At 42.0% G+C, this 57,671-nt stretch carries 52 protein-coding genes and 1 rRNA gene (1 of these 53 running past the window's edge); 33 read left to right on the plus strand and 20 right to left on the minus strand.

What is annotated here, in order from left to right; translation table 11 throughout:
- The 6 genes from rrf to AC25JC_RS11090 all read left to right on the plus strand — a co-directional run.
- Positions 1-78: ribosomal RNA gene (rrf, locus tag AC25JC_RS11065) — 5S ribosomal RNA — on the plus strand; the annotation flags it as partial.
- 629 nt (positions 79-707) lie between these two features.
- Positions 708-2,081 carry an MFS transporter gene (locus AC25JC_RS11070; protein ID WP_486924038.1) on the plus strand — a complete coding sequence of 458 codons (1,374 nt, stop codon included), beginning with the start codon at positions 708-710 and terminating at the stop codon, positions 2,079-2,081.
- A gap of 360 nt (positions 2,082-2,441) precedes the next feature.
- Positions 2,442-3,887: an aldehyde dehydrogenase family protein gene (locus tag AC25JC_RS11075; protein WP_486924039.1), complete on the plus strand. Its 1,446-nt coding sequence runs from the start codon at positions 2,442-2,444 to the stop codon at positions 3,885-3,887.
- Between the two features lie 117 nt (positions 3,888-4,004).
- Positions 4,005-4,535 (plus strand): DUF1287 domain-containing protein, encoded by a 531-nt coding sequence (locus AC25JC_RS11080; RefSeq protein ID WP_486924082.1) that lies wholly within the window; start codon positions 4,005-4,007, stop codon positions 4,533-4,535.
- Between the two features lie 367 nt (positions 4,536-4,902).
- Complete coding sequence (locus AC25JC_RS11085) at positions 4,903-6,387, plus strand: sodium-dependent transporter (RefSeq protein WP_180079292.1); 1,485 nt, start codon at positions 4,903-4,905, stop codon at positions 6,385-6,387.
- A 1-nt stretch (position 6,388) separates the two neighbouring features.
- On the plus strand, positions 6,389-6,496 hold the full coding sequence (locus tag AC25JC_RS11090; protein ID WP_078194501.1) for a methionine/alanine import family NSS transporter small subunit: 108 nt from the start codon (positions 6,389-6,391) through the stop codon (positions 6,494-6,496).
- A gap of 75 nt (positions 6,497-6,571) precedes the next feature.
- On the opposite strand, the gene rsmB is transcribed toward AC25JC_RS11090, so the two are convergent.
- Positions 6,572-7,879, minus strand: a complete 1,308-nt coding sequence (gene rsmB / locus AC25JC_RS11095) for a 16S rRNA (cytosine(967)-C(5))-methyltransferase RsmB (RefSeq protein ID WP_486924040.1) — start codon at positions 7,877-7,879, stop codon at positions 6,572-6,574.
- Positions 7,879-8,838 (minus strand): methionyl-tRNA formyltransferase, encoded by a 960-nt coding sequence (gene fmt / locus AC25JC_RS11100; RefSeq protein WP_111885186.1) that lies wholly within the window; start codon positions 8,836-8,838, stop codon positions 7,879-7,881. Before fmt ends, rsmB begins: the two co-directional genes overlap by 1 nt.
- Positions 8,839-9,275: 437 nt before the next feature.
- Here fmt and ilvD (AC25JC_RS11105) point away from each other — a divergent pair, with 437 nt between their 5' ends.
- From ilvD (AC25JC_RS11105) to AC25JC_RS11140, 8 genes are all read left to right on the plus strand, one after another.
- The gene (gene ilvD, locus AC25JC_RS11105; RefSeq protein WP_180107271.1) at positions 9,276-11,105 is read left to right on the plus strand and encodes a dihydroxy-acid dehydratase; all 1,830 of its coding nucleotides are present in this window, start codon (positions 9,276-9,278) and stop codon (positions 11,103-11,105) included.
- 686 nt (positions 11,106-11,791) lie between these two features.
- Positions 11,792-13,477, plus strand: a complete 1,686-nt coding sequence (gene ilvD / locus AC25JC_RS11110) for a dihydroxy-acid dehydratase (protein WP_486924041.1) — start codon at positions 11,792-11,794, stop codon at positions 13,475-13,477.
- 151 nt (positions 13,478-13,628) lie between these two features.
- Positions 13,629-14,951, plus strand: a complete 1,323-nt coding sequence (locus AC25JC_RS11115; protein ID WP_486924042.1) for a hypothetical protein — start codon at positions 13,629-13,631, stop codon at positions 14,949-14,951.
- Positions 14,932-15,219, plus strand: a complete 288-nt coding sequence (locus AC25JC_RS11120; protein ID WP_078191648.1) for a chorismate mutase — start codon at positions 14,932-14,934, stop codon at positions 15,217-15,219. Before AC25JC_RS11115 ends, AC25JC_RS11120 begins: the two co-directional genes overlap by 20 nt.
- 146 nt (positions 15,220-15,365) lie before the next feature.
- Complete coding sequence (locus AC25JC_RS11125; protein WP_180107709.1) at positions 15,366-15,815, plus strand: PAAR domain-containing protein; 450 nt, start codon at positions 15,366-15,368, stop codon at positions 15,813-15,815.
- Entirely contained in the window at positions 15,808-16,659 is an 852-nt protein-coding gene (locus AC25JC_RS11130) for a PAAR domain-containing protein (RefSeq protein WP_180107708.1), read from the plus strand. Before AC25JC_RS11125 ends, AC25JC_RS11130 begins: the two co-directional genes overlap by 8 nt.
- Entirely contained in the window at positions 16,659-17,324 is a 666-nt protein-coding gene (locus AC25JC_RS11135) for a hypothetical protein (RefSeq protein WP_180107707.1), read from the plus strand. Before AC25JC_RS11130 ends, AC25JC_RS11135 begins: the two co-directional genes overlap by 1 nt.
- 159 nt (positions 17,325-17,483) lie before the next feature.
- Positions 17,484-18,221: a sulfite exporter TauE/SafE family protein gene (locus tag AC25JC_RS11140; RefSeq protein WP_180116236.1), complete on the plus strand. Its 738-nt coding sequence runs from the start codon at positions 17,484-17,486 to the stop codon at positions 18,219-18,221.
- Between the two features lie 3 nt (positions 18,222-18,224).
- On the opposite strand, the gene AC25JC_RS11145 is transcribed toward AC25JC_RS11140, so the two are convergent.
- From AC25JC_RS11145 to AC25JC_RS11160, 4 genes are all read right to left on the minus strand, one after another.
- A complete protein-coding gene (locus AC25JC_RS11145) occupies positions 18,225-19,133 on the minus strand; it encodes a LysR family transcriptional regulator (protein ID WP_486924043.1) in 909 nt (302 codons plus the stop codon).
- Positions 19,134-19,248: 115 nt separating this feature from the next.
- Positions 19,249-20,553 (minus strand): solute carrier family 23 protein, encoded by a 1,305-nt coding sequence (locus AC25JC_RS11150; RefSeq protein WP_180005350.1) that lies wholly within the window; start codon positions 20,551-20,553, stop codon positions 19,249-19,251.
- Positions 20,554-20,850: 297 nt separating this feature from the next.
- Positions 20,851-23,535: a phosphoenolpyruvate carboxylase gene (ppc, locus tag AC25JC_RS11155; protein WP_180184096.1), complete on the minus strand. Its 2,685-nt coding sequence runs from the start codon at positions 23,533-23,535 to the stop codon at positions 20,851-20,853.
- 152 nt (positions 23,536-23,687) lie between these two features.
- On the minus strand, positions 23,688-24,311 hold the full coding sequence (locus AC25JC_RS11160; protein ID WP_180128558.1) for a TetR/AcrR family transcriptional regulator: 624 nt from the start codon (positions 24,309-24,311) through the stop codon (positions 23,688-23,690).
- Positions 24,312-24,462: 151 nt separating this feature from the next.
- Between AC25JC_RS11160 and AC25JC_RS11165 the strand changes: the two genes are divergently transcribed.
- The 4 genes from AC25JC_RS11165 (at position 24,463) to dnaJ (ending at position 30,443) form a co-directional block, all read left to right on the plus strand.
- Positions 24,463-25,569, plus strand: coding sequence for an efflux RND transporter periplasmic adaptor subunit (locus AC25JC_RS11165; protein ID WP_180163202.1), 1,107 nt, complete (start codon positions 24,463-24,465; stop codon positions 25,567-25,569).
- Positions 25,569-28,706 carry an efflux RND transporter permease subunit gene (locus AC25JC_RS11170; RefSeq protein ID WP_078194106.1) on the plus strand — a complete coding sequence of 1,046 codons (3,138 nt, stop codon included), beginning with the start codon at positions 25,569-25,571 and terminating at the stop codon, positions 28,704-28,706. Before AC25JC_RS11165 ends, AC25JC_RS11170 begins: the two co-directional genes overlap by 1 nt.
- Before the next feature lie 133 nt (positions 28,707-28,839).
- Entirely contained in the window at positions 28,840-29,217 is a 378-nt protein-coding gene (locus tag AC25JC_RS11175) for a hypothetical protein (protein ID WP_486924044.1), read from the plus strand.
- 107 nt (positions 29,218-29,324) lie between these two features.
- Positions 29,325-30,443 carry a molecular chaperone DnaJ gene (dnaJ, locus tag AC25JC_RS11180; RefSeq protein WP_078194104.1) on the plus strand — a complete coding sequence of 373 codons (1,119 nt, stop codon included), beginning with the start codon at positions 29,325-29,327 and terminating at the stop codon, positions 30,441-30,443.
- Positions 30,444-30,527: 84 nt separating this feature from the next.
- Here dnaJ and AC25JC_RS11185 read toward each other — a convergent pair whose 3' ends face one another.
- Positions 30,528-32,171, minus strand: a complete 1,644-nt coding sequence (locus tag AC25JC_RS11185) for a PglL family O-oligosaccharyltransferase (RefSeq protein ID WP_486924045.1) — start codon at positions 32,169-32,171, stop codon at positions 30,528-30,530.
- A 198-nt stretch (positions 32,172-32,369) separates the two neighbouring features.
- Here AC25JC_RS11185 and dapB point away from each other — a divergent pair, with 198 nt between their 5' ends.
- Positions 32,370-33,191, plus strand: coding sequence for a 4-hydroxy-tetrahydrodipicolinate reductase (gene dapB / locus AC25JC_RS11190; protein ID WP_078194102.1), 822 nt, complete (start codon positions 32,370-32,372; stop codon positions 33,189-33,191).
- Positions 33,192-33,249: 58 nt separating this feature from the next.
- Positions 33,250-33,894: an START domain-containing protein gene (locus tag AC25JC_RS11195; RefSeq protein ID WP_486924046.1), complete on the plus strand. Its 645-nt coding sequence runs from the start codon at positions 33,250-33,252 to the stop codon at positions 33,892-33,894.
- A gap of 347 nt (positions 33,895-34,241) precedes the next feature.
- Here AC25JC_RS11195 and AC25JC_RS11200 read toward each other — a convergent pair whose 3' ends face one another.
- Positions 34,242-34,670: a hypothetical protein gene (locus AC25JC_RS11200; protein WP_486924047.1), complete on the minus strand. Its 429-nt coding sequence runs from the start codon at positions 34,668-34,670 to the stop codon at positions 34,242-34,244.
- Between the two features lie 107 nt (positions 34,671-34,777).
- Here AC25JC_RS11200 and AC25JC_RS11205 point away from each other — a divergent pair, with 107 nt between their 5' ends.
- Positions 34,778-36,214, plus strand: coding sequence for an aminotransferase-like domain-containing protein (locus tag AC25JC_RS11205; protein ID WP_486924048.1), 1,437 nt, complete (start codon positions 34,778-34,780; stop codon positions 36,212-36,214).
- 69 nt (positions 36,215-36,283) lie between these two features.
- Here AC25JC_RS11205 and ahr read toward each other — a convergent pair whose 3' ends face one another.
- The 12 genes from ahr to AC25JC_RS11265 all read right to left on the minus strand — a co-directional run bounded on the left by ahr (position 36,284) and on the right by AC25JC_RS11265 (position 46,737).
- Complete coding sequence (gene ahr, locus AC25JC_RS11210) at positions 36,284-37,306, minus strand: NADPH-dependent aldehyde reductase Ahr (RefSeq protein ID WP_180116259.1); 1,023 nt, start codon at positions 37,304-37,306, stop codon at positions 36,284-36,286.
- Between the two features lie 25 nt (positions 37,307-37,331).
- Entirely contained in the window at positions 37,332-37,901 is a 570-nt protein-coding gene (locus tag AC25JC_RS11215) for a DNA-3-methyladenine glycosylase I (RefSeq protein ID WP_180116261.1), read from the minus strand.
- Between the two features lie 20 nt (positions 37,902-37,921).
- Positions 37,922-38,167 (minus strand): hypothetical protein, encoded by a 246-nt coding sequence (locus AC25JC_RS11220; protein WP_180003637.1) that lies wholly within the window; start codon positions 38,165-38,167, stop codon positions 37,922-37,924.
- A gap of 15 nt (positions 38,168-38,182) precedes the next feature.
- Complete coding sequence (locus tag AC25JC_RS11225) at positions 38,183-38,725, minus strand: M23 family metallopeptidase (RefSeq protein WP_180116365.1); 543 nt, start codon at positions 38,723-38,725, stop codon at positions 38,183-38,185.
- A gap of 49 nt (positions 38,726-38,774) precedes the next feature.
- The gene (mutY, locus tag AC25JC_RS11230) at positions 38,775-39,821 is read right to left on the minus strand and encodes an A/G-specific adenine glycosylase (RefSeq protein WP_486924049.1); all 1,047 of its coding nucleotides are present in this window, start codon (positions 39,819-39,821) and stop codon (positions 38,775-38,777) included.
- A gap of 153 nt (positions 39,822-39,974) precedes the next feature.
- Positions 39,975-40,334 (minus strand): HIT family protein, encoded by a 360-nt coding sequence (locus AC25JC_RS11235; RefSeq protein WP_078191628.1) that lies wholly within the window; start codon positions 40,332-40,334, stop codon positions 39,975-39,977.
- 51 nt (positions 40,335-40,385) lie between these two features.
- Positions 40,386-41,126: a dienelactone hydrolase family protein gene (locus AC25JC_RS11240; protein WP_486924050.1), complete on the minus strand. Its 741-nt coding sequence runs from the start codon at positions 41,124-41,126 to the stop codon at positions 40,386-40,388.
- A 194-nt stretch (positions 41,127-41,320) separates the two neighbouring features.
- Entirely contained in the window at positions 41,321-42,013 is a 693-nt protein-coding gene (gene bamJ / locus AC25JC_RS11245) for a BamJ family beta-barrel-assembly machinery protein (protein ID WP_486924051.1), read from the minus strand.
- 54 nt (positions 42,014-42,067) lie between these two features.
- On the minus strand, positions 42,068-42,781 hold the full coding sequence (gene bamJ, locus AC25JC_RS11250; RefSeq protein WP_078191625.1) for a BamJ family beta-barrel-assembly machinery protein: 714 nt from the start codon (positions 42,779-42,781) through the stop codon (positions 42,068-42,070).
- 248 nt (positions 42,782-43,029) lie between these two features.
- Positions 43,030-45,216, minus strand: a complete 2,187-nt coding sequence (locus AC25JC_RS11255) for a polysaccharide biosynthesis tyrosine autokinase (protein ID WP_218948372.1) — start codon at positions 45,214-45,216, stop codon at positions 43,030-43,032.
- A gap of 16 nt (positions 45,217-45,232) precedes the next feature.
- Entirely contained in the window at positions 45,233-45,661 is a 429-nt protein-coding gene (locus AC25JC_RS11260; protein WP_180003627.1) for a low molecular weight protein-tyrosine-phosphatase, read from the minus strand.
- Positions 45,661-46,737: a polysaccharide biosynthesis/export family protein gene (locus AC25JC_RS11265; protein WP_180116367.1), complete on the minus strand. Its 1,077-nt coding sequence runs from the start codon at positions 46,735-46,737 to the stop codon at positions 45,661-45,663. The genes AC25JC_RS11260 and AC25JC_RS11265 overlap by 1 nt, the downstream gene beginning before the upstream one ends.
- Before the next feature lie 399 nt (positions 46,738-47,136).
- On the opposite strand from AC25JC_RS11265, the gene tviB reads away from it, so the two are divergent.
- The 12 genes from tviB to AC25JC_RS11325 all read left to right on the plus strand — a co-directional run.
- Positions 47,137-48,414 (plus strand): Vi polysaccharide biosynthesis UDP-N-acetylglucosamine C-6 dehydrogenase TviB, encoded by a 1,278-nt coding sequence (gene tviB, locus AC25JC_RS11270; RefSeq protein ID WP_180116269.1) that lies wholly within the window; start codon positions 47,137-47,139, stop codon positions 48,412-48,414.
- 13 nt (positions 48,415-48,427) lie between these two features.
- Entirely contained in the window at positions 48,428-49,450 is a 1,023-nt protein-coding gene (locus AC25JC_RS11275; RefSeq protein ID WP_486924052.1) for an NAD-dependent epimerase/dehydratase family protein, read from the plus strand.
- A 10-nt stretch (positions 49,451-49,460) separates the two neighbouring features.
- Entirely contained in the window at positions 49,461-50,633 is a 1,173-nt protein-coding gene (locus AC25JC_RS11280) for a lipopolysaccharide biosynthesis protein (RefSeq protein WP_180116272.1), read from the plus strand.
- Entirely contained in the window at positions 50,633-51,226 is a 594-nt protein-coding gene (locus tag AC25JC_RS11285; protein ID WP_180116273.1) for an acyltransferase, read from the plus strand. Before AC25JC_RS11280 ends, AC25JC_RS11285 begins: the two co-directional genes overlap by 1 nt.
- A 94-nt stretch (positions 51,227-51,320) precedes the next feature.
- On the plus strand, positions 51,321-51,869 hold the full coding sequence (locus AC25JC_RS11290; protein ID WP_180116275.1) for an acyltransferase: 549 nt from the start codon (positions 51,321-51,323) through the stop codon (positions 51,867-51,869).
- A gap of 33 nt (positions 51,870-51,902) precedes the next feature.
- Positions 51,903-53,021: a glycosyltransferase gene (locus AC25JC_RS11295; RefSeq protein ID WP_180116277.1), complete on the plus strand. Its 1,119-nt coding sequence runs from the start codon at positions 51,903-51,905 to the stop codon at positions 53,019-53,021.
- The gene (locus AC25JC_RS11300) at positions 53,018-54,112 is read left to right on the plus strand and encodes a glycosyltransferase (protein WP_180116278.1); all 1,095 of its coding nucleotides are present in this window, start codon (positions 53,018-53,020) and stop codon (positions 54,110-54,112) included. Before AC25JC_RS11295 ends, AC25JC_RS11300 begins: the two co-directional genes overlap by 4 nt.
- Entirely contained in the window at positions 54,109-55,248 is a 1,140-nt protein-coding gene (locus AC25JC_RS11305) for a glycosyltransferase family 4 protein (protein WP_486924053.1), read from the plus strand. Before AC25JC_RS11300 ends, AC25JC_RS11305 begins: the two co-directional genes overlap by 4 nt.
- Before the next feature lie 32 nt (positions 55,249-55,280).
- Positions 55,281-55,820 carry a serine O-acetyltransferase gene (locus AC25JC_RS11310; protein WP_060513820.1) on the plus strand — a complete coding sequence of 180 codons (540 nt, stop codon included), beginning with the start codon at positions 55,281-55,283 and terminating at the stop codon, positions 55,818-55,820.
- Between the two features lie 153 nt (positions 55,821-55,973).
- Positions 55,974-56,582 carry a sugar transferase gene (locus AC25JC_RS11315; RefSeq protein ID WP_180116281.1) on the plus strand — a complete coding sequence of 203 codons (609 nt, stop codon included), beginning with the start codon at positions 55,974-55,976 and terminating at the stop codon, positions 56,580-56,582.
- Entirely contained in the window at positions 56,575-57,231 is a 657-nt protein-coding gene (locus tag AC25JC_RS11320) for an acetyltransferase (RefSeq protein WP_180116283.1), read from the plus strand. The genes AC25JC_RS11315 and AC25JC_RS11320 overlap by 8 nt, the downstream gene beginning before the upstream one ends.
- Before the next feature lie 35 nt (positions 57,232-57,266).
- On the plus strand, positions 57,267-57,671 hold the 5' end (the start) of the coding sequence (locus AC25JC_RS11325; RefSeq protein ID WP_486924054.1) for a DegT/DnrJ/EryC1/StrS family aminotransferase. It continues 765 nt past the right edge of the window; 405 of the gene's 1,170 nt are visible here — the first part of the coding sequence; its start codon is at positions 57,267-57,269; the stop codon falls past the right edge of the window.

The following is a 57,671-nucleotide window of genomic DNA, read 5'->3' on the forward strand; positions in this document are numbered from 1 at the left end:
TCCCGAACTCAGAAGTGAAACCTCTTAGCGCTGATGGTAGTGTGGGGTTACCCATGTGAGAGTAAGTCATCGCCAGCTCATTATTCGAAAACACCCCCTTCAAAGCGAAGGGGGTGTTTTTTTATGTGCGGAGAAAAGGGAAAAATAAGCAGAAAAGTAGAAGGATAAAACAGGAAAATGAGAAAATTATTGATAGATTGAGACTTGAATTATTTAAACATGGATGATTATTAGACAATAAACGCATTTAAAAATCATCAATTGAGGGAATTCTCAGCCTAAAAATGTCGGAAAACCTGAATGTAAGTCAGCTAAAACAACAGTTTAAATGCCTAATTATCGACTTAAGTGATGGCTGATGACTTATGATTTAGAAATCTACGACTTAGATCGTAGAACTGCGATTTTTTTCTATAAAATTTGAGTTTTATTCTGACAATTTTCATATCAAATAATCTATCGTCTGATTGTGGTTTAGCTTCTAATAACACATTGATAATTAATCATTATTAAAACTAGACCCGCAGTCCATCGATTTTTTTATGTATAAATATTTCAAAAATATCTAAGTTTTTATGACATTTTATTCCCAAACGACATAGATATATCTGAAAGGTATGGGTCTATACCTTTGTAATTTTGGACAATTTACATTGAAAAACGGCATTGTAGCGAAAAATAAAACTCACAATTGGAGGTGAGGTTCAATGTCTACAAGCACAATGAATGTGAATAGCGTTGTCGATAACGCTAAGTTCACAAAATCGCATTTCAGCATCATGATGTGGTGTCTAATTCTTATTTTATTTGATGGTTACGACTTAGCGATCAATGGTGTTGCGCTGCCTTTATTGATGAAAGACTGGGGATTAACAGCTGTTCAAGCAGGTATGCTAGCGAGTACAGCACTTGCAGGGATGATGTTTGGTGCCATGATGTTTGGTACTTTGGCTGATAAGATTGGCCGTAAAAAAGTCATCATGATCTGTGTATTTTTATTCAGTACATTCACATTTTTAGGTGGTTTTGCATCAAATCCTACGGAATTTGGTGCTTTACGTTTTATTGCTGGACTTGGCATTGGTGGAGTATTACCGAACCTTGTGGCATTGACGTCTGAATATGCACCTAAGCATCTACGCAGTACTTTAGTGACCACTATGTTCAGTGGTTATGCAATGGGTGGCATCATGGCGGCTTTATTTGGTTCATGGTTTACTGCGGATTATGGCTGGCAAATCATGTTCTTCATTGCGGGTATTCCACTGTTACTGTTGCCATTTGCTTGGAAGTTTTTACCTGAATCGCTCACATTTTTGGTGAAGGTGAATCGTCACGATGAAGCTCGTAGGATGATTCAAACCATTGCACCAGAGCAAACGGTGACTGCAAATACTCAACTTGAACTGACTGAAGTTGCTGTTCCGGGTGGAGCGTCTGTTAGAGCATTGTATAAGCAAGGTCGTGGCATAAGTACGATGTTTTTTTGGCTATGCTTCTTTATGTGTCTATTAACCCTGTATGCATTAGGTAGTTGGTTACCAAAACTAATGATGGCCGCAGGTTATTCGTTAGGTAGCAGTTTGACGTTCCTATTGGCGATGAATATTGGTGCGGTAATTGGTACGATTGGGGGAGGTATCTTAGCGGATAAGTTCCATTTAAAACCGGTGATCATTACATTATGTCTGGCAGGTGCTGTGGCATTATCTTTACTCGGCTTTAATTCTCCACAGCCTGTGATCTACCTGTTGGTTGCAGTCGCAGGTGCATCAGCAATTGGTTCGCAAATCTTGCTGTATAGCTATGTTGCACAGTACTATCCTTTGTCTGTACGTTCGACAGGTATTGGTTGGGCTTCTGCAGTCGGTCGTACAGGTGCGATTGTTGGCCCGATTCTGATCGGCTATTTATTATCACAAGAATTGCCACATCAAATTAATTTTATGGCTGTGGGAATTCCAGTAGTCATCGCAGCAATTGCAGTGTTCTTTATTCGCAAAGCGCAAACGGATGAGGAAGTTGCCGCTTTAGAAAATGTGAATAAGGCTTCAGTGAAAACACAGCGTTCGTATAGCTAAATCATAGATTTAAAAAGCCCGTCATTTGATGGGCTTTTTTCATGTTGTATTCACATTTTTTATTATTAATTTAGTTTTGAAGAATTTATTAATATTATGATAAATAATGAGATTTTTTATTTTAAATAACTTTTCTAATTTAATGTCATTGTTATATAGAGACTCGATCATCATTTTTTCAGTGCAAGCATAGATCTGAAAATAGGGATGGTATTCAGGGCAATTAGGTAGCTGAGTTTGAGGCTTGTGGTTCATTTTGTTACTTAAATATAGTGAACTCTGTGTTCAGTCAGCGCATGATAGAGGGCATAGATTTATTCACATTTATCAATAATGTCTCAAGATCATGGAAATATCGTCATGTCCAAAGCCGTACAAGATATAAAAGACTATCCGCTCTATGTTGCAGGTAAAGCAGCGACTACCGATCAGTGGTTAGAAGTGGATCAAAAATATACCCAAGACGTATATGCACGCGTTGCACTCGCAGATGCTGCAACCATTGAAAAAGCCATTGATTCAGCGGTTAAATCTAGCGCTGCAATGGCGGCATTGGAACCTTTTCAAAAACAAAAAATCTTACTGCACTGTGTTAAACGTTTTAATGAAATGCGTGCAGAATTGACTGAAATTTTAATTGCGGAAGGTGGAAAACCGCGTAAAGCCGCAGCTGCTGAAGTTGAACGTTTAATTAATACCTTTCAAATTGCTGCCGATGCTGTCACACAGATGGATGATGGTCGCATGATCCCATTGGCGGTTACCGCAGCGGCATCTGGCTATCAAGGCATGGTCAAACATGTGCCAATTGGTCCTGTATCGTTGATCAGCCCGTTTAATTTTCCGATCAATCTGACTGCGCATAAAATTGCACCTGCCATTGCCGCAGGCTGTCCATTTGTTTTGAAGCCTGCAAGTTTGACGCCTATTTCAGCTTTAAAAATTGCGGAAGTTTTGGCAGAAACGGATTTACCTAAAGGTGCTTTTTCAGTTTTACCTTGTCCACGTGAACATGCAGATGTCTTGGTCACTGACGACCGGTTTAAACTGCTCAGCTTTACAGGTTCTGATGTTGTCGGTTGGGATATGAAAGCACGTGCGGGACGTAAAAAAGTGACTTTAGAACTTGGCGGTAATGCTGCGGTATTGGTTGAGCCTGATACTGAAATTTCAACGGCATTTATTGAACGTTTAGTCGGTGGGGCGTATAACCATGCAGGGCAGGTGTGTATCAGCGTACAACGCATCTTGGTGCATGCCGATATCTATGCCGATGTGAAGAAAAAACTCGTGGCGAGAATGAAGCAGCTTAAAGCCGCTGATCCTCATTTGGAAAGCACCATGGTCGGTCCAATGATTAAGGAAGCAGAAGCAACACGCGTGCATAAATGGGTCGATAAAGCAGTAAAAAAAGGTGCCAAAGCATTGGTTCGTGGTGAACATCAGGGGGCTTTGCTCGATCCAATTTTATTAGAAAATGTCGATGAATCGCTAGAAGTGTATAAAGATGAAATCTTTGGCCCTGTAGCGATTTTAGAGAAATACAAAAACTTTGAAAAAGGTATCGCCAAAATTAATAGCAGCCGTTTTGGTTTACAGGCGGGCATCTATACGCAAAATTTGAATAAAATGTTGTATGCGTGGAATCACTTAGAGGTTGGTGGAGTGATTATTAATGACATTCCGTCTTTCCGTGTCGATAACATGCCATATGGTGGCGTAAAAGATTCTGGCTTAGGCCGTGAAGGGATTCAGTCTGCCATTCGAGATTTGCAAGAAGAACGCGTATTGGCGATAAAACTGTAGCAGTTTAAACTTGGGCTTTGTTCAGTATGGATCTGTTCGAAGCCCAGTTTTTGAATCATTGCAAAAATCTAAAGTGAATAAGAAAAAATGAAACGAATTTTATTATTGGTCAGTTTGATGACCGTGAATATGGCTGTCTTTGCCTTTAACGCCACTCAAATGGTGACGGATGCACGCAGTCAAATAGGGAAAACCTTATATTACGATCCTGCATATACTGCACTGCGTTATCCGATGGGAGATGTCCCTTTAATCAAGGGTGTTTGTACCGATGTGGTAATTCGTGCATTACGACAGCAAGGGATTGATTTACAAAAAGCCATTCATGAAGATATGAAAGCCAATTTTAAGCAGTATCCACAAAAATGGGGCTTAAAAAGTACTGATAAAAATATTGATCATCGGCGTGTTCCCAATATTCAAACCTGGATGCAACGTCAGGGCTTTGTTGTCAAAGATAAGCAGTATTTGGCCGGAGATATTGTCACTTGGGACTTAGGGCGTGGTTTAGTGCATATCGGTGTGGTTTCAGATCGTAAAGTGAAAGGTAGCGGTGTTCCGCTGATTATCCATAATATTGGAGAGGGCACACAGGAAGAAGATATTTTGCATGCCTATCAAATTACCGGACATTATCGAGTGAAATAACTTTAAAAATTTAATTGGAAATAAAATATTCCTAAAAGTTATATTATTGATAACTTAAATTGTATGAAAAATAAGCTGATTAAATGAACATTTAAGCCTAAACACATTATAAAAATGGAATATTTGCCGTAGAAATTACAGAAAAACTTAAAAAAAGTGAGTATTGTTAATTCATACAAAGGGAAAGTTATTTGTGGTGTTTTTAACCAAAATGCGCATGTGATTTTTCTGTTTGCAATTTGGTATAGACGCTCACAAGGTATCTCACCAGATCAAACACCCAGAATTTTATTTTTATGGTTCTTTTTTTGCTCGCGATATAACCATAACAAGCAGCAGTTAAAGATGCCTGAGGTTTAGGTGTTCTATGTCAGATAATCGTGAAAACTGGTCGGCACGATCAGGATTTATCATTGCCGCTATTGGTTCTGCTGTAGGTTTGGGAAACATTTGGCGTTTCCCTTACGTGGCATATGAAAATGGTGGCGGTGCATTTTTAATTCCCTATTTAATTGCAATTTTTGCAGCGGGTTTGCCTTTATTATTCTTAGATTATGCAGTGGGGCATAAATTCCGAAAAGCACCGCCTACTGCATATAAAAAACTTATGAACAGTGAGGCATTAGGCTGGTGGCAAGTGATGGTGACACTCATCATCGGGATCTACTATGCCAGCGTATTGTCATGGGCCGGCAGTTATATTTTCTACTCAATTGGTCAAAAATGGGGTGAAGATACGCAAGGCTTCTTCTTTAATACCTACTTGCAAAATGCCGATGGAATTGCCTTTGGTTTTGTACCGACCTTATTTTTTGGATTGGTGATTGTTTGGGCGATTACCATGTTCATTTTATATGGTGGTGTGAAGAAGGGTGTAGAGCTTTCGAATAAAATCTTTATTCCATTGTTGGTGATTTTGTTCTCGATTTTGGTGATTCAAGCAGTGCGTTTACCGGGTGCTACAGAAGGTTTAAATGCATTCTTTACGCCAAACTGGGATGCGATGACTGACTATAAAGTATGGTTAGCAGCCTTTGGTCATATCTTCTTCTCGTTATCGATTGGTTTCGGGATTATGTTGACCTATGCGTCTTACTTAAAAGCAAAAACCAACTTGACCGGTTCAGGTGTAGTCGTTGCATTAGCCAACTCATCATTTGAAATTTTAGCGGGTATTGGTATTTTTGCGGCATTGGGCTTTATGGCACATAGTGCGGGCGTACCTGTAAATGAAGTGGTTTCAGGCGGTATTGGTCTTGCGTTTATTGCTTTCCCGAAAATCATTTCTAGCTTAGGTGCTGGCGGCGATTTATTTGGTTTCTTGTTCTTCTCGTCACTGGCTGTAGCAGGGATCACCTCAATGGTGAGTATTTTGGAAGTGCCAATTGCGTCGTTCCAAGATAAATTCGGCTGGTCACGTAAAAAAGCTGTAACGATTGTTGCGGGTGGTTCTGCCATTGTATCGACCTTAATTTTCTCAACCCACAGTGCGATTACTTTCGTTGACATCATTGACTACTTCGCCAATAACATTGGTATCGTAGCGGGTGGTTTGTTCTCGATTATCTTGGTGTCTTGGTTCCGTCGTCCATTGCTTGCGCAATTACGTAATCATGTGAATCAATATTCAAGTATCAAATTGGGCTTTGGTTGGAACTTCTTATTAACGGTTGTTACTCCGCTTTCATTATTAGTAGCTTTAGGCTTAACCATTAAAGACGTTGCATCTAAAGGCTATGGTGGTTATCCAGTTGACGTGTTATTGCCTGTAGCCGGTTTAGTCATTGCGATCTTTGTGCTTGGTGCCATTGTATTTAGTTGCATGAAAGACAAAAACCCTGAGGAGAAATAACATGAATACATCTGCATTAATCATGATGATCATTTCAATGGTTTTGCTTTGGGGCGGTTTGATCTTAGCGTCGATCCATTTAGCAAAACATCCAGATGAAGAAGATTAAGCTTCATCGTTGATAAAAAAAGGAACCCGAGGGTTCCTTTTTTATGTGGTACTAAAAAGCAAATTTTATTGTAGATTAAGCTGTTTTTTGAATGCGGCAGTAGAAGAAGCCATCGCCATAACCCACTTTCGGGAACAATTGACGACCATGGATTTGTTCAACACCCCAATCCGCTTCAATTTTAATTTCTTGGGCATCGGCATGATTGGCAAAGAACTCAACCATTTGCTGTTCATTTTCAGCTTTTAAAATCGAGCATGTGATGTAAAGCAGCGTGCCGCCGACTTTAAGCTGCTTCCACATATTTTCCAAAATTTGTTTTTGTAACACTACAGTTTTTGCAATGTCGCCCGATTGACGTAGTAAACGTATATCAGGATGACGACGCATTACACCGACAGCAGTACATGGGGCATCGAGCACGATACAATCAGCAAGTTCAGGTGCAGTATAGGTGACAGCATCGGCAGTTTGGATTTCGACATGTTTACCATCAAGATCCAAACGATCAAGGTTTTCAACTACACGTTTTAGACGCTTTTCATCTTGATCCAGTGCAATGAGTTTCTTCGGTTGGAAAGTCTCTAAAATATGTGCGGTTTTACCACCCGGCGCAGCACAAGCATCAATCACAAATTTACCATCGAGATTTGGTAATAGTGTTGCACACAGTTGAGCATGTTCATCTTGTACCGAAAAACCACCTGCTTCAAAGCCCGGTAAGCTTGGAATATGCAGGCTTTCGTCCATCACAATACCGACATTAGAGAGTTCACAGCGATGTGCATCGATGCTTTCATCTTCCAAAATATCGAGGTATTCGTCACGGCTGACTTGGCGTGTATTGACACGTAAAGTCAGTGGTGCAATTTGCTTAAGCTCATAACTAAGTTCATCAAATTGTTCGCCCCAGTCTTTTTTCAGGCGTTTGGTTAACCAACTTGGTAGATTTGTGGCTTGTTCAAGTACATCGTAGAACTGTTCTGTTTCACGTGTTGCACGGCGCAAAATTGCGTTGATTAAGCCACTTAGACTTCCCATACCCAATTGTTTTGCAGCTTCCACCGTTTCAGAAATTGCAGCATGAGCTGCGACACGGGTACACAATAATTGGTACAAACCAAGGTATAAACAGGTTTCAACCACTTGGTTATCTACCGGTTTAGACAGAAGCGGTAAAGTCAGTTGTTTCAATGCGTACCATTGACGTAAACAACCAAGCACCAATTCATGAAATAACGCACGGTCTTTATCTGACACGATATTCATTTGCTGCGCGAGTACCGATTGCAGCGATTGACCATTTTGGACAGCCAATAACGTCTTCACTACCTGAGCACGTAAATTAAGGTCTCGGGTCGAGGCGTTGGGAGATTGCTTCATTATAAAATTTGTCCAATAGTCAATTTTTGGGTTTGTAAAATTTGTACAGGGTTGAGTGGTTTAGCACCTGGCCATTGTAAAGAGGTCAAAATAATCACGCTGCCATTGGCACAGGCAACGTGTATGCCTTTTTTGTCGATGGCAATGATTTCACCTGCTTGAGCGTTCGGTGCAGACACAGCAGAAAGTTCAGAATGCCAAACACGTAAGTTGTTTTGTTCATCCAACTGAATAAATGCTACCGGCCACGGATTAAAGGCGCGAATGTTACGATCAATTTGTACAGCATCGATGGACCAATCAATTTTTGCTTCGGCTTTTGAAAGCTTATGTGCATAAACCGTTAATGCTTCGTCTTGAACTTCACGGCTGTCTAAATATTGCTGCAACGTTTGTTCAGTATCTAAAACAGCAGCAATTGCGGTTGCACCTTGTTCTGCAAGTTTGTCATGCAAAGTTGCAGAGGTATCCGTTGCTTCAATCGGGCAGATGGTTTTATACATCATGTCGCCTGTATCGAGTCCGGCTGCCATTTTCATAATGGTGACACCTGTTTCAATATCACCTGTTGCGATGGCACGTTGAATCGGTGCTGCACCACGCCAACGTGGCAGCAATGAACCATGAATATTCAGGCAGCCATATTTCGGGGTATCTAGCACCACTTGCGGCAAGATCAAACCATAGGCTGCAACCACCATAACATCGGCATTTAAGGCCTTTAATTCCGCTTGTGCGGCTAAACCTTCTTCAGTCGATGATTTGAAATGAAGGGGTTGGTAAACAGGAATATGGTGCTCTAAAGCCAATTGCTTTACGGCAGAAGCTGTGAGTTTTTGTCCACGTCCAGCTTTGCGGTCAGGTTGAGTGTATACCGCAACAATTTCATGTTGTGTGTTGAGCAAAGCAGCTAGTGCTGTTGCGGCAAATTCTGGCGTACCGGCAAAGATGATTTTCAAAATGAATGAACCGAATCTGTGTTGAATATGTGGATTATAGCAAATGATTAATGCGTAATTTAGAACATTAGAAATTGATTTTTGCAACTTTGAAGCTGTCCAAGCTCAATGATTTCATAACCCAAAATCGCAAATTTGCAATTTTTAAATAAATTATATTTATATAAAATTTAAAAATTATTCATGAAAGTTTTGTATTGTGCAGCCATTGATGGCGGTATAGTAGATTTCAGTTAAAAGATTTTTGTCGTCAAATCACTCGTTTTTATTGATAGACCCATCTGCCCAAATCTCAGCTTAAAAAGCCATCTTTAAAAACAATGGCTTGGTGTATGATAGGTTTAAAATTCGACTGATTTTACATCATTGTCAGTATGATTTAGCCAGAGTGAATCTGTAGGATTCATTTCAAGCTCAAACTTTGTTGGAAATATAAAATGCCTGACTATCGTTCAAAAACATCGACACACGGAAGAAATATGGCGGGTGCGCGCGGCTTATGGCGCGCAACTGGTATGAAAGATGAAGACTTCGGTAAACCAATTATTGCCGTCGTGAACTCATTTACTCAATTTGTACCGGGTCACGTTCATCTTAAAGACCTTGGTCAACTCGTGGCGCGTCAAATTGAGCAAGCAGGCGGTGTAGCTAAAGAGTTCAATACCATTGCAGTCGATGACGGTATTGCGATGGGCCATGACGGTATGCTGTATTCATTGCCTTCACGTGACTTGATTGCAGACTCAGTAGAATACATGGTGAGCGCGCACTGTGCCGATGCCATGGTATGTATTTCCAACTGTGACAAAATTACCCCAGGGATGTTGATGGCGGCAATGCGCTTGAACATTCCAGTGGTATTTGTCTCGGGCGGTCCAATGGAAGCGGGTAAAGTTAAAATCCGTGGCAACGACAAAGCGATCGACTTAATTGATGCCATGATTGTAGCTGCAGATGACAACTATACCGATGAAGAAGTTGCTGAATACGAACGTTCTGCATGCCCAACTTGCGGTTCATGCTCAGGTATGTTCACCGCAAACTCAATGAACTGCTTAACAGAAGCATTGGGTCTGTCTTTACCGGGTAACGGTTCTACACTGGCAACACATGCAAACCGTAAAAAATTATTCGAACGCGCAGGCTCTTTAATTGTTGAATTGGCTAAACGTCATTATGAACAAGATGATTACAGCGTATTGCCACGTGAAATGGTAACCAAAGCATCGTATGAAAATGCCATGACTTTAGACATCGCGATGGGTGGTTCAACCAATACCGTTTTACACTTGTTGGCTGCAGCCAATGAAGCTGGCGTTGATTTCACGATGGACGACATTGACCGTTTATCTCGTAAAGTGCCTGTTCTATGTAAAGTTGCACCTGCGAAAAACGACGTACATATGGAAGATGTACACCGTGCTGGCGGTATCATGTCCATTCTCGGTGAATTAGACCGTGCAGGCTTATTGGACACATCTGTGGGTACTGTTCACGAAGCAAGCTTAAAAGATGCTTTAGATAAATGGGACATTATCCGTACTGAAAATGAAGACGTTTACCAATTCTTCCGTTCAGCGCCGGGCGGTGTACCAACGCAAACTGCATTCTCACAAGATCGATATTACCAACGACTAGATGGTGACCGTGAAAATGGCGTGATCCGTAATGCTGAACATGCGTTCTCGAAAGACGGTGGCTTAGCTGTGCTTTACGGCAACATTGCGCTCGATGGTTGTATCGTAAAAACTGCGGGTGTAGATGATTCAATCTTGAAATTCAACGGTACTGCACGTGTGTTTGAAAGCCAAGATTCAGCAGTAGAGGCGATCTTGGGTAATGAAATCAAAGCCGGTGATGTGGTGGTGATTCGCTATGAAGGCCCACGTGGTGGTCCGGGTATGCAAGAAATGCTGTACCCAACCAGCTACTTAAAATCGAAAGGTCTAGGCAAAGAATGTGCGTTATTGACTGACGGTCGTTTCTCTGGCGGTTCATCAGGCCTTTCAATTGGTCACGTATCTCCAGAAGCAGCAGAAGGCGGTGCAATTGGTTTGGTGGAAGATGGCGATTTAATCGAAATTGATATTCCAAACCGTACCATCAACTTAGCTGTTGATGACGCTACGATGGCGGCTCGCCGTGCAGCGCAAGAAGCGAAAGGTTGGCATCCAGTTGAAGAGCGTCCACGCAAAATTTCGAAAGCATTGAAAGCCTATGCAATGCATACTACGAGTGCGGCGAAAGGCGCAGTACGTGAAATCTAAGCTTTAGATTTTTAAATAAAAAGCACTCCTAATGGGGTGCTTTTTAAATTTCCATCTACATAACTTGTAATGGATAAGAGGAAACGTCATCCGCAACTGTCTGAGGCAAACGGTAATTTAAAAGTGAATGTTTCTGCGATCATTTTTTTAGTTACAAACAGTTGCCGAGTTTTGCGGATGACAAATGGTTTTGGTTACTTTTGCCGAAACAAAAGTAACATACGAGCTCCGAAAATTTGCTTTTATAGAGGTAAGACTCCGCTGTAATCAGCTTTTAAATGAAATAATGGGACAATAATTCTAAGTTATAGATTTCTTAATCTGATTGAAAATAATGTTTCTTGAAGCAACTAAATAAAATTTAATAATTAGTGGATGTCATTAAAATTCTAAAAAGACAGCCTCGAATAGTAGCTATAATTTATATGGCTTTGTGTAGGCAATCCCTTACTTTTGAAAGATCAAAAGTAACAAAAATCTTTTGTTCTCCTGATATTTCATCCCTGCCATACAGGAAAACAGCGACATCCATGTCGCTTTGTCATGTGATTGAATGGTATTGCATGCGCTAAAAATCTCTTTTGTTGAGATGTAATTTCTTTTACATGCCGAGCGCTTTCTATACAATAAATTTAAAAGAACCCGTCAAAGCTGAAGCCAAAATCAGCCATCGCCAAGGAACAACAATGAGTAAAAATAATATCCGCGAACATTCTGCTCCTGTTTATGAAGGCATAGAGAATGCGCCTGCACGTTCCATGATGCGTGCCACAGGCTTCCAAGATGCTGACTTTAAGCGCCCATTTATAGGCATCGCCTCGACTTGGGCCAATGTCACGCCGTGTAATATGCATATTGATGGCTTGGCGCGTGAAGCTGAAAGCGGGGTGAATGCTGCAGGCGGTAAAGGCATTATTTTTAATACTATTACGATTTCTGACGGCATTTCCAATGGTACTGAAGGTATGAAGTATTCACTGCTATCGCGGGAAATCATTGCCGACTCTATTGAAGCTGTGGTGGGCTGTCAGGCCTATGATGGCGTGATTGCGATTGGCGGCTGTGACAAGAACATGCCGGGTTGCATCATGGGCTTGGCGCGATTAAACCGTCCGGGCTTGTTTATTTATGGTGGCACCATCAAACCAGGAGCTGGTCATACCGACATGATTTCGGTATTTGAAGCAGTCGGTCAGCATGCCAAAGGCGAAATCAATGAAATTCAAGTGAAGCAGATTGAAGAAGTCGCGCTGCCGGGGCCGGGTTCGTGCGGCGGTATGTATACGGCCAATTCGATGGCTTCAGCGATTGAAGCACTGGGCATGAGCTTGCCGGGGTCTTCAGCACAGGAAGCGGTATCCGCGGATAAAATTGCCGACTGCCAGCGTGCAGGTGAAGCCGTGATGAATCTGCTGCGTCTCGATATTAAACCGCGTGACATTATGACCAAAGCTGCTTTTGAAAACTCGATTAAAGTGCTGATTGCTTTAGGCGGGTCAACCAATGGCGTGCTGCATTTGATTGCCATGGCGCATACCGCAGGCGTGGAACTCTCTTTGGATGATTTTGTGCGCATTGGTAAAGATATTCCTGTGGTGGCCGATGTGCGCCCATCGGGTAAATATTTAATGTCGGAACTGATTGCCATTGGCGGCATTCAACCGCTGATGAAGCGCATGCTGGATGCAGGTATGCTCGATGGTTCTTGCTTAACCGTTACGGGCAAAACTTTGGCGGAAAACTTAGCCGAGGTAGAGGATTATCCTGAAGGTCAGCAAATTATTCTGCCATTTGATGCACCGATCAAAAAGGATTCGCACTTGGTGGTACTCAAAGGCAATCTGTCACCGACAGGTGCCGTGGCTAAAATTACCGGTAAAGAAGGGCTGTATTTTGAAGGGCCTGCACGGGTATTTGAGGGTGAGCAGGGTGCCATGCGCGGTATTTTAGATGGTGAAGTACAAGAAGGCGAAGTGGTGGTGATCCGCGGTGTTGGGCCGAAAGGCGGGCCGGGTATGCCGGAAATGCTGAAACCGACTTCAGCGATTATTGGTAAAGGTCTAGGCCAATCTGTTGCACTGTTGACTGATGGGCGTTTCTCGGGCGGCAGCCATGGTTTTGTGATTGGTCATGTGACGCCAGAAGCCTATGAAGGCGGCCCAATTGGCTTGGTCAAAAACGGCGATAAAATATCAATTAACGCTGAAACGCGTGAAATGACTTGGCATGTGGCTGAGGATGAACTTGCTGCACGTCGTGCGGCCTGGGTCAAACCGAAACCAAACTATACCCACGGCGCATTGGCTAAATTTGCCAAGTTGACCTCTGGTGCGGAAAAAGGTGCAGTGACTGACCTAAATCTAGACGTCTAATGCATTGTTAAACGTTGAACATTCAGTCCTGACTTGATATAAGTTTTGCACAAGGCTTATATCTCATTTAAAACAGCTTCATAATAGAAGTTGAATTTTAAGCATGTGCTGGCAGGTTCGGTACAATTCATCATTTTGAGGCAAAAAACGCATGTCACTGTTACGCCGTTGGTTCGATCCAATCCGATCGAGTTGGTTTTATCAGAAACCGACCCGACAAGCGGTGTTACCCACGGAACAAGGTCTGAGTGTTTATCTTCGACTGGATGATGTCTATAGCTATTTGGCTGCGCAGCAACTGCCTCAATTAGAAGAAATTCTCAGTGATGAAATCAAACCACTGAAAGTGATTATTTGTCGTCAGAGTGCTGAACCTCCAAATCAAATGTCATCGATAGAATGGCAACAATATTGTCTGAATGATGCCCAAATTTTAGCGCGGCAGCATCGTTTTAGTTTTCATGAAACACCTGAACAACCGACCGCCGAAGCTTTAGAACAAGCCGAAATTATTCTAAAAAATACCCCATTACGCGGCCAAGACTTTCTTTATTTACTTGAAGATGTGTTCCACATGTTGTGGCAAAAGCAATATGGCAAGCTGAGAACACTGTACGCGATGGCCAGCCGTCATCATAAAGCGCAAGATTTTCCAGAACGGATCTTTTCTGACTTACCAACTTTGACGGGGTATTTTGAATTTGGCGAACGTAAGTACCATGCTGTAGATGATTTACTGCGTTTAACGCGCCGTTTAAAACAACAAAAACTCCTGACAGATAACCCGATCTTTATGATCAATCATATTGAATGGCGTGAGCACCTGATCAGTGATGCAGAAGAGTTAAATGAAATTCAGGGACTTGATCCTGAGCTTGATCTCTACATCGCGATGGAAGATCCGATTTCATGGTTACTGTTGGCTTATATTCGTGAGGAATTGGCGGACTATTATAATATTCAGCTGAATGTGTATCCATTGTCGTATCACGGTCGAGATTTGTTTGACTGGAGTTTGGCAACACGTCTGTCTAAACGGACAGAAGTTAAGTTCACGCCATTTTGCCGGCCTACAGAAGCTGCGACATTAGCTATGTCACAGCTTTACTACAGTGCGCCTGAAGAGCAACGTATTGATGTGATGTATCGCATTTTGGAAGCCGTATGGACCAAAGGGCGTGATTTATCCTTCAAAGCACATTTTCAGGCCTTACAGTATGAGTTAGAGATTTCTGAACTGACTACTAACGATATTGCTGAAAAATTAAAAGAAAATGATATGCACTGTGAGATGAAGTCACAGCCCGATTTTCCTGTTTTAGAATTACGTATTGCAGGTCAAAGCTATGTATTTAATAGCTTATACCGCGTTTGGATGATTGAAAGTATTTTCAGTAATGTGTTAGAAGAGAAGTATAAAAGTGAAAACACCGCTGAAAGTGAAGCCAGAGAAGATGAAGAAAGAAAAAGTTGAGTCATTAGAGCAAGCCCGCGCACAGATTGATGTGATTGATCAGGGGATTATTGAGCTCATTGCTGCACGTCAGTTTTATGTCGATCAAGCGGTGCGTTTTAAGCGTTCAGTACAGGATGTTCAATCACCAGAACGTGTCGAAGCGGTGATAAGTAAAATTCGTCTACAAGCCACAGAGCACGGTGTAAATGCAGATATTGTGGAACGTTTATACCGCGATATGATTCAGCATTTTATTCAACGTGAGTTGAAAGAGATCCGACCGTAATTTTTAGTTTTTGAGATTAGATCAAATTTATTAATGTTCTTTTTTAATATCACCAACTGAAAAGATGATGATTTGATTTACATTTTGAAATTTTATTAATTTTTTTATTTGTTATTCTACTTCTAATTACAATAATTGGATCTAGCATGACTAGCCCTACTTTTTTGCATGAACTATCAGAAGAACAGCTAAAAAAACTTTCTCAAGACGATATTCAAAAGATTCACCAAGCAGAACAACTCTATTGGAATCATAAGCCGCATACCAAATATTATGCAGCTTTTAATGGTTCAAAAACAAAAAAAGGTGGGTTAGTTCGAGCATCTAATCATGCTTATAAGGTCAACGGGATCTCTTTAGCTTTGGTCGGTGATGAAGCTATATATTTAGATGGTTCGACAGCAAAAATTATCTCCGGCGCAGGATTTCTTCTAAATGTTGATGGCAGGGCCGCAGCACTTATCGGATCATTATTAGAAAATGGCGATGAAATTATTGATAGTCCGGTCACTTCCCATGTTTTACGCTTATATCATGATGCAACTATCCCTGAAGGTTTTATGAATCCAACTTTGGGAGACTCAAATAATGTCTAAAGGATTTGGCATTCATGGCTCAACAACAAGTCACGGTGGGACAGTCATGTCCACGCAGTCCCGAAGTTCACAGATGGGGAATCTCTTTCTTCGTGCGGGAGATGGTTTCGCCTGTCCAAAATGTAAAACTTGGTCTACCTTAATTAAGAGTAATGATCATGTGATTTTTGATGGAAAGGCAGTGGCTTATGTAGGTGATAAATTTACTTGTGGGGCTTCATTGATGCCAAACCAAGTACATGTTGTTGGGACTAGTGGTGGAATAAGTTCATTAAATAGCCCAATTTTTAAGCCAAGTATGTTGCAGAATAATTTAACGAATAGTTTTGTAAGTGATAAGAAAAAATATGAAAATTACTATATAGAGAGAAACCAAACTGATTATGTGAAATTTAAGACTGCGATCCCTCCATATGATGAGGATAAAAAAGGATTATTTGGAATTGTTGCACAATTAGCCTCTGGAGTATGTGATTTTATTGTTACGTATATTGTTAAAAATAAAGAACTTTTTGTAACGGTGTCATATATGCCGCCGGTGGTTAAAAATGATGCAAGTAAAATTATTCCGCGTGCGACCCTAAGACTATTTAAAGAAAAAAATAGAAAATTTGACTTGTTAAAAACTCAAGAGTTAAAAATTGCTAATGGTATTTGGAATACTGAAAAAGGAAAAGAGCCAGTTGGATCTTGTAATATCAACTTACCTGAACCTGATATATCACTCTTAAAAGTTGAATTAGATTTGGGATATATACTGAAGTTTGATGGTGGAACAGTTACACCAATTCCTAGTTTTAAAACTCATACCTTTACCTTAAACTCCGCAGCGAGAGAAGTTTGATGAAGCATTTTTTTATTTTCTTAACCTTATTTTTTATATTTGGTAGTACTGCTTGCTCGTCTGAGAAAATTAGTTTGAATCAGCATGAAGTTAAAGAAGCTCAAAAAAAAGAATCAATTTCAATGCTGTCTAAAGAAGATACAGCTATAATAAATGATTATAAAAATACTATTAATAAACTTAATCTGAGAGATAAAGAAAACGCAGATAAAGTAATGAAAGATAGTTTGTCTGAAATAAAGAAGATCACGAATGATCAAGAACGACAAAAGATTGAAATGCAAATCTACTTAGCAACAGGCATGTATGAAGAGGCTTATAATCTTAATCATAAAATGTTAAAGGACTCTTTCAGTCAGGAACTTTTAGTGACTCAGTGTGAGTTAAGCTATTATGCTAAAAGATCGAAAGATGAATATGAAAAATGTTATTCCGATTTAGCATTGATTTTAAAAGAAGAATTAAGGAAAGTATCAAAAAATGACCCTCAGTATATTTATGGTGAGTGGGGCTATTTGCTATCAATGTATAAATCTGGGAACGTTGAATATAAAAATAAAATAAAAAAATTTATTGATTCGATTCAAGATGAAACGGTGAAATATCAATTCGAAAGTTCTTATGAATTAGCTGAAGAGCAAATGAGTAGTTATGACAGTAATTAAAGTAAATTGTAATTACTTTTTTATTGAATCCAACTACCTTGTCTATAGTTGATTTTAAGCACAGCCTCAACTTTTTATTGAGGCTCTATTCCAAAAACACTGATTTTTCAAAGTGCCTGAATTGCATAGCATAGAACCAATTCTTCAGCGAGTTTCGCCATGATTTGGTTCGTCATCACAGTTTTTGCAATCGCAGGTTTAATTAAAGGCACGATTGGGTTAGGCCTGCCTGCGGTATCGATGGGCTTACTCACCATGGTGATCAGTCCATTTCAGGCAGCCACGTTATTGATCATTCCATCCATGGTCACCAACTTTTGGCAACTATTTGCCGAAGGGCAGGTGCTGCGCCTCATTCAACGCTTTTGGCCCTTGTTACTTGGGATTATCGTCGGTTCAATTTGGAGTATTTTTCCAACTTTAGGACATGCTGAATTTAAAAGTGAAGCATTACTGGGGGGCATGTTGGCACTATATGGATTGTATGGGCTTTGTGCCAAAAGCTTGCCGAACTTTGCACCACATGAAAAATGGCTATCTCCAATGATCGGTTATTTGGGAGGGGCGCTGACTGTTGCGACCGGTGTGGTGGTGATCCCTGTGGTGCCATATTTGCAAGGTTTGCAGCTCAAACGTGATGACCTCGTACAGTCACTCGGTTTAGCCTTTACCACATCAACCATTTGTTTGGCAGTGTTCTTACAGCAAAATCCAGTGGAAGATCTCCCGATTGATTATGCCATGTCAGCCATAGCACTGATTCCAGCGCTCATTGGGATGTGGGCAGGGAAAAAAATTCGTTACCGCATTCCAGAACAAAAATTCCGTAAGGTGTTTTTTATCGGGTTGATTGCCCTCGGTGGCTATATGATGCTGCACCAGTTTGGTGTGATTTAAAGCCTAGACTTGGCCATCTAAAGTAGATTTTTGTGATAGTAGAAACTGACTGAAATGCTGATAATTTAAGGGTAAATCATCAAAATTACGCGCGGTGAGGAGCAGTTTTCGATTGGCCCATTCACCACTGAGCTCAACTTGTGCAAAGGCATACAAACTGATTAATCGTTGGGCCGCACGTTTTGGCATGATGGCAATGCCCACACCATTCGCCACCACTTGCGCGATCGCGGCAAAGTTCGGCAAACGCAGCCGATACTGTATTTCACAGCCGAATAATTTGGCTTGTGCCTCGATCGATTGTTGCAAGGAATGATATTGCATCAAACCGACAAAGGGATAATTTAAAATCTCTGCGGGTTTAACGCTAGATCTCGAGGCCAATTCATGAGTTATAGGACAAATCAGCACCAACGGATCATCTGCAAACTCAAGCGTTTGTAGTTGTTCAGATTTAAAGAAACCTGAAATTAAGCCTAGTTGTGCATTACCTTGCTCTATCGCTGCAATGATATCTTTAGACTCGGCTTCATGCAGCTCAATTTGTGTGTTGGGATTTTCTAGCAAATAACGTGGTAGCAAGACCGGTAAATATTCACTTTGTGCAGATGAATTACACCATAAGGTCATATTGGAATTTAGCCCATGGGCAAAGGGCAGCATCGCGTGTTCTAATTGTTGCCCCTCACCTAAGATGCGCTGTGCATGTTCAACCAAGGTTTGACCGGCAAGAGTCAGTTTGACCCCTTTGGCTTGGCGAGTGAACAGGGCTGTGCGGTAATGCTGTTCGAGTTTTTTAATCCGTTCACTGGCTGCTTGTAGCGAGATGGCAGAACGAGCAGCGCCTTTGGTCAGACTGCCGCTGTCTACAATGTGCAGCACCAATTGAAGGTCGAACAAATCCAGTCGCATACGGTGTATTCCTTGGCTAATGCCTTATCTTACCGAAAGAGCAGCTATAAAAAAAAGCGACCTTTCGGCCGCTTTTCAAATGAATGTTGTATTCTTTTTTAAATGCTTTGGAGGCTTATTCTGATTTATCGCCCAAGCTAAAGAACCAATTCAAAATCAGCGCTGCAAATGTAGCAGTACCAATACCACCTAAGTTGAAGTTACCGAATTGAAGTGCAAAGTCACCTGTACCTAAAATAATCGTGACTGCTGCCACCATCAGGTTTTTGTTTTTTGAAAAATCAACTTTGTTTTCAATCCAAATTTTCGCACCTGCAATGGTAATTAGACCAAATACAACAATCGATGCACCTGTCAAAATGGCTTGCGGAATGGTATGAATAATCGCACCAAACTTTGGAGAAAGACCAAGGAAAATGGCAAAGACACCTGCAAAGACAAAGACGATGGTTGAGTAAACGCGAGTCACTGCCATCACACCAATGTTTTCACCATAAGTGGTCATACCTGGGCCGCCGACACCGCCTGAAAGCGTGGTTGCAACACCATCAGCAACAAAAGCTTTACCAATGTGCGGATCCAGATTTTCACCTGTCATCGCGCCGACAGCTTTAATGTGACCTAAGTTTTCGGCGACCAAAATCAAAGCAATCGGTGCAATGATTAGCATGGCATTGAAATCAAAAACAGGCGAATGGAATTGAGGAACACCAAACCAAGCGGCTTCTTGTACTGGAACGAAGTTGATTGGTGTGCCATGACCCATGACATTGGAAATGATGTAATACACTAAGTAAGCGAGTAGAAGGCCAACTAAGAGTAATAGACGTTGTAATAAACCTTTGGTGAACACAGCAATTGAACCCATACATAGTACGGTGACTAATGCCATCCACATATTAAAGTTATTACCGGCAACCCCTTTAATGGTCACTGGGGCAAGGTTGAGACCAATGATCATCACCACTGCACCTGTAACGACAGGCGGCATGAGTTTTTCAATCCAACGGGTACCCGTTGCCATCACGATAAAACCAAAAATGGCATATAAGATACCGCAGGCCATGATCCCGCCTGCTGCCATCGCGATATTGGCATTTGGCGCGCCAGTACCTGATGCTGCATAACCGGTTGCCGCGATCACCACACCAATAAAGGCAAAACTAGAGCCTAAATAACTTGGTACACGACCACCTGTCATAAAGAAGAACAGGATGGTACAGATCCCCGACATTAAAATCGCAAGGTTGGCATCAAAGCCCATCAAAAATGGCGCAAGGACAGTTGCACCAAACATTGCAAAGGCATGTTGTATCCCCAATACAACACTTTGCACCGGAGGTAGGTACTCATTTGTACCTACAGGACGTGCATCAATATTGCCTTCGTACGGGCGCCATTTGGGAAACCAATTGGACATAAAATGAGCACTCAATAGATAAATTGTGCACATCATACTCTTGTTTTTTAGAAGATTTAATCTCTTTTAAAAATATTTTGTTCAAACTAATTACATGACTTTACATATAAATTTACCAAATGGTAAAAGTTTTAAGGGTGTAAAAAAGGCATTAAATCATGCAATTAATCAAATAGGCTTGGAGCCAATACTTCATAAATTTTTCTTATTTTATATATTCTAAAATAAATTAAAACCAATATGACTGGTCAAAAAAAAAGCACACAGTTCTGTGTGCTTTTTGAAAACTTGGAAGATTTAGCCAGTGTTACGCAAACCTGCCGCAATACCCGCGATGCTAACCATCAACGCATGGTCGACTGGGGTATTTTCAGCCTGACGCTCGGCAAGGTAAGCGCGGCGGCGTTTCATTAGCTCGGCTTGCAGTAAATGTAGTGGCAATAAATAAGGTTTACGCACCTTCATGGATTGGTCAAGCACATCGTTACTGCTGAGTAATTTTGATTCACCTTTGAGTGCTAATAGCGTTTGTACCGCATCACGTAAGCGCTGACGCAACTCTTCGCCCAATTGTTTGAGGTCTGCGTCATCAGTCAGATGAGACTCATAATATAGTGCCACATGGCCATCAGCTTTGGACAAGACCATTTCCAACATATCAATCAGGGTTTGGAAATACGGCCATTGCTCCAACATTTCTTCGAGTGTCTGCTTTTGACCTTGATCAATCACTTGATTAATCGCAGCACCTGTACCGAGCCAAGCAGGTAGCATCAAACGGATTTGCGTCCATGCGAACACCCAAGGAATCGCACGTAATGACTCAATTCCACCGCTAACTTTACGTTTGGCTGGGCGTGAGCCGAGCGGTAACATTTGCAGTTCAAGTTCTGGTGTCACAGTCCGTAGATATTTTACAAAATGCGGATTTTCACGCACGGTTTGACGATACACCTGTACCGACAGATCCGTCATGCTGTGCATGAGCTGACGCCATTCCTGTTTCGGTTCAGGCGGTGGCAATAAGGTCGCTTCTAAGGTCGCAGCGGTGTAAATTTCTAAGTTTTGTAAGGCAATGCCTTCTAATCCAAACTTGAAGCGAATCATTTCCCCTTGTTCAGTGACACGGATCGCTCCTGAAATCGAGCCTGGTGGCTGTGAAAATAGGGCTTGCTGTGTCGGTGCGCCACCACGGCTGATTGAACCGCCACGGCCATGGAATAATGTCAGTTGTACATCATGTTTTTTCGCAACTGCGGTTAATTCTTCCTGTGCACGATACTGCGCCCAGTTTGCCGACATAAAGCCCGCATCTTTGGCAGAGTCTGAATAGCCAATCATCACCTCATGTTTACCCTGAATATGCTGCTTATACCAATGCATATTGAATAGGGTATTCATGGTACGGGCTGCACCATCCAAATCTTTTAAGGTTTCAAACAGTGGAACGACGCGTAGCGCTTGTTTGATACCCGCTTCTTTTTGCAGTAACAATACGGCCAAGACATCACTCGGATGTTCTGCCATGGAAATAATATAAGCCCCTAAACTTTCAGGTGGCTGTTCAGCCAAAGTGCGCATGGTCGCAAAAACTTCTTGTACATCTGGATGTTCAATCAGGCTTTGTTTCGGTTCATTTAAAAACTTCGGTAACAGTGGGCGTTTGCTTTGCAGTTCCTGAATCAAGAAGTTTTGACGGGCTTGCTCCGTCCATGTTTCAAAATTGCCTAAACCTAAATATTCAGTAATGGCAGAAATGGCTTGGCGATGACGAGTCGACTCCTGACGAATATCGAGTTTGAGTAATTCGATACCGAAGCAATTCACTCGATGAATAAAGTCGAGTAACTGACCATTGGCAATTTCAGGTAAACCGCTGTCAATCAGTGAACGGTAGCAAACCAATAGTGGATCGAGCAGCTCATGGCGGCTTTTAATGACTTGGCTATCGTCAGCATCTTCACCACGGAGTTTCAGTGCCAACCAGTGACGAGTGGCTTTGAGGCGTTCACGCGCATCACGGAGATATTCGCGATACGGCTCAGGGTGAAAATGGCCTAAGGCATCACTAAGTTCTTTACTGCACTCCTGAATCGAAAGTTCCCAACGCAGGTCTTCGATATCGCGTAAATACAAGTCGGCAGCTTTCCAACGTGAAAGCCACAGCACCTCTTGAGTAATATTATGGGTGACGTTTGGGTTACCATCACGGTCACCGCCCATCCATGACGCAAAGCGCACAGGGGCAACATTTAAAGGCAAGGTCTTGCCACAATGATCTTGGACCATGCCATCCAATTCACGCATGAATTTGGGTACAGCATTCCACAAGGTCTGTTCAATGGTCGTGAAGCCCCATTTAGCTTCGTCGACAGGCGTCGGGCGATGTTGACGAATTTCATCCGTTTGCCATGCCGAGCAAATCAGTTGTTTTAAATCATCCAGTACGGCTTTGCGTTCGCGTGGCGTAAGTTTTTGCTGATCCATTTTAAATAGGCAGTCATTGATGCCATCATATTTTTGGATCAAGGTTCGACGGCTGACTTCGGTTGGATGTGCAGTCAGGACCAGTTCAATTTTTAATTCACAAATTTGTTGGAAAAGTTGGTCCGAACTGATGTTATTGCTTTTAAATTTTTCAAATAAATGATCGAGTGGATTCGGTGAAGGTGCTTGCTCATCAAACTCACTTTGGCGACGGCTGCGCACCACATTGTACTGTTCGGCAATATTGGCAAAGTTGAGAAAGTGCGTAAATGCACGGGTCAGTGGCAGAATTTCTTCATCTTTTAAATTTAAAAATAATTGTTCTAACTGTTTTTCAGCTTCAACTTGTCCATCGCGCGCGCCTTTAGACAAAGCACGAATTTGCTCTACCTGATTAAACAAATCTTGTCCTGCATGCTGCTTTAGGGTTTCACCCAATAAATTGCCCAGTAAGCGCACGTCTTCACGTAATGGAGCATCAATTTGTTGAATCATTTGTTATTTCTCCGCGTATTCCTGTCTCGACTATACCCCGAAAGTGCCGTGGCAAAAGGGGGTACAGACAAAAGTCGGATGACTTTTCTAGGTAAATGAGCAATAGCTATGCCATTTGTTTCAGTTTAGCGTTGAAATATTTCAGAAAATGCTCAGCTCTGCGTGCCGAGTTGATATTTCAGCATAAAGATGTCGATGGCAGAGTGAATAATGGCCTGTCGCTCTGCTGCTTCAGGTACTGGGCGCATGCCCAATAAGACTTCTTGATGGCGTAGTCCCATCAGTAGCGACACAATCAGTTCAGTTTGTCGGGCAGGATTATCCTGCTGAATGAAATTTAAAGCCGCTGCGTCTTGAAAAAATTTTTCCCAGACTTGGCGCATTTTTAAATGTGAGGCACGGAAAAACTGTTCGACCAAAGGACTGTGTTCGGCAGCTAATTCCAAAAGTAATAAATCCAGTTTAATGGCTTCTGGCAAATTCATGATGTTCAGCCCCAACTCACAAATTTCAACGAAAGCCTGCATAAAATGACTTTCGCTGTGCAGATGTCGCGGGCGGGTATTCAAAATATATTCACAGGTGTCTTCAATCGCACTGGTAAATAAGGTGGCTTTGTCCTGAAAATGATTATAGACCGTCAGTTTGGTGACCCCTGCATGTTGGGCAATCTGATTCATGCTGCAACCGTGATAGCCCATTTCTAAAAATAATTGTTTTGCAGACTCTAAAATCCGTTGTCGTTTTTCTAAGTCTTTCGGGCGGCCGACATTCATTTGCTGAAAAAATTCCAAAAAAGGCGAAAAGGTCATTGATTTCGGATAATTAATCTAATTAATGTACCGCATGGTTTATTAATTAAAAAATAACCAAATTAATTGAATAATATTCTGCCCTAAAAAAGACTTTTTATTAAGAGCGAACTTCATGAGTACGATTAAGACCACAGTTGTCAGCATGATTATCGTTTGCAGTGTGACCTTATGGGGATGCAGCAAGGATAAAGCCCAAACGGAACAGGAAGTGCCATTTGTGATGGTGACTCAGCCGGGCGCCACACATTTTGAACAAAAAAGTTATGCGGGTGATGTACAAGCCCGCCAGCAAACAGCTTTAGCTTTTCGGGTTGGCGGCCAAATCACTGAGCGCTATGTCGATGTTGGAGACCAAGTCCGAGTCGGGCAAGTCTTGGCAAAATTAGACGTCAAAGATGCACAGTTGCAACTGAATGCAGCACAAGCGCAGCTTGAAAGTGCGCGTTCCGCTGCACAAATTGCTGAAGACGAACTAAAACGCTTTAAGCAATTATTGCCAGTCAATGCTGTGAGTCGTTCGCAGTACGATGCGGTAGAAAACCAATATAAAGCAGCACAGTCGAACTTAAAGCAAGCTCAATCAAATTATGATGTGAGTCGTAATCAGACCGGTTATAACCAATTAATTGCCAATAAAACTGGGGTCATTACTGAGCGCAATATTGAGATTGGTCAAGTGATTGCAGCAGGACAACCGGCATTTCAATTGGCGATTGCAGGTGAACGTGAAGTGGTCATTGGTGTGCCTGAACAAGCGGTTACTGAAATTAAAACAGGGCAGGATGCATGGGTCACCTTGTGGTCTAAACCACAGGAAAAATTTGCAGGCTATGTACGTGAAATTAGTCCTGCTGCCGATCAGTCTCGTACATATAGTGTCAAAGTGGCATTGCGTGAAGGCAATAGTGCCATTCAACTGGGGCAAAGTGCACGGGTATTCTTAACCAAAGCACAGCAGAATGTTTTGCATGTGCCGTTATCGAGTGTGTCTGCAAGTGGTCAGCAGGCATATGTGATGGTGGTCAATGCAGATAATACGGTACGTAAAGTTCCAGTGAGTTTAGGTGAATACGGACGTGACAGCGTGCCCGTACTTAGTGGTCTGCAAGCAGGGGATTTTGTGGTGGTTGGCGGCGTGCATTTGCTCCGCGAAAAACAAAAAATACAACCTGTTGATCGTGAAAATCGTGCGGTACACATTCAGACAGGAGTTAAATAATGAATTTTAACTTGTCTGAGTGGGCACTGAAAAATAAAGGCTTAATCCTTTATTTTATGATTCTGCTGGGCATCGTTGGGATATTTTCCTATTCCAAATTGTCGCAGAGTGAAGACCCGCCATTTACCTTTAAAGTCATGGTGATTCAAACCTATTGGCCTGGTGCAACAGCCAAAGAAGTTTCGCTACAGGTCACCGATCGGATTGAAAAAGAACTGATGACCACGGGGCAGTATGAACGCATCATGGCGTATTCACGTCCGGGTGAATCCATGGTGACCTTTGTGGCCAAGGACAGTTTACGTTCGCAGCAAGTCCCTGATGTTTGGTACACCGTGCGTAAAAAGGTCAATGATATTCGCCATCAATTACCATCTGGGGTGCAAGGTCCTTTCTTTAATGATGAGTTTGGTGACACCTTTGGCAATATCTATGTGCTCACCGGCAAAGACTTTGACTATGCCACCATGAAGGAATATGCCGACCGTTTACAGCTCCAGTTACAACGGGTCAAAGACGTTGCGAAAGTGGATTTGATTGGTCTACAAGATCAAAAAGTTTGGATTGAAATTTCCAACACCAAAGCCACGCAAATGGGCATACCCGTGACGGCGATTCAACAAGCCTTGCAGCAGCAAAACACAGTTGCCAGTGCCGGATTTTTTGAAACCAATTCAGACCGGATTCAAGTGCGTGTCAGCGGCAATTTACAAAACATTGATGAACTGCGTCAGATGCCCTTATTGGTGAATGGTCGAACGATTCAATTGGGTGATGTAGCAGATGTACATCGCGGCTTTAGTGATCCACCACAGCCGCGTATGCGTTTTATGGGCGAAAATGGTTTAGGCATTGCCGTGTCGATGCGTAAAGGTGGCGACATTCTGGCTTTGGGTAAAAACCTAGAAACAGAATTTGCCCGCCTGCAAAAAACCTTGCCCTTGGGTATGGAACTAAAAAAAGTGTCGGATCAGCCTGTAGCCGTGAAGCGCAGCGTCAATGAGTTTATGAAAGTCCTCGCTGAGGCGGTGATTATCGTACTGTTAGTGAGTTTCTTCTCTTTGGGTTTCCGTACAGGTCTTGTCGTTGCATTTTCCATTCCATTGGTCTTGGCCATGACCTTTGCCGGCATGCAGATGTTTGATGTCGGGTTGCACAAAATTTCTTTGGGGGCGTTAATTCTCGCACTCGGTTTATTGGTGGATGATGCGATTATTGCCGTCGAAATGATGGCGATCAAAATGGAGCAGGGCTATAGCCGGTTACAAGCCGCCGGACATGCATGGCGGACGACTGCATTTCCAATGCTAACAGGCACGCTAATTACGGCTGCAGGCTTTTTGCCGATTGCCACAGCCGCATCGAGTACTGGGGAATACACTCGCTCAATTTTCCAAGTGGTCACTATTGCATTGGTGGTGTCATGGTTTGCAGCAGTACTGTTTGTTCCCTATCTGGGGGATAAATTACTACCCGACTTCAACAAAGATTTAGTACAAAAAGCCCCGTGGTATCAGCGCCTGTGGGCACGTTTACGTAAGCAGCCCGAACCTCAGCCGATGGTGCATCATGCCGGCGAACATCATGATCCTTATCAGTCTCCGTTTTATCAACGTTTCCGTGGTTGGGTCGACACTTGTGTGACCTATCGCAAGACGGTGATTGCAGCGACGGTTGGCATCTTTGTGTTATCGATTTTAATGTTTAAAACTGTACCACAGCAGTTCTTCCCACCGTCAAACCGTGCTGAAATTTTAGTGGATTTAAAGCTCGAGGAAGGCGCATCTCTGAAAGCCACAGAAGCGGCCGTAAAAAAAGTCGAAGCGTTCTTGTCGAAAAAACAAGGCATTGATAATTTTGTGGCTTATGTGGGGACCGGTTCACCGCGGTTTTATTTACCTCTAGATCAGCAGTTACCCCAAGCCAGTTTTGCTCAGTTTGTGGTATTGGCTTCATCTTTAGATGATCGCAATGAAATTCGTCAATCATTAGCAGAAGAAATCCGTAAGCTCTTACCTGAAGTACGTACTCGCGTTTCACTTTTAGAAAATGGGCCACCTGTGGGTTATCCATTGCAGTTCCGCGTGTCGGGTGAAGATCTAAGCTTAGTGCGTGAGTGGGCACAACGTGTGTCTGCAAAAGTCAGTGAAAACCCGAACACCACCAATGTGCATTTGGATTGGGGTGAGCCAAGCAAAGTTATTAAACTGGACATCGACCAAGATCGCGCACGTCAAATGGGAGTTTCTAGCTTAGATCTGTCCAATTTCCTGAATAGTTCAATCAGTGGTGCGGTGATTAATCAGTATCGTGAGAAACGAGAGCTGATTGAAATTCGGATGCGTGGTGATCAAGCCGAGCGATTGGATGTCGGTTCTCTCAGCAGTTTGGCTGTACCGACCAGCAATGGTGGTTCAGTGCCATTGGCGCAGATTGCGAAAATTGAGTATAGCTTTGAAGAAGGGCTGATTTGGCATCGTAACCGTTTACCGACCATTACAGTGCGCGCGGATATTCGCAGTAAATTGCAACCTGCAACGGTGGTGGGTGAGTTAAAAGATTCATTTGATCAGTTACGTGCAGAGATGCCGAATGGATATTTACTTGAAGTAGGTGGTACTGTGGAAGAGTCAGCACGTGGTCAAACTTCTGTAAATGCGGGCATGCCATTATTCCTCGCAGTTGTCATGACCTTATTGATGATTCAATTACGCAGCATGTCACGGGCGATGATCGTATTTTTGACTGCACCTTTGGGCATTATTGGCGTGGTGTTATTTCTGTTATTGTTCAATAAACCCTTTGGTTTTGTGGCAATGCTCGGCACGATTGCACTGTCAGGAATGATTATGCGCAATTCACTGATTTTGATTGATCAGATTGAACAAGATATTCAGTCTGGGGAGTCGGCTTGGGATGCGATTATCAATGCAACGGTACGTCGTTGCCGTCCCATTGTGCTGACTGCATTGGCTGCTGTATTGGCGATGATTCCACTTTCTCGCAGTATTTTCTTCGGTCCAATGGCCGTGGCGATTATGGGTGGATTGATCGTGGCGACCCTGCTGACCTTGTTCTTTTTACCTGCGCTATATGCACAGTGGTTTAAAGTGAAAAAAACTCAGCAGAATCCTTAAAAGTGTCATAATATTGGGTGCGAAATATTGAATTTTTCTCTATAGTAGCACCTGATCTACAAAGACATTTTTAAAAAGTAAAACAACCACAAGTGCAGCACGGCATATTGTGGTGTACGGGGTTGAATCACAGATGACAGCAGAGAGTTTAGCTAAGTATCGCCGTTATGTTGCGATTTCTTATGTCTTCATGTTTTTCGCTTTATTTACCCTGATTAGTGGTGTATTTGCCTACGGCTTTGCACGCAAAGTCACTCAAATCGATTCTGCAGAAGTTTGGCTACAAGCCCAAGCGCTTTGGGTCATGCGCACCGTCGTGATTTATTCCATGATGGCCATTTTTGCCGTACTGTGGTTTATTCCTTTATTTTTCTATTATTGGGACACCTATCTTTGGGTGACTGCATGCACGGTAATTGGTGTGGTCTTTGCTGCGATTGCCTTTTTGTATTTATTAAATGCATGGATCCAAGGTCTATCCAAATTCGTTAAAAATAAGGCTGTTTTCTAAGTCGATTTATTTTTTTTCCTGCCTACCCCTTGAAAAAATGGTTTGATTCCCCAATTTCAGACCACAGTTAAGTATTAAATTAAATTCCGTGAGGAGCATCGCCAGACATGGCTAAACGTGATTATTATGAGGTTTTAGGTGTATCTAAAACCGCAAGTGATGATGAAATTAAAAAAGCCTACCGTAAGTTGGCGATGAAGTATCACCCTGACCGTAATCCAGATAACCCAGAAGCTGAAGAAAAATTCAAAGAAGCTGCAGAAGCATATGAAGTTTTATCGGACAGCGAAAAACGTAGTATGTATGACCGTATGGGACATCAAGCTTTTGAAGGCGGCATGGGCGGCGGCGGTGGCTTCGGTGGCGGTTTTAGCGCAGAAGATATCTTTAGTCAGTTTGGCGACATTTTCGGTGGCGCATTTGGCGGTGGTGGCCGTGGTGGTCAGCAACGTGCACGCCGTGGTTCAGACTTACGCTATGTTATGGAGCTTACCCTTGAGGAAGCTGTAAAAGGCGTGAAAAAAACCATTACCTTTACTGCGCCAGCGCCATGTGATGCCTGTAATGGTAAAGGATCTAAAAATCCAAATGATGTTGAAACCTGTAAAACCTGTCATGGTGCAGGTCAAGTGCGTATGCAACAGGGCTTCTTCTCTGTGCAGCAAACCTGTAGCACCTGTCGTGGTCAAGGTAAAATTATTAAGAACCCATGTAATAAATGTCATGGTTCAGGGGTTTCTGACCGTCAGCAAACTTTAGAAGTGACCATTCCTGCAGGTGTGGATAATGGCGACCGCGTACGTTTAAGTGGCAAAGGCGAGGCGATCCGTGATGGCCAAGCAGGCGACTTATATGTAGAAGTGGTGGTACGTGAACACGAAATCTTCCAACGTGATGGCGCTGACCTATATATGGATGTGCCTGTAAGCATTGCAGATGCTGCATTGGGTAAAGAAATTCAAATTCCGACACTCGATGGTCGTGTGAGCTTGAAAGTACCTGAAGGGACTCAAACCGGTAAATTATTCCGCTTACGTGGTAAAGGTGTGAAACCTGTACGTACCAGCATGACCGGTGACTTACTCTGCCGTATTGTGGTGGAAACGCCTGTGAACTTAACGGCTCGTCAACGTGAATTGTTGAAAGAGTTACAAGACACGATGGATGGCGATGACAATAAATCATCTCCGAAGAAAAAATCATTCTTCGACCGTTTGTTTGATTAATTGAAATGATTTGCTTGAGTTCGCTGTGATGTGAACTCAGGTATAAAAAAGCCTGCATAATTGCAGGCTTTTTTATCGAGCATTTTAAGGTTTCGGAGGAGTTATCGGCGTTAATAAACTCTCATAGCTCATGTCGAGCCGATAAATATTTTTAAGACGCTGTAGCTGATGACGTGCTTCAGCCTCACGACCATTAAATGCCAATAAACGTGCATATTTAATGATGTGATATTTCGCTGGGTAGCTGCGAACCAATTTTTCAGTCTCCTGAATGGTTTGTTCAGAAACGATGGAATACGGATTTAAACGAATAATCGCCACCCGATGTCTAAATTCCGTCAGCAAATAGATCGGCTCATGGTTGGTGATTTTCTCCGGCATTTTTTCATATTTTGATGCCTGACCCAGCTGAATTGCTGCATTGGCATAATCACGATAAATCACCGTAATCAGCACTGCGCCAATCACGAAAACAATGCGGATAAACCACGGAGACAGACTCAATGTAGCCGCCTGTGGCTTCGCTGCTTGAAGAATCCCGATAATAAAACCCGCAGGCAGTAAGAAATATGCGTAGTTTTGCGGAAACTCCAACATGGCATGAATAACGAAGACACCGACCATCAATAGGCCAATGACAGATAATGCAGACTTAGCTAACTTTTGTAATTGGATACCCCAATAGGCGAAATAGGCCAAGAACGGCACACCAATAATGGTGCCATTCCACAATAAGAAATCCAAAATAAAATTGTGTGAGCTACGAATCCATACAGGCCCTTGTACCGTGTCAGAGATCGAGACAAAAGCGCTACTGGTTTGATGCCAACCATAGCCAAACCAAGGCTGTGCAGCTACGGCATGCGCCATTTGTTGCCAAATGGCTAAACGAGACATATCTCCACCAGCACGTTCGGCTACGTCACGACTTTCTTGAATATTCATGTCGGATATTTGGCTCATGATTTGACTTAATTTTGGCATCAATACAATCAGTGCCACAAAGCCGATAAACCAGACCAAGCTGTAAAACCAGCGAAGACGGATATAATCTTTGTACTGTGCATAAGCCAAATAGACTAGGACACAGATACTTGCCACCCAAGAGGTGCGAGATTGGCTGAGCGCGACCCCAATTAAAATAGGAATTGCACAAGCGACCAAATAGCGCGTTTTAACTTTTTGCTGTTCATAAACATATAGGCAGGCTAACAAAGACATGAGCAGAAACGTGGCCATGTTATTTGGCTGAGCAAAGTTTGCAAATGGGCGCGTAGTTCCACTAATTTTCATCACAAAAGGAAGAAACGAGTCGAAATCTAACCACTGACATATTGCGATGAGCCCGGTCATGACCCCCGAAGCAACAAAGGTATAGCTCAGGTATAGGAAGGTTTTTTCGCGTTTTTCTGTACCTTGCGAGAGACTAAAACCTAGATTGATACACAGCCAGAAGCTGAACACAAACAGCATACAGAGTAAGGCAATACTAAAATAATACACCTGCCCAAAAGCCAGTTGGATGAAGGGAATCAGCGCTAAGAGCAACAGGGGCAAGGAAATTTTTTCCACCATGAGCTTTTCTTTAAAGAATGTTGCCGCTAAGGCAAACAGGGCAAAAAAGGTATAAAGCTCACCGGTATACGTGGCCCAAGGTCGGTAATGAATCGGAATCAGCCATGCCAGTGCAATACAGACTGCCGCACAAAGATACAATAGGGTTTTCATGAATATTCAAGATCAATAGAACGCGCCTATCATACCGTGAAAATGCCCAAACTTGGTGAGGGAATAGTCAGCGTCTGTCGAAGAGCTTGATTTGCAAAAGTCTTTCGGAAAATACAGGATTTTTTTGTTTGTAACTTAGCCTGCGCATGGAGTTTTGATATAGTAAGACTAATTTCGAATCAACATTAGGAAAATGTTATGTCAGCAGCTCCACGTATTGGTATCTTGGGTGCAGGCGGTCGTATGGGACGCATCTTAATTCAGGCGGTTCAGCAAGCTGGCTATCAATTGGCTGCTGCGGTAGAACGTCCTGAAAGTAGCTTGGTCGGTGCAGATGCCGGTGAACTTGCAGGGATTGGCGCGGTTGGCGTAAAGGTTGTTGGTAACCTTGCTGAAGTTTTAAAAGATTGTGATGTCGTGATCGACTTTACTGCACCTGCAGCAACGGCACAGCATCTTAAACTTTGCCGTGAAGCAGGTGTTGCGATTGTCATTGGTACCACAGGTATGAATGATGAGCAAAAAGCTTATCTCGATGAAACAGCAACAGAAACTCCAGTAGTCTATGCAGCGAACTATTCTGTCGGTGTAAACGTTTCAATCAAACTTCTTGAATTGGCATCAAAAGTATTTGGCGATACTGTAGATATTGAAGTGATTGAAGCCCATCATCGTCATAAAGTTGATGCACCATCAGGTACAGCGCTAATGTGGGGCGAAGCCATTGCCGGTGCTTTAGGACGTGACTTAAAACAAGATGCTGTGTATTGCCGTGAAGGTCATACGGGTCCACGTGAACGTCAAACCATTGGTTTCCAAACGATTCGTGGTGGTGACATTGTCGGTGAACATACTGCGATGTTTATTGCGGATGGCGAACGTGTTGAAATTACCCATAAAGCGACCAACCGTATGAACTTTGCCTCTGGTGCAGTACGTGCAGCTGCATGGGTAGTTGGTCGTGAAGCACGTAAGTACGATATGAAAGATGTACTGGGTTTTAACGATATTGACGTATAAAAGCGCGTTAAAATCCGTTATAACAACAGTATAAAATTAAAATAAGACGATCAATGGAATGAAAAAAGTCATCTTTATGGCCTGTGCTGTCGCATTCATTGCGGCAGTACAAGCGAAAACTATGGATAATGCCAAACTCACGATTAATAAAAATAATATTAAGGTTTGGACCTACCAAAATGCTCAAAATCCTGTCTTTCAATACAAAGCTGAAACCAGTTTTGATGTGCCCATCGAAAAAGCGGTTTCCCTGATTTTAGATGTGGAAAATGCAGTGAATTGGGTCCCTTATATGGGCAGTGTCAAAGTCTTATCCCGCGATGATCAGAAAGGTGAATTCAGTTTATATATGGTGTTGGATTTTCCTTTTCCCTTAAAAGACCGTGATTTGGTGGTACAAGGCAAAATGCGTAAAGATGCACAAGGCATCATTAGCATCCAAAATAAAGCGGTGAAAAAAGGTTATCCGATCAATCCCAATTATGTACGTCTAACCGACTATGAGGGCGATTGGACCTTCCAGCGTTTAGGCAATCAAAAAGTCAAAGTGTCGACCTATGGCTATGCCAATCCGGAAGGCTCCATTCCGCTCAGTTTCGTGAATATGTTTGTGCAGCAACAGCCTTATCAAATGCTACAAAAAATGAAAGTGCAGCTGGGTAAAAGCAAAACTGTTGTGACCTTTCCCGAAATTTTAAAATAAGCCTTAGTAACTGATGTTACGCGCGTAAAAGTAATTACGCATTTTAAAAATGATTTTTTTAAGTCTATTCGACGGAGTCTTGCATCTAGGGTTTGAATAAAGGGATTAGCCTTCGGCTGGATGTACTTTTGTTTCGGCAAAAGTACCCAAAACCATTGTCATCCGCAAAACTCGTTTACTAGCGTCAAATTACTCAAAGTATCGCAAAAACATTTTTGATTAGAAGTAGTCCTGCCTCGAACAGTTGCGGATGACGTTACCGCGTATCGTTCTTTTATTTGAAGAAAATTACTAACTGATGTTACATTGTAACATCAGTTAGTAATGATTCAGTTCAATATGAACGATCAATGACTTCGCTGCTCAGGCAGACGAAATGCAGTCAACTGCTGCATGTGCTGTGCCTCAGGGAGTTCGATGCTGAGTAAGGTCTGTTCTGGAAATTGATGCGGATGTAACTTGATTTGAAATTGCCGCGCGGTCATTTGTTCACAGGCAAAGCGAAGTTTGGCTTGCTGCGGCATCATATTCATACCGTTTTCAGATTTGGCTTTATAGATATATAGCTGCTGATGTAACCCGCCGCTGGTGATCGGTTGGATCTGCTCAAGTTCATATTGCGTCAGTTTTTGGGCACTCAAAAAACCTTGAATTAAAGATTTACAGATAAAATTTTGCTGGCTTTGAGCTTGAGTGTGCTGTTCGGGTTGGCACGCCATAAGCGTGAGTGTACTGATGATGATTAGACCCGCTCGAAGCTGTGTGAAGTCATGCATGTAATTGTTCCCCTATCGTTATTGTTGAGATATCAACCTGATGCATTCAGCTTAAATCTGTTAACTTAATGGGTACAGATACAAGAATGATTAAAAAAAGGGTACAGATGGCTTTTCAATATCAGCAGCTTGCGCAGCAGTTGGCACAGAAAATTTATAGTGGTGAATTGGCCGCAGGGCAGCGTCTGTATGCGCTACGTCAATTTTCACAGCAGCATCAGATCAGTTTAAATACCGCGAAACGCTGCTATGAATTACTTGAAGCCAAAGGCCTGATTTATGTCAAAGAAAAGTCTGGTTATTTTGTGCAATCCTCACAGAAAGCCCAGCAAATTGCCGTGCCGAATCATCCTGATTTTGATTCCCGACCTCGTGAAATTTCGAATTTAGAATTGCAAATTCAGATCCATGAAGCATCTGCAAATAGCCGCCTGATTCATTTGGGTTCAATTCAGTTGTCCCCCAATTTTGTTCCTGTTGAAGCACTCAGACGTTCAATCCAAAGGGCATTAAAGCATTGTAAACCAGAAGATTTTTTATATAACAATCGGCAAGGTCATCCACAATTGCGTGAAGCTTTGTCGGCTCATTGGGCTGAAGATGGTTTTTACATGCCTAAGGATGATATTTACATCAGCAATGGTTGTATGCCTGCTTTATCAGTGATGTTGCAAAATCTGAGTGCGGAAGGGGAGAGTGTCATTGTCCCGACGCCGAACTATAACGGGCAATTGCAATTATTAGCTTTATTGAAGCGGAAAATTGTTGAAATTCCTGCCAATACTGAAGGTTTTGATTTAGATCGTTTAGAGCAGGCGATGCGGGATTCAGGCGCGAAAGTATGCTTATTGACTGCAAATTTTCAAAATCCTTTGGGTTTTTGTTTAAGTAATGAAGATAAGGAACGAATTGCACAACTGGCTGAAAAATATCAATGTTATGTGATTGAAGATGATATTTATGCTGAGTGTAGTTTCAATGTAAAGCGACCATTGCCTATCAAATATTGGGACCGGGCGGGCTATGTGATCTATTGTGCGTCGATTTCAAAATCTTTATCGCCTTCTTATCGGGTGGGGTGGTTTTGTCTTCCACCACATTTGCAACATTTGCGTCCCAAATTACTTTTGCAAAATGATTCGGTGAATACGCCTTTGCAGTTAGGACTTGCAGATTTGATTTTTAGTCGTGCTTATCGCCAACATCTTGCTGAATTGCGTCCTAAATTAATGGTGCAAGTCGAGCAGTATCGTCAGTATATTTACGATGCTTTTCAAGGGGTTGATATCCGTCTAAATCGGCCTCAAGGCAGTTATGCACTGTGGTTGCAGATGCCTGAACAAATAGACAGTTTGGCGCTGTATTACCATGCGCAAAAACATGGCATCAATATTGTGCCAGGTTTAATTTTTGGTGAGGACAATCGTTATAACAATTGTATTCGTTTAAATGCAGGGCATGAGCTATCGACAGAAATTCAGCAGGCCATTTTGTTGCTTGCAGATTGGGTGCGTAAGGAATGCAGAAACACAAATGTCATCTAGATTAATGAGTCCATAAAGCATACAAAAAAGCCTGCATGCAGCAGGCTTTTTGGGCTTAGATTTTTGCCGTTAAAAATCAGCTTTCAGCACAATTCGATAACGCACGTTTCCTGAATGCAAACGTTCAATCGCTTCATTCACCTGAGACATTGGATACATTTCAATTTGTGGTGCAATATTTTGACGTGCGGCGAATCGAAGTAATTCACGCAGTGCTGCAGGAGAGCCTGTTGATGAGCCAGTGACAGATTTAGCACCACTGATCAGCATACCTGCGGGGATTTGCATCGGCTCAAGTGCTAGGCCGAGCATGTGAACGCTTCCATTCGGTGCCAGAGTCGAAAGGTAGGCTTGCCAATCCAACGTCACATTGACCGTGCTTAAAATCAAATTGAACTTACCACGTTGTGCTTTAATCGCGGCAAGATCACGACTATTCACCACATGGTCAGCCCCCATAGCTTTAAGTTCATCAGTTTTATCTAAGTTTGAACTGAATGCGGTAATTTCACAGCCCCAAGCTTTGAGCAATTTAATCGCCATATGACCTAAACCACCAATGCCGATCACGGCAACATGGTGAATGGCCTGAATTTTGTGCTGTAAGATGGGATCAAATACCGTAATCCCGCCGCAGAGCAGAGGGCCAGCACTGGTTGGGTCGAGATCATCTGGAAGCGGAATAACCCATTGCCAGCCAGCACGGACTTTGTCGGCAAAGCCACCTGCATGACCGACGATCGTCGCTGTCTTGGTTCCGGTACATTGCACTTGGCGACCATCGATACACGAGTCACAGTGTTGACAACTTTCTGCTGTCCAGCCAATGCCTACACGCTGTCCGACTTTGAGTCCTTTGGCTTCGCTGCCGAGTTGGGTAATGGTTCCAATCACTTCATGCCCTGGGACCACAGGATATACCGAAGATTTCCAATCATTTTGGATAATAGAAATATCTGAGTGACAAAGACCGCAATACTCGACTTTGACTTCAACCTGATGGGCTTGTAATTCACCTGCATCAAATTGGTAGGGAACAAGGGCTTCACCACTGTTCATTGCTGCATAGGCTTGAATTGTATTGTCACTCATTATTCTATCCTTTCTGTTTTTGAGGTCATTCTGCGTGCGTGTATTTAAAGTCACAGTGATTTTCATGATCATTGACCATACCGATAGCTTGCATCAGAGCATAGCAAGTCGTTGGGCCGACAAATTTAAAACCATGCTGTTTTAATGCTTTGGACATGGCCTGACTTTGAGCGGTTTGTGCAGGGGCGCTGCGATATTCAACAACATCGTTGTTGGCAATGTGACCTTCGACAAAACTCCAAAGTAATTCCACAGGATGAATCCCTTGGGTTTTTAACTGTTGCCATGCTTTGGCATTATCACGAATGGCAGTGAGTTTGCCGATATGGCGAATCAAACCTGAATCTTGTAATTTTTCTTGTAATTGTAGGTCACTCAACGCTGCAATTTCGGCAATGGGATATTGAAAAAAATGCTGCTGATAGCAGGCCCGCTTTTTCAGCACAGTGATCCAAGACAGCCCCGCTTGTTGTCCTTCAAGACACAGCATTTCAAAGAGATGCTGCTCATCAAAACTAGGTTTAGCCCACTCAGTGTCGTGGTAGGCAATATACAAAGGATCTTCGGAGCACCAAGCACAGCGTTGTATCGTCATGTTGAATGCTCCTTTTTGACTTAAATTTTAAAAGCTGTCCATTGGTCGTTTTTATTGTCCCAATACAACAGTTCCGCTTGATCGAGATCGGCAAATTGAATCCATACATCTTTACCAGATTTGTCTGCGTAGCCGGTGCTGATGAGTAATGCTTCTTCAGTGATCTCCATGATCCAGCCCTGATAAGACTGTCCATTGAGGCTGATTTTTTGTTGATTGCCAGATTCTGCAAATTCCACCAGACGATTGATCAACGCTTCTGACATGTATGTTTCCTAAAATTAACGTAAATACGGATAGGGGTTAACGGCATTGCGACCTTTACCACCCAAGTAAATGCCATAATGCAAATGTGGTGCAGTATGTCGAGCATTGCCAGTATTACCTACATAGCCAATGACATCACCTTTTTTGACATAGTCGCCGACGTTTAAGCCACGTTTATGACCATCAAGATGCGCATAATAATGCCAAGAACCTGCGGGCCCCATAATCCATATCACTTTACCACCCAAATTGTTATTACGTAAGTCAGCAACTAAACCTTCTGTAGCACTGAGAACTTTTGTTCCACGTGGAACAATAATATCAATGCCTTCGTGGCTCCGCCCTTGGCTACGCGCTGCGCCCCAAGTATCCTTGAGCGCACTTCGTTTGACTTGATGAACAGGAACAGGCAATTGATTGGGTAAACGCATGTTTTGTAATTTTTTCACTTCATGTGCAGGCAATGTACTACCAGATGGTTTGGGTGGAGTTGACGTACAGGCACTGAGTAAAACCAAAATAAAACCAATACCGCCGAACAACCCTCTGCGAAGCAAAAATCCTTGAGTCACATTTGTCCCTATTCAATTGATGAGCAGTTCAAAACTATGGCATAGAATGGCTTTCGAGTTCTAGCGTAGATATGAGTTTTTTCATGGCGGTTGGAATACCGAGTGCAGTGGCTTGTATCGGGGTATACCACTGTGCGTTGCATTCAATGGCTAAATGCTCTTTTTGATCGGCAGCAACAGTAAATACAGTAGCCTCTAAAAGCCAAGTGAAGTGGGTAAAACTATGAGATATTTGCACTTGAGTAGTGGTAGGTTTCAGTCCAAGCTGCTGAGTGTAGGATTGAAACTCATGGGGTTGATCAAAAATAGGTAAACACCACAGACCGCCCCATAGACCGCTATTCGGACGTTGTATCCACAGCCATTCTCCTGCAGATTGAATCAGCATGACTTGAGCCTCTCTCACTGGAACAGGCTTTTTAGGCTTTTTATAAGGTAATTCAGTCTCTAAACCTTGAGCATGTGCTTTGCAGTGCTGCTGCATAGGACAATATAAACAGAGCGGCTTTTTCGGCGTGCAAACGGTTGCACCAAGATCCATAATCGCTTGGGTATAATCGTGGTTGCGTTCAATGGGGCAGAGCTCTGTCGCCAGTTGCCACATGGCCCGTTCATGTACAGGTTTCGATAAATCATCTTCAATAGCAAAGAATCGAGACAATACTCGCTTGACGTTGCCGTCCATAATCACGCCATATTGTCTTAAACCTAAAGACATCAGCGCACCCGCGGTAGACGGGCCGATGCCCGGTAGTTCCATCCACTGCTCAAGATTGCTTGGAAAATGTCCCTGACGTGCAACAATACCCGCGGCTTTGTGTAAGTTCCGAGCCCGTGCATAGTAGCCTAAGCCAGCCCAATAGGGTACCACATCATCCCAAGAAGCATGACCTAAATCTTCAACAGTTGGAAATCGTTGAATAAATCGATCAAAGTATTGTAAGACGGTTTTGACTTGAGTCTGTTGTAGCATAATTTCTGAAACCCACACTTTGTAAGGGTCATCCTTCACTTGCCACGGTAAGTCATGACGACCATGGACATCAAACCAGTCGAGAAGGGCATCAGAAAAGTTAAACATGCAAAACAGTCAAAATTGAAAAAACCTGCCTAGTATACATCTTTCTATAGGTATTCTTTTTGTTCAAAACGAAATCTGTATATCAGGGGAAATGCAAAAATAGTGGCTATCAAAAAAGGAGCCGAGGCTCCTTAGTGAGTGTAAATTTAAAGTTTAGCTTTTAAAGCCCCAGCGGGTATCGAGCGCCAATGTTTGGTTTTCATAACGTGGAATAATGTGAATATGCACATGTTCAGTGGCTTCGCCAAAAACTTGTCCATCATTAAACCCAATATGAAAGCCAGTAGGTTGATAGCGTAAATTTAATTCATTACGCGCTTGTTCAAGTAAGGACATTAAACTTTTACGTTCTTTATCAGTAATTTCAAAAAATGAACCAACATGACGTAGTGGGACAATGACAGCATGCCCTTTAGACAGTGTATGTGGTTCAGGAAGTACAACACCAAAATCATTTTTTGCAATCACGTCATATTCGTCAAAATTGCAATATGGACAATTGAGTTCTGTCATTGTGCTCTCCTCATTTTTATAAATTAAATATTGTTATTGGTTCTTAGCGCTTTAAGAACCAAGCTGGCGTGCTAACAAGACATACATGGCTGCTAAGCTTTGCTGTTCTGCAGCAGCGTTATAAGCTAAATCTACGCCGTTGGCTTTGGCACGTTCATCCGCCATCGGGTTGCTAAAGCCGTGTTTTGCACCTTCAAAAATATTAATTTGATACTTCACTTGGGCAGCATCCATTTCATTTCTAAAGGTCGCAACATCTTCTAAGCTCACCATCGAGTCGAGCTCACCATGTTGCACTAAAATCTCTGCTTGAACTTGTCCTGTTTGTGCAGGAGTCGCTGTAGCAAGTGTTGCATGGAAGGTCACCACAGCTTTTAATGCAGCACCTGAACGAGCTAAATCCAGCACGACTTTTCCACCATAGCAAAAGCCTATAGCTGCGAGTTTATCTGCATTTACTTCTTTTTGCTGTGCCAAAGTGTTTAATGCAGCAGACGCACGGGTCACAATGGTGTCGGCATGATCAAAAGTCTGCATCATCCATTCATAAGCTTGCTTGGCATCTGTGGTGACTTTTTTGTCACCATACATATCCAAAGCGAAAGCAGCATAGCCTTGTTCTGCCAATTCACGCGCACGTTGTTCGGTATATTCATTGCGTCCCCACCATTCAGGGGCAACTAACACACCTGCGATCGCAGTGTCTAACTCTGGAGCAGCAAAATAGCCAAAAAGTTGAGTTCCATCCGCTGCTGTATATTGAATTTCGCGCGTCTTAATTTTAACGGTCATGGTCAAATCCTTATGTGCGGCTACGCAGTTAATGAAGATTTAAAATAAAAGGGAAATAAGTTTTTGTGAAATAAATATAAGATATCAATGTGAATTTTAAGTCAAATCAATCAAAAAAATTGTAAAAGAAAATAATGGTACGAAGGAATATTGAGGAGCACCGAGATTTGTCGATGCTCCTGAAGGGAATATTGTTATTTCGGGAGAACTTCAATGAGCTCTACATCAAAAATCAGCGTGCTGTTTGGCTCAATGACGTCTGCTGAACCAATTTGACCATAGCCTAAATTGGCAGGAATGAAGAAGCGATATTTTGCACCTTCTTTCATCAACTGTAGACCTTCCGTCCAACCCTGAATGACTTGGCTCACTTGGAACATCGCAGGTTGGTTGCGTGCAATTGAACTATCAAAAACAGTGCCATCAATTAAGCGACCTTCATAGTGAACTTTCACTGTTGAATTGGCTTTAGGTGACTTACCTTTGCCAGCTTGAATGAGTTGATACTGCAGGCCAGATTTCGTGACCTGAATGCCCGGTTTTTTGGCATTTTCAGCAAGGAAAGCTGAACCAATGGTGGCATTCGCATCCGCTTTTTGCTTCAGTTCAATCAGTTGTTTCGCTTCGGTTTGCTTTTTATATTGAGTTAAGGCACGGGTCATTTCTTCATCTGTTAGTGACGAAGCTTGACCTTTAGATGCTGCCTTTAAACCTGCAACAAATGCATCAATATCTAAGTCCTTAATGGATTCAGCATTACTGCGTCCCATTAAATAACCAAAACTATAACCGACTTGTTCTGCAGCACTACTTTTATTACTGACATCTTTGGCAAATACAGTGCTTGAGCAGAGTGCCAAACACAACATACTGATCTGTAATTTCATGACCGAGTCTCAAAATAAAGCAGGAGAGCGAAAAGCTCTCCTGTACCGGTTTTATTATTTAACTTCAATGAGTTCTACATCAAAAATTAAAGTACTGTTCGGTGGAATCGTTCCTGGAACACCTTGAGCACCATAACCTAGGTTTGAAGGAATATACAAAGTGGCTTTGCCGCCTTCTTTCATTAACTGTAGACCTTCAGTCCAACCTGGAATCACTTGATTCAATGGGAATTCAATTGGCTCGCCGCGCTGTACTGAACTATCAAATACAGTGCCATCCACTAACTTACCTGTGTAGTGAACTTTAACAACTGATGTGGCTTGCGGTTGTTTACCTGTGCCTTCTTTCGTTGTTAGGTACTGTAAACCAGAAGCAGTGGTTTTAACCCCCGCTTTACTTTTGTTTTCAGTTAGGAAATTATCACTGCTACTTTGTGCTTGCTTATTGCTTTCGAGCTGCTTGTTTTGCATTTCTTGCTGGAACTCAGCATATGCTTTTTGTAATTCTTCTTCAGTATATGCAGGTTTTGCACGAGCATGACCCGCACGAACACCAGTGACAAAGCTATCAATATCTAATTCTGGAGGCGTTTGATGGGCAACTTCATAACCAAGTGCATAACTGATTTTAGCGACAGCAGAAGCATTTGCAGCTGGTTGAGTTGATGTTGCTGATTGCGTAGCAGGTGTTTTAGTTGCATAGTAAACAGGAACAAGTGCGGCACCGCCGAGTAATACAGCGACAGCGATAGGTAGGGCCTTACTCATATATTTTCCCACAATTATTTTATATGTAAAAAGTTGCTGAAATTCTAGCAGACTTTTCCTGTTCAGCGCTTACCTATCTCTATGATCAGGTAAGGTGCAGGAAAGATCATCATAGTCATGTTCTTATTTTTATACTATAACGGTATGAATATATAAAACATTTTTTATACAGAAAGATGCATGCAACATAAATATCGAAAATAAAAAAGCCACCGTATTCGGTGGCTTTTTTGTTGAATAGGCTTGAATCAGTCTTGGTCTTTTGAAGCTTTATAACCATAAGAATAGTTATAGCCATAACCATAACCAGCTGAGCTACGTTGAATGTCGTTTAGAATAATACCATTGACCTTCACACCCACTTGTTCAAAGCGGTTCACGGTTAACTCTAATTCTTTCAACTGAGTTTTCGCATAACGAGCAATCACCAGATTCACGCCAGCAAATTGCGAAATAATGATACCGTCTGTCACCGCAAGTACAGGAGGGGTATCAATGATCACATGATCGAACATCGGTGAAATCAAATCTAAGAATTCTTTAAATTTACCAGAACTTAAAAGCTCAGATGGGTTAGAAGGGCTCTTACCGCGAGTAATCACACTTAAATTTGGAATTTCAGTGGTTTTAATGATGCTGTCTAGATCACGCTGACCATTTAAATATTCAGCTAGACCTGGTTGGTTGTCATGATTGAAATATTTGTTTAAATAACCACGACGCAAATCTGCATCAACAATTAAAACACGTTTATCGCTTTGCGCAAGAATCGTAGCCAAGTTGGTTGAAATAAACGATTTACCAACTTCTGGTGCAGGCCCTGAAATCATGATCAGGTTATTTTTTGCCGATGTCAGTGCAAAGTGAATGGCAGTCCGCATACTGCGTAGGCTTTCAATCGCAATATCGTCGCTATTTTTAACCGCAAGTACAGGAATGGTCTTTTTCTTCTTCAGTAACTTGATGCGACTTTCTTGAACAGGGGAACGTGGCACAGTGGCATAAACCGGAAGATCCAGATTATTTTCAATTTCTGAAGAATCTTTAATTCCTGAGTGAAGCATATTGCGAACAAGAGCAATTAATACACCAATAAAACCGCCTACAAATAACGATAAAATTAGAATAATTAATTTTTTTGGCTTGATTGGTTCAATTGGCTCTACAGCAGTATCGACAATACGGACATTACCGATTTCACCAGCTTTGGCAATGCGAAGCTGTTGGTAAGAGTTCAATAATGCAGTATAAAGTTGTTGTTTTACTTCAACTTCACGATAGAGCTGTAAATAACGACGCTGTAAATCTGGTAATTTCTTTAAAGTGGTATTTAGCTCACCAATTTTGCTATTGATTGCACCCAATTGAGCATTCATTTGCTGCATCACAGGATGTTCACTAGTGTACTTTGCAGAAGCTTCAGCAACTTTTTGCTCTAATTCAGCTTTTTGAGTTTCAAGAGTGACACTTTGAGTTAAATAGAGTTCAGATTCTTTAGTGACATCGACAGTATTAAACTCTTGACGGAATTTGTTAAATTCACGTTCTGCGACATCAAGCTGTTGTTTTAATTCAGGGAGTTGTTCGTCTAGGAATTTTAATGTTTGTGCACTTTCAGCCGAACGTCTTTCAATATTTTGATGGCTGTAGGCTGCTAAAACGGCATTTAAAACTTTTGTAATATGTTCTTTATCTTGGCCCTGATAGTTAAGGCCAAGCACGCCCGTCATTTTACCTTTTTCAGCTACAGAATAGTTTGCCAAAATATTCTCTACTGCGGCAGGCAATGACTGCTTTTGAATTAAATAGTCATCTTTGAATTGATCTTTGCTATAAACTGAGATTTCCCAAAGACCTTCTGCTGTTCGCAAAGAACTTTTTTGGTTCAATGGTGCTGTTAATATTTTTTGGTCAGTGTCTAGATCAATTAAAGAAAGTTTATTTTCTTGAAATTGGAGACCAAGGTTCTTGTCACGATATTGTGTAGGGATATCAAATTGGCGAATTTCAAAACTTTTTTCATTATCTTTGAAAACGACTGATTTATTTTTATATTCTGTGACATATTCATGCGGGGAAAATAAGCGATCAGTGAAAGAATTTTCTGTACCGGAAATTTTTAGGTCGAGATGTAAACTCTGAATGACATTACCAAGAACTAAACGTGATTTAAGAATCTCAATTTCTGCTTGGGCAGGCTGCTTTTGATCAATCATGCCTGATAGATCACCTAAGAGTGCAGCAGAAGTCCCTTTACTCTCTTCCACTTGTACTAAAGCATTGACTGAATAAGTATCCGGTGTTGCTCTTAAATAAAGTAAAGCACAAACAAGACTTAAAATTACACATAATGCAATTAACTTCCACTGTGCAATCAGAGAGAAAAATAATTCTTTTAAATCAATTGTATCTTCTGTATTGATATTTTGGCTCATAATCGTACATCAAAAGTTAAATTTGTTTAGTCCAATCTGCAACGCAAGATTGGATCAGTTCTGAGGTTTGGTCAAAAAAAGCTTGATCGTGCTGATAGGGGTCAGGCACATTTTTACCTTGCCAATGACCTAAACGAAAAGTCTTTCCCTTTGCAAATGGCCATGTCTGTTCAATATGCTTTTGTTGATTTGAACTCATGACCAAAATTAAATCTGATTTTTTGATCAGTTCAGCATTTAATTTTTGCGCAATATGTCCACTCATATCGATGCCAATTTTTTGCATACAGTATTGAGCTTTTTCATCTGCTGCATGTCCAATCATACCTGAGATTCCAGCTGAATAAATATTCAGGTCGGGATGATCTTTTTTTAGGAGATACTCCGCCATAGGACTTCGGCAAATATTACCTACACAGACCACCAAAATATTTTTAAATAACATTATTGGCCCAATCTGTCCAAATTATAGATGATATTTGAGAAAGGAATCACTTGATTGATTACACGCTGCCAGCGAGCTAAACCAGATGCATCAACATAGACAATATCATTGCTGCGCATTTTGAACTGGTTAGCGAGCCCAAAGTCACCGATACTGGTTAAATCTAAATGGTAAATTTCAGTCATCGGGCTATTTACATCGCTACGCACTACGTAGATTTTACCTCGACTTGCTGAAAGTGAGTTAATACCTAGACTTTCACCTAGGACATCACTGAGGCTCATGCCTTGTTCACGCATTGGTAGGGATTGGTTTTTACCAGACTCTCCCATCACATAAATTTTTTGGTTCTCACGTGAGTTGACATAAATTGTGTCATTCGGTTTGATGAGTAAGTTGTGTAAAGAATATCCAGCTTTTTCAAGTTCAATACTATTGAGTGCATAACTTTGACCATTTCTAACTAAGGTTAAAGATGCATTGTCACCAAATTGACTATTTACTCCGCCCGCCATACCTAAAGCAGTATAAATACTTATTGGTTGGTCGGTTAGATTAAACTGACCGCCTTTCATCACGTTACCTTGGACAGAAAAACGTTGGCCTTGGTAGGAAAGTATGCGAACAATCACATCTGGGGTTTTTAAGTAACGAGCAAGTTGGCTGCGTAATTCCTGATTGACTTGTGTTAGTGATTTTCCGGCAGCTTTATATCGGCCAATAATAGGGAATTGGATATAGCCACTTTGATCAATTTGGTAACCGTTTGATTTAATCGCCTCTTCATTACTAATGGTATTTGTAGGTGGCGTTATTTCCGGATATGCCCATAAATAAATGGATAAAATATCACCTGAGTTTAGACGATAACTTTTTTGTTGTTGATTGAATAGATGGGCAAAATTTTGCTGATTTACTTGAGCGGGTTGAACGGCTAATAAATTTTCTTGAGTTAGTTTAATAACATTGACTGTCGAGCCTAAATCAGTCTGAAATGTACCTTCTTTAGGAAGGTCATAGGTTTGTAAGCCTGAAGTAATGGCACAACCCGTCATACTTAGACTCAAAGCTAACATACAGCTATAACGATAGTAACTCACTCGAATACAAATCCTATTTATAAAATTTTTGAATCATTGAAATACGGGTTTAAGTACCCAAATTACTCATTTTAGAATGTTAAGTTTATACTATTCACTTTGTAGAATATAGCTTTACATTTGTTTTAAATCGTAAGTTTAATCAAGACTTGCATGGATAAATATCTTTTTAAAGATCTTATTGTTATTTGAATTTTTTTAAATATACAAAGTTGGTTTTATAGGGTGAATTGTTTAATCCTATAAATATTTTTGATTAAAATTACAGGCCTCATAGAACATCATTACACAATCGAAATTTGATTTTCTGATATAATTTAACGCTATTTACAACATAACGATGATTGATAATTCATCGATGACATAGGCTTCAGTATGTTACAACTCTCCGAATTAAAAATTGCCATAATCGGATTAGGTTATGTCGGTTTACCGCTAGCTGTTGAGTTTGGAAAAAAAGTACCCGTTGTGGGTTTTGATATTCATCAAAAGCGTATTGATGAATTACGTAGCGGACGTGATCATACCCTAGAAGTTTCTCCTGAAGAATTAGCACAATCAGCTCAATTAAGTTACAGCGCAAATTTAGAAGACTTAAATGACTGTAATTTCTTTATTGTGACAGTGCCAACCCCGATTGATGAATATAAACAACCAGATTTAACTCCGTTGGTGAAAGCCTCAGAAAGCATTGCGAAAGTGCTGAAAAAAGACGATATCGTGGTGTATGAATCAACGGTTTATCCGGGTGCAACGGAAGAAGTTTGTATTCCTGTTTTAGAGAAAAATTCAGGCTTAATATTCAATCAGGATTTTTATGCAGGCTATAGCCCTGAGCGTATTAACCCGGGTGATAAACTGCACCGTGTGACCAATATTTTAAAAATTACTTCGGGTTCAACACCAGAAGTTGCTGATTATGTTGATGCAGTTTATAACCTGATTATTGAGGCAGGCACACATAAAGCAGCCAGCATTAAGGTTGCAGAAGCAGCCAAGGTGATTGAAAACACCCAGCGTGATGTGAATATTGCCTTAATTAATGAATTGGCATTGATTTTCAATAAAATGGGTATTGATACCGAAGCGGTATTACACGCAGCGGGAACAAAATGGAACTTCCTTCCATTCCGTCCGGGTTTAGTCGGTGGTCACTGCATCGGTGTTGACCCGTACTATTTAACGCATAAAGCCCAAGCGATTGGCTACAACCCTGAAATTATTTTAGCGGGTCGTCGTTTAAATGATGGTATGGGCGCTTACGTTGTGACTCAGCTAGTGAAAGCCATGCTGAAAAAACGCATTCAAGTGGAAGATGCCAAAGTCCTCATTTTAGGCTTAAGCTTTAAAGAAAACTGCCCGGATATCCGTAATACCCGCATCATTGATATTGTGAATGAATTGAAAGAATATCATATTGATGCAGATGTTTATGATCCTTGGGTCGATGGAGCTGAGGCAGAACATGAGTACGGTATTAGCCCTGTGCAGGCGCTGGAAAATGGCAAATATGATGCAGTAATTTTAGCGGTTGCGCATCACCAGTTTAAAGACATGGGTGTAGAGGCGATCCGTGCTTTGGGTAAAGCTGATCATGTGCTGTATGACTTGAAATACGTGTTATCTCAAGCTGAATCTGATCTTCGTTTGTAAGGAGCATACCATCATGAATCAATATCAACAGGTATGTGCAAACCTAAAAACAGCGCCTAAAACATGGCTGGTAACGGGTGTTGCGGGCTTTATTGGCTCGAATCTTCTCGAAACATTGCTCAAGCTCAACCAAACCGTAGTGGGTTTAGATAACTTTGCTACAGGTCATCAGCATAATTTGGATGAAGTGCAAAGTTTAGTGACTGCTGAGCAATGGGCGAAATTCAGTTTTATTGAAGGTGATATCCGCAAATTAGAAGATTGCCAAAAAGCCTGTGCAGGCGTGGATTATGTACTGCATGAAGCTGCTTTAGGTTCTGTACCGCGTTCGATTGCCGATCCGATCACCACCAATGACACCAATATTAGCGGTTTCTTAAATATGCTGACGGCTGCGCGTGATGCAGGTGTTGCCAGCTTTACATACGCAGCCAGCAGTTCGACTTATGGTGATCATCCTGCATTGCCAAAAGTAGAAGAAAATATTGGTAAACCACTTTCACCCTATGCAGTGACGAAGTACGTCAATGAGTTATACGCAGACGTATTTGCGAAAACTTATGGGTTTAAAGCAATTGGCTTACGTTATTTCAACGTGTTTGGTCAGCGCCAAGATCCTAACGGTGCTTATGCTGCGGTGATTCCGAAATGGACGGCATCAATGATCGCGGGTGAAGATGTCTTCATCAATGGTGATGGTGAAACCAGCCGTGATTTCTGTTTCATCGATAACACGGTTCAAGCCAATATTTTGGCGGCAACTGCATCTGATGACGCCAAAAACCAAGTGTATAACGTGGCTGTGGGTGACCGTACTACGTTGAATGAGTTATATCGTGCCATTCAGGTGGCACTTGCTGAAAATGCGGTGAACTTTGAGCGTGATCCTGTGTACCGTGAGTTCCGTGCAGGTGATGTGCGTCATTCACAGGCGAGCATTGCCAAAATTGAGCAGCATTTGGGTTATGCACCTGAGTTTAAAATTGCTGAAGGCATTCAACTCGCAATGCGTTGGTACGTCAATAACTTAAAATGATCTTGAGCAGATGATTGCGAAACTGTTCGCAAAATATCAGTCCATTGGACTGATTACACTCAGTTTACTGGTCGGTGCGATAATGACATTTATCGCACTTCCTGTTTTAACGCGCCTATATTCTGTTGCTGATTTTGGCGCGTATGGTATTGCTTTGGCGATTGTCAGTGTTTTATCGACCGTTGCTAATTTACGTCTCGATCAAGCTTTATTGGTCGCGGACGAGCAAGACAAAAAGAGTCTGATTTTTGAAGGGGCGGTGTTCTCAACAGGCATTGCGATTCTTAGTGGCATCGTCATTAGCTTTATTTTAAATGTTGAAATGGCAAGTGCAGTCGCCACAGGCGTGCTTGCCAACACTCTGATTCAGAGTCTGTATAATTATCAATTTGCTGCGCATAAGGAATATTTTTGTGCAGGCTTAAATATTTTTAGAAGTGCGATTGTCGTTGCGGTGCAACTGAGTTTGCCACTGTTTATACAGATCAGTCTGGTCAATAGCTATAATGTCAGTTCTATCCTGATGATCGTGGCGATGTTGCTCTACATCTTGAAGTATCAGCTCTATCAAGTCAGTTGGCAGGCGTTTAAAAATTATCAAGATTTTATTTATGCCAATACCCCGCATGCCTTGCTGAATAGTTTTTCACATAACTTGCCATACTATGTGGTGTCGCATTTTGTGGGTGTGCAGGCGATGGGTTTCTATGCCATTGTCGAGCGGACTTTACGTGTGCCGATCAATCTGATTTCACAAACCTTACGTCAGTTTTTTATCCGTAAGTTTAAAACTACAGATTCAAATAAAAATGCCTTAAAGGCAAGTGTGCTTTTAAGCTTGTTGTCACTGCCTCTTTTTGCAATTTTCTTTATCTTGCCTGAATCGGTCTATCTTTGGATTTTCGGTTCTGAATGGGTTGGCATCTCAACTTATTTCCAAATTTTAGCGTTGGGCTATTGGGCGATTTTCTGTAATCCGCCAAGTTCGGCCTATTTAATTGCCAAGCGCAATAGCCAAGTATTATTTAAACTGCAAATCGTAGAGCTCATGATTAAGTTTGCTTTATTTGCAGGCTTGTATGTTCTATGTGCCGATAAAATTTATATGCTCTTGGCGGTGCCTGTGGCGCTGATCATTTATAACTTTGCCATTTTATATGTGGTGTGGAGAAACAAAAGCTGATGTTTTTTAAACTGTTAAAACTGATGAATTGGTTCACTGCACAATGCCGTCAGCAATTTTATAACCTGGCTTTTGGTACGAAATTTCGTTATTTCGGTAAAGCCTGTACGGTCGAAATTAGTGGACAAGTGAAGATTGGTCAGAATGTTTATATTGGCGATCATGTCAGTTTAATTGTCGAGCAAGGTGCAAGCTTAGAAATCGCAGATAACAGTTTTATAGGTGAAAGTTGTTATATCAAATGCTTTGGTGGCAAGGTTTCGATTGGCAAAGACGTCAGCATTAATTCTAAGTCCTATATCAATGGTTGTGGCGGTGTGAGCATTGGCGATAACACCCGTATTGGCACGCAAAGCATCATCATTGCCAGTAATCATAAATTTGGTGAACCTGATGTGTTGGTGAAAGATGCGATTACCAAACAAGGGGTGCGTTTGGGGCAAAATATTTGGCTTGGTGCACGGGTGACGGTACTTGATGGTGTGAAAATTCCAAGTGATTCGGTGATTGGCGCCTGTAGTTTGGTATCTAAACCTTTGCCTGAATCAGGGGTGTATGTCGGCATTCCGTCCAAAAAAATCAAATCTGTGTAAAGTGCTATGCGTATCGTAAAACACATTTTCAGCGTAAAATATTCAGCTTAATTTTCTCCCTTTTGATTTTCTGATCCTGACATAGGTCATGCGTATGGCATTTATGGTTTCTGCTTTTCGACAGCTGTTTGATCTTGCTTATTTTATGGCGAAGGGCAGTGTGGCTTATGCACGTAAAAAAGGTGTGAAAGTCGGTGAAAATTGCCGAATCTATATTAAAAATTGGGGCTCAGAACCGTTCTTGGTTAGCATTGGCGACCATGTGACGGTCACTTCAGGGGTGAAATTTATTACCCATGATGGCAGTACCTGTCTAGTCAAAGATGAGCAAGGGAAGCGCTATCAACGCTTTGCCCCAATTCAGGTGGGTTCGCATGTGTTTATTGGTGTCAATACTATTGTAATGCCGGGCGTGACCATTGGCTCAAATGTGGTGATTGGTGCAGGTTCGGTGGTGACCAAAGATATTCCTGATCATAGCGTGGCGATTGGTGTGCCTGCCAAAGTGGTATCCAGTTTTGCTGATTATCAAGCCAAAATTCAAAGCACCTGTGCCAGTGATACTGACTTAGCCGGTATTACGGATTATCGCGAGCGCGTGACACGTGCCATGGCGATTCAAGCCTCAAAAAACCATCGTTAATATTCTCCCATTTCATAAAATTTAGGTCTGCATATGTTGAATAAAGTCATGTTCTTTTTGCCAAGCTTGGGTGGTGGCGGTGCAGAACGTACAGTCATTCAACTCGCCAACAGCTTTGCGGAACAAGGTCTCAATATTCATTTGGGCGTGTGTGATGTCACAGGTGATAAAGCTAAGCTGTTGCCTGAAGTCAGCCCGAAAATTCAATTGGTGAATTTTAATTGCGGTCGGGTGATGAATAGCATCATGCCTTTAAAAATAAAAATGAAAGCTGAGCAATACGACTGCTTAGTCGCAACGCAAACCCACACCAATATTGTGGCAGGTATTGCGAAAAAACTCGCAGGTGTTAAAACGCGATTAATCTTCCGTGAAGTATCTACGCCGTCCAAAAACTTAAAACTGCAAGGTCTTGCCAAATTTTTGCTGAAAACTTTGGTGAATTGGACTTATCCCATGGCACAGCAAGCGGTCTGTGTTTCCAAAGGGGTTGAAGTCGATTTTCGTGAATATTATGGCTATAAAAATAATAATCTGAGCACGATTTATAACCCTGTATTGGACGATGCCTATTTTGAAAAGGTCCAAGCGCCAGTCACACACAAATTTTTAAATGGTGACCATAAAGTGATTTTGGCAGTGGGGCGTCTCACTGAAGCAAAGAACTTTGGTTTTCTGATCCGCTCCTTTAAAGCCTTGCATGATCAGCATCCTGAAACCCGATTATTGATTTTAGGTGAGGGCGAACTGCGTGCAGAGTTTGAGGCTTTAGTTACTGAATTGGGTTTAAAAGACGTGGTGGATTTACCGGGCTTTGATGCCAATCCATACGCCTATTTTAAATATGCATCGCTATTTGTTTTAAGCTCGAATTGGGAAGGCTTGCCGGGTGTACTTATTCAAGCCTTAGCCTCTAAAGCGAAAGTGGTGAGTACCAACTGTCCAAGTGGACCAATGGAAATTCTAGAAAACTCTAAGTTTGGTTTATTGGTTGAATGCAATGATCAGGCAGGGTTAACCCAAGCCATGCAACAGGCGATTTTTGCAGATTATGTACAGTATTCTGAAAATGAGTTTCAGGCGCATATTCAGCAGTTTCATAAGCAAACCGTACTTAAGCAGTATTTGCGTATGATGGAGTCTGCATCATGACTAAACCATTAATGGTGCATGTGATTACTAACTTTGCAGGCGTGGGTGGTGCTGAGATGATGTTGGCACGCTTAATTCAGCAAACTGAGCATGACTATCAGCACGTGATCATTGCACTGATGAAAACTTCCAAGGTGTATCAAAGTACTTTAGAACGTTGTCAGTCGTATTATGCGCTCGGTTGGAATGGTTTAAATACGCTGAGTACGATGAGTCAGCTGCGCGCATTACTCAAAAATCTACAGCCCGCAACGGTGCAATGCTGGATGTACCATGCCAATGCATTGACCAGTCTCAGTGTTATTGGTTTAGCGAAAAAACCAAAGGTCGTATGGGGTATTCATCATTCTCTTGCTTCTCCTAAAGATGAATCAATCAGCACCAAGATTGCCTTGGGCATAAGCAAAATACTGTCACAGCAACCTAGTGCTATTATTTATTGTGCGCATTCGTCTATGCAGCAGCATCAGGCCTTCGGCTTTAAAAATGGCAATAGCCTAGTGATTGCCAATGGCGTGTTTCTTGATAAATTTCAGCCTAATCCCCAATTGCATGAACCAACCGTGATTGGTTTTGCAGGGCGTTATCACACGGCCAAAGGCTACCCCTATTTGTTTGAAACCATGGGTTTACTGAAAGATAAAAACATCATCTTTAAAATTGCAGGTAGCGGCGCGAGTTTAGAGAATCCTGAAGTAAAGGCTTTATTCGATCAATATCAATTGGATAGTCAAAAAGTCCATTTATTGGATCAAATCTCAGATATGCCTGCTTTTTATCAATCGATTGATGCATTCCTCATGACTTCAATTACCGAAGGTTTTCCGAATGTGTTGGTCGAAGCCATGGCATCAGGTTTGCCTTGTATCAGCACCGATGTAGGTGATGCGCAATATATTGTGCAAGAGCTTGGCGAAATTGTACCGCCGCGTAATTCGGCTGCATTGACGCAAGCAATTTTAAATTATGTGCAGCAAAGCAATGATGAAAAATTGCAGTTGAAACAAGCCGTGCGTGAGCGCGTAGAAGCACATTTCAGTATTGAGAAAGTGAGTCAGCAATATATGCAAGTTTGGGAGCAAAGCCGTTGAAATTTCTGATGATCAGCAGTTTTTTGCCTTCTGTTTTAAATTTCCGCGGGAAACTGTTGGAAGCTATTCATGCACAAGGCTACGAAATTCATATTATGGCGCCTGAATTCGCATCATTCCCTGAAGAACAGCAAAAACTGCAAGCCCTTGGCTATCATCTGCATGAAATTCCCATGCAGCGCACAGGCACCAATCCGCTGTCGGATTTAAAACTGTTAAAACATCTCTATCAGAAGATCCGTCAAATTCAGCCTGAGTATGTGCTGTCTTATACTATTAAGCCTGTGATTTATGGCACGCTGGCTGGATGGCTTGCGAAAGTACCGCATCGTTTTGCTTTAATTACTGGTCTGGGTTATGCCTTTCAAAATGTAGAAGCGGGTAAGCGCAGTCTATTTCAAAAACTGGTGCATGGCTTATATGCGCAAGCGCTCAAACGTAGCGACAAAGTTTTTTTCCAAAACCCAGACGATTTAAAGCTGTTCCAAGACATGCATTTGCTTGATGCCAATAAACCAACTGTGGTGGTGAATGGTTCAGGGGTGAATGTGCAAGACTTTGATGTCATGCCTTTACCCAAAAATGAACAAGGGCAGGTCAAAGTCTCATTCTTACTCATTGCACGCCTTTTAGGTGATAAAGGCGTACGTGAATATGCTGAATCGGCGCGCATCATCAAAGCACAATATCCTGAATCGGAATTTCATTTGGTCGGTTGGATTGATGATAATCCATCAGCTATTTCTCAAGCCGAACTCGATGAATGGATTGCCGATGATCGCCTCAAATATTGGGGCAAACTCAGTGATGTCCGTCCTGCAATTGCGGAAAGCTCGGTCTACGTGTTGCCCTCCTACCGTGAAGGCACGCCACGTACGGTATTAGAGGCGATGGCTATGGGGCGGGCGATTATTACCACCGATGCGCCGGGCTGTCGTGAAACCGTTACCAATGGTGTAAATGGCTATTTGGTTGCGGTGAAATCAGTCAATGATTTGGTGCAATGCATGCAATACTTTATTGAAGATCCAAAACTGATTGAGTATATGGGACAGCGTTCGCGAGAAATTGCGCTGAATAAATATGATGTGCATCAAGTGAATAAGCATATGCTGGCTGAAATGGGTATCCATTAAAGGCGATTCACCCAATTTAAGAGGCGATCCAGATGACTTTAAAATATATAAAAAGTGATTTATACCGTTATACGGGCAATCTTGGTTTTAAATCATTTTTGAAAACTTATTTATTCAATCGCGGTTTTAATTTTTCATTTTGGCTGCGTTTGGCCAGTGCAAAATCATTTTGGGCAAAGTTGGCTTATCCCATTTATTATTATAAAAAAAAGCAGTACGGCATAGATATTCATACCACAACTCAAATTGGATATGGTCTGTTTATTGGTCATGGCGGGCCGCTAGTTGTTAACCCTACGACTGTGCTTGGCAATAATGTAAATTTATCGCAATTTACAACGATTGGTGCCAATGGCGGCCGTCAAGCAGCAGAAATTGGTGACAATGTTTATATTGGGCCAAATGTTTGCATCATTGAGCATGTCAAAATTGGCAATAATGCCACTATCGGTGCGGGCAGCGTCGTGACCAAAGACATTCCTGAAAATGCAACTGCGGTAGGAAACTACGCGAAGGTTATCAGCATGAATAACCCGGGTCATGCAGTCAATCGTCGTTGGACCGATCTCTAAACGACTATATTTTCGGGATCTTTTGGAATGGGCACTACTTGAGTCCCTTTGACGGTTGAAATATTTTACAAATCTGATGGTCTCGAACAGGGTATAATCATTGCTAGAAATGGATACCATTTCCCCATCTTCATCTAATCTTAAGAGTGAACCATGTTAAAGCGCTTATTGGATATTGTGATCGCATCATCTGCGCTGGTGCTGCTGTCTCCTGTTTATGCTTTGGTGGCTTATAAGGTTAAAAAGAATTTAGGTTCTCCTGTCTTATTCCGCCAGCTACGTCCGGGTCTGCATGGTAAGCCTTTTGAAATGGTGAAGTTCCGCACCATGAAAGATGCACTCGATCTCGATGGCAATCCATTGCCAGACAGTGAGCGTCTGACCGCATTTGGTAAAATGCTTCGTTCCAGCAGTTTGGATGAAATGCCTGAACTGTGGAATGTCATTAAAGGCGATATGAGTATTGTCGGACCAAGACCATTATTGATGGAATATTTACCGCTCTATAATGAGCAACAAGCCAAACGTCATAACGTGCGTCCGGGCATCACAGGGTATGCGCAAGTGAATGGTCGTAATGCCATTTCATGGGAAAAGAAATTTGAGCTAGACACATGGTATGTCGAAAACCGTTCATTATGGCTCGATTTTAAAATCATGCTGAAAACGGTGCAAAAAGTATTGTCTAAAGATGATATTAGTGCCGAAGGTGAAGCGACCATGAGTAAATTTACGGGTACTTCGGAGCCTAAAGATGACTAAGCGCTATGCAATTTATGGCGCTTCAGGCTGCGGGCGCAGTTTAATGCCTGTAGCACGCCAGCAATTAGCACGTGAAAGGGATGCTTCAGAAATCGTATTTATTGATGATGCCTTAGAATCGGTTGCAGACGTAAATGGTCATCGTGCCATGAATTACCTCGCATTTTTAAATGAAACGGCTTCAGAAAAATACGTACAAATTGCTATTGCCAATAGTCATGTACGAGAAAAGATCGCTCAGCGTTTAAAGATGGATGGCATTCAGCTTTGGTCGATCATCGCGGACAATGTGGTTTTAATGGATCAAATTGAGCTTGCTAAAGGCTCTGCTTTAAGTCCATTTGTCACTATTGGCTCCAATGTCAGAATCGGTAAGTGTTTTCAAGCCAATTTATACAGTTATGTCGAGCATGATTGCGTGATTGGGGATTTCGTTACCTTTGCGCCAGGCGTAAAATGCAATGGCAGTATTCATATTCATGATCATGCCTATATTGGCGCGGGTGCGATGATTAAGCAGGGCACATCTGATCAGCCTTTAGTGATTGGTGCAGGTGCTATTGTTGGTATGGGTGCTGTCGTGACTAAAAGTGTGCCTGCCGGCGCAACAGTGGTGGGAAATCCCGCCCGTATTGTGACGAAAAAATAGATTTTTAAACACGATTTTGAGACTAGGAAAACTCCATGTTAAACAGTGCATTTGAACCTTGGCCAAGCTTTACTCAAGCAGAAGCCGATGCGGTATCAAAAGTCCTTTTATCCAATAAAGTGAATTATTGGACCGGTCAAGAATGCCGTGAATTTGAAAAGGAATTTGCACAGTTTGCAGGAACCAAGCATGCAGTTGCCGTGGCCAATGGTACAGTTGCACTGGATGTAGCACTCAAAGCCTTAGGTATTGGCGCAGGCGATGATGTGATTGTTACCTCACGTACGTTTTTAGCTTCGGCAAGCTCGATTGTGACTGCAGGCGCCAATCCTATTTTTGCCGATGTAGAGCTGGATTCCCAGAATATTTCTCGACGTACCATTGAAGCAGTGATTACGTCGAATACCAAAGCGATTATTTGTGTGCATTTGGCAGGTTGG

The sequence above is a fragment of the Acinetobacter sp. P37 genome, assembly GCF_057480965.1.

Bases quoted from the DNA above. Each gene is read 5' to 3' on its own strand.
- ahr (WP_180116259.1), bottom strand. From the start codon at position 37,306: ATGAGTGACAATACAATTCAAGCCTATGCAGCAATGAACAGTGGTGAA.
- AC25JC_RS11085 (WP_180079292.1), top strand. From the start codon at position 4,903: ATGTCAGATAATCGTGAAAACTGGTCGGCACGATCAGGATTTATCATT.
- AC25JC_RS11165 (WP_180163202.1), top strand. From the start codon at position 24,463: ATGAGTACGATTAAGACCACAGTTGTCAGCATGATTATCGTTTGCAGT.
- AC25JC_RS11220 (WP_180003637.1), bottom strand. From the start codon at position 38,167: ATGTCAGAAGCGTTGATCAATCGTCTGGTGGAATTTGCAGAATCTGGC.
- AC25JC_RS11070 (WP_486924038.1), top strand. From the start codon at position 708: ATGTCTACAAGCACAATGAATGTGAATAGCGTTGTCGATAACGCTAAG.
- AC25JC_RS11115 (WP_486924042.1), top strand. From the start codon at position 13,629: ATGTCACTGTTACGCCGTTGGTTCGATCCAATCCGATCGAGTTGGTTT.
- AC25JC_RS11255 (WP_218948372.1), bottom strand. From the start codon at position 45,216: ATGAGCCAAAATATCAATACAGAAGATACAATTGATTTAAAAGAATTA.
- AC25JC_RS11170 (WP_078194106.1), top strand. From the start codon at position 25,569: ATGAATTTTAACTTGTCTGAGTGGGCACTGAAAAATAAAGGCTTAATC.
- AC25JC_RS11285 (WP_180116273.1), top strand. From the start codon at position 50,633: ATGTTTTTTAAACTGTTAAAACTGATGAATTGGTTCACTGCACAATGC.
- AC25JC_RS11240 (WP_486924050.1), bottom strand. From the start codon at position 41,126: ATGACCGTTAAAATTAAGACGCGCGAAATTCAATATACAGCAGCGGAT.
- ilvD (WP_486924041.1), top strand. From the start codon at position 11,792: ATGAGTAAAAATAATATCCGCGAACATTCTGCTCCTGTTTATGAAGGC.
- AC25JC_RS11295 (WP_180116277.1), top strand. From the start codon at position 51,903: ATGTTGAATAAAGTCATGTTCTTTTTGCCAAGCTTGGGTGGTGGCGGT.
- AC25JC_RS11160 (WP_180128558.1), bottom strand. From the start codon at position 24,311: ATGAATGTCGGCCGCCCGAAAGACTTAGAAAAACGACAACGGATTTTA.
- dapB (WP_078194102.1), top strand. From the start codon at position 32,370: ATGTCAGCAGCTCCACGTATTGGTATCTTGGGTGCAGGCGGTCGTATG.
- AC25JC_RS11075 (WP_486924039.1), top strand. From the start codon at position 2,442: ATGTCCAAAGCCGTACAAGATATAAAAGACTATCCGCTCTATGTTGCA.
- AC25JC_RS11120 (WP_078191648.1), top strand. From the start codon at position 14,932: ATGAAGAAAGAAAAAGTTGAGTCATTAGAGCAAGCCCGCGCACAGATT.
- AC25JC_RS11205 (WP_486924048.1), top strand. From the start codon at position 34,778: ATGGCTTTTCAATATCAGCAGCTTGCGCAGCAGTTGGCACAGAAAATT.
- AC25JC_RS11185 (WP_486924045.1), bottom strand. From the start codon at position 32,171: ATGAAAACCCTATTGTATCTTTGTGCGGCAGTCTGTATTGCACTGGCA.
- AC25JC_RS11140 (WP_180116236.1), top strand. From the start codon at position 17,484: ATGATTTGGTTCGTCATCACAGTTTTTGCAATCGCAGGTTTAATTAAA.
- AC25JC_RS11200 (WP_486924047.1), bottom strand. From the start codon at position 34,670: ATGCATGACTTCACACAGCTTCGAGCGGGTCTAATCATCATCAGTACA.
- AC25JC_RS11080 (WP_486924082.1), top strand. From the start codon at position 4,005: ATGACCGTGAATATGGCTGTCTTTGCCTTTAACGCCACTCAAATGGTG.
- bamJ (WP_078191625.1), bottom strand. From the start codon at position 42,781: ATGAGTAAGGCCCTACCTATCGCTGTCGCTGTATTACTCGGCGGTGCC.
- AC25JC_RS11300 (WP_180116278.1), top strand. From the start codon at position 53,018: ATGACTAAACCATTAATGGTGCATGTGATTACTAACTTTGCAGGCGTG.
- mutY (WP_486924049.1), bottom strand. From the start codon at position 39,821: ATGTTTAACTTTTCTGATGCCCTTCTCGACTGGTTTGATGTCCATGGT.
- AC25JC_RS11175 (WP_486924044.1), top strand. From the start codon at position 28,840: ATGACAGCAGAGAGTTTAGCTAAGTATCGCCGTTATGTTGCGATTTCT.
- AC25JC_RS11315 (WP_180116281.1), top strand. From the start codon at position 55,974: ATGTTAAAGCGCTTATTGGATATTGTGATCGCATCATCTGCGCTGGTG.
- AC25JC_RS11235 (WP_078191628.1), bottom strand. From the start codon at position 40,334: ATGACAGAACTCAATTGTCCATATTGCAATTTTGACGAATATGACGTG.
- AC25JC_RS11310 (WP_060513820.1), top strand. From the start codon at position 55,281: ATGACTTTAAAATATATAAAAAGTGATTTATACCGTTATACGGGCAAT.
- AC25JC_RS11265 (WP_180116367.1), bottom strand. From the start codon at position 46,737: ATGTTAGCTTTGAGTCTAAGTATGACGGGTTGTGCCATTACTTCAGGC.
- AC25JC_RS11145 (WP_486924043.1), bottom strand. From the start codon at position 19,133: ATGCGACTGGATTTGTTCGACCTTCAATTGGTGCTGCACATTGTAGAC.
- AC25JC_RS11290 (WP_180116275.1), top strand. From the start codon at position 51,321: ATGGCATTTATGGTTTCTGCTTTTCGACAGCTGTTTGATCTTGCTTAT.
- AC25JC_RS11275 (WP_486924052.1), top strand. From the start codon at position 48,428: ATGAATCAATATCAACAGGTATGTGCAAACCTAAAAACAGCGCCTAAA.
- dnaJ (WP_078194104.1), top strand. From the start codon at position 29,325: ATGGCTAAACGTGATTATTATGAGGTTTTAGGTGTATCTAAAACCGCA.
- AC25JC_RS11125 (WP_180107709.1), top strand. From the start codon at position 15,366: ATGACTAGCCCTACTTTTTTGCATGAACTATCAGAAGAACAGCTAAAA.
- AC25JC_RS11135 (WP_180107707.1), top strand. From the start codon at position 16,659: ATGAAGCATTTTTTTATTTTCTTAACCTTATTTTTTATATTTGGTAGT.
- AC25JC_RS11260 (WP_180003627.1), bottom strand. From the start codon at position 45,661: ATGTTATTTAAAAATATTTTGGTGGTCTGTGTAGGTAATATTTGCCGA.
- rsmB (WP_486924040.1), bottom strand. From the start codon at position 7,879: ATGAAGCAATCTCCCAACGCCTCGACCCGAGACCTTAATTTACGTGCT.
- AC25JC_RS11130 (WP_180107708.1), top strand. From the start codon at position 15,808: ATGTCTAAAGGATTTGGCATTCATGGCTCAACAACAAGTCACGGTGGG.
- ppc (WP_180184096.1), bottom strand. From the start codon at position 23,535: ATGATTCAACAAATTGATGCTCCATTACGTGAAGACGTGCGCTTACTG.
- tviB (WP_180116269.1), top strand. From the start codon at position 47,137: ATGTTACAACTCTCCGAATTAAAAATTGCCATAATCGGATTAGGTTAT.
- ilvD (WP_180107271.1), top strand. From the start codon at position 9,276: ATGCCTGACTATCGTTCAAAAACATCGACACACGGAAGAAATATGGCG.
- AC25JC_RS11215 (WP_180116261.1), bottom strand. From the start codon at position 37,901: ATGACGATACAACGCTGTGCTTGGTGCTCCGAAGATCCTTTGTATATT.
- AC25JC_RS11090 (WP_078194501.1), top strand. From the start codon at position 6,389: ATGAATACATCTGCATTAATCATGATGATCATTTCAATGGTTTTGCTT.
- AC25JC_RS11195 (WP_486924046.1), top strand. From the start codon at position 33,250: ATGAAAAAAGTCATCTTTATGGCCTGTGCTGTCGCATTCATTGCGGCA.
- AC25JC_RS11280 (WP_180116272.1), top strand. From the start codon at position 49,461: ATGATTGCGAAACTGTTCGCAAAATATCAGTCCATTGGACTGATTACA.
- bamJ (WP_486924051.1), bottom strand. From the start codon at position 42,013: ATGAAATTACAGATCAGTATGTTGTGTTTGGCACTCTGCTCAAGCACT.
- AC25JC_RS11320 (WP_180116283.1), top strand. From the start codon at position 56,575: ATGACTAAGCGCTATGCAATTTATGGCGCTTCAGGCTGCGGGCGCAGT.
- AC25JC_RS11150 (WP_180005350.1), bottom strand. From the start codon at position 20,553: ATGTCCAATTGGTTTCCCAAATGGCGCCCGTACGAAGGCAATATTGAT.